Genomic DNA, 55,407 nt, shown 5'->3' with positions numbered 1-55,407 from the left:
TGGTCCAGCATGTCGGCCGGAGTCACGTTGTTCCACGGCGGCAGCACGCCCCGCAGGTCGATCACGTTCTGCGTCCGGGCCGCCGGCAGGTAGCCGGCCTTGGGGTTGCGGGCCTGCCAGTCCGCCCACAGCTTGTCGATGAAGGCGTGGTGCAGCCAGAACACCGGGTCGTTGGGCGAGGCCGCGGTGGCCATGTGCCCGCCCACCCACACGTGCACCCGGTTGTGCAGGTTGGTCCCGCGCCAGCCCTCCAGGTGGTTGCGGAACCCGCTCGACGAGCTGTTCCAGGGCGCCGTGTCGTACACCGGCATCGCCAGCACCGAGTCCACCTCGGCCCGCGTCGGCAGCTGCGGCACCCCCGACCCCAGGACGCGCCGCAGGTAGTCGCGGCGGTCCACGCCCACCGTCACGGGCCACCGCCCGCCCCCCGCGGCGAACGGGCCGTCCAGCACCTGGCCGTCCCGGCCCCGCCGGCTGCCGCCCATGAAGTCGGAGGCCCACAGCGGGGAGTTGGCCGCCCGGTCGACGGTCCAGTCCCAGTACGGCAGCGCCACGTTGCGGTCCACCCGCTGGAGCGAGGCCTCGAAGTCCAGCAGGAACCGCCGGTGCCAGGGCAGGAACGACGGCGTGCGGTGCCCGATCCGGGGCCCGAAGTCCGAGTCGCTCATCAGGTAGTAGTTGTGGGCGTTGACGTACCGGTCGTAGATGCCGGTCCGCTTCAGCTCCAGCACCGCGTTGACGAAGGCCCGCTTCTCGTCGGGAGTCAGCGCGGCCACGCTCTTGCGTACGGTCACAGCTGCGGAGCCTCCTTCGGGAGCGTGAACGGCGCGAGTTCGGCGCCCTGCAGGTCGCGGATGGCGGCGCGGGCGGCCGCGACCGGGTCCGGGAAGCTCTCGTAGTGGTTGACGACGGTGACCCAGCTGCCGTCCGCGTTGCCCATCAGGTGCAGCTCTTTGCCGTCGATCTTGATGTTGGGCACCGGCATCCCGTGGTGCCCCGCGGCTCCCAGCGTGATCTGGATGCGGCGCCCCTCGTACACCTCGTCGATGCCGCCGGTGGGTATGGACAGGGGCGCTCCGGAGGCACCGGGGCTCCCGGAGGCACCTGAGGCCCCGGCCGCCGGGGCCGGGGCCGACGAGGACGAGCAGGCGCTCAGCCCCAGGGCGATGGAAGCCCCGGTACCGATCCCCAGAGCCTGTCGGCGAGTGATCTTCTTCATGGCCTGAAGAAGTACCAGACGGCCGAAACCCGCTGATCGTTGCCCCCTGCATGAACATGCCACCAGCTCCGGCGGGCCCACGACCGCAGCCCGCGCCCGGGGCCAGTAGGACTGGCCCCGGGCGCGGGCTGCGGGAGGGTGCGCGGCGGTCGGATCACCGCGCGCGCTGCGCACGCACCGGGTCAGGAGCGCGGCTTGACCTTCACGATGGCCTCGATCTCGACCAGCTGCTCGGGGAACGCCAGGTCGGAGACACCGACGATGGTGTCGGTCGTGCGGTGGTTGCCCACGTACTCCTTGTGCAGCCGGGCGGCCGTGTCGAAGTTCTTGCGCAGGTCCTTGGTGTAGATCTTCATGCTGATGATCTGGCTGCGGGACACCTTGTAGTGCTTGAGGACCTTGTCCATGTTCTCGAACGACGTCTTGACCTGCTTCTCGAAGTCACCGACGCCCACCAGGTTCCCGGCCGCGTCGTGCGACAGCTGACCCGAGATGTAGATCTCGTCCCCGGCCTTGATGGCCTGCGAGTAGCCGTAGGTCTCTTCCCACGAGACCCCGAACCCGAAGTGCTCCCAGCCGCGGCGCGCCGTGTCCTGCGCACTCGCCTGCGGTCCCACGAAGGTGATCATCGCGGCCGCGGTCGCGGCCACCACGGTGGCGATGCCGAACTTGCGCCTTGACTTGGTCATTCCTGTCGTCCTTTCGTCCCCAGCGGAGCCTCGCGTCACGAAGCTCCCAGGAAGCGAAGGAGAACGCCTCGAACGGGACTGGAACGGTCGAACGCTCCGGCACCGGCCCGCTGGGCGATCCGGGCGTCCACCACGGCGCGTAACCCCGCCCGCGTCCCGCGACGGCAGTACGGTCCTCCCGCGGCTTCCGCCACCACCTCACCTCACCACGTCAGGGGATGCGCGTTGCGTCGACTCACCGTTGCCCTCACGCTGCTTGCCACCCTCGCCGCGGGCGCCCCCACCGGCGCGCAGGCCCTGTCCGCCGAGCGCGGCACGGCCGGGAGCGGCAGCCGCGGCACCAACGTCCTCGTCGTCGGCGTCGACAGCCGCGCCGGCCTCTCCGCCGCCGAGAAGAACCGCCTGCACGTCGGCGGCCAGGGCTGCAACTGCACCGACGTGATGATGCTCCTCCACCTCTCCGCGGACGGCCGCCGCGCGAGCGTCGTCTCCATCCCCCGCGACTCCTACGTCCAGTACCCGCTCCCCGGCCCGCCCCGCTTCGGGAAGATCAACGGGGCGTACGCGATCGGCGGCGGCCCCCTGACCGTCCGCACCGTCGAACAGGCCACCGGCCTCCACGTCGACCACTACCTGGAGACCGGGTTCACCGGCTTCGAGCAGACGATCGACAACCTCGGCGGCGCCACCGTCTGCACCGACGAACCCCTCCACGACGAGAACTCCGGCCTCGACATCACCGCCGGCGTCCACCACACCGACGGCAACCGGACCCTGCGCTACGTCCGCGCCCGGCACGTCGACATCCGCCCCGGCGACCTCGGCCGGGTCCGCCGCCAGCAGCGCACCGTCACCAACCTGCTGGCCCGCCTCACCGCCGAAGGAGCCCTCTCCGGCCCCGTCCGCACGGTCCGCACCGTCCGCACCCTCCTGAAGACCGTACGCACCGACGCCGCGACCGACCTGCCCGACCTCGTCCGCATCGGCTGGATCCTCGGCCGGCTCCGCGCCGACCGCACCGAGTTCGCCACCGTCCCCATCCGGCTCTTCGACCACCGCGTCCCCGGCGTCGGCTCCACCCTGGTCTGGCACGAGGCCCGCTCCGCCGCCCTCTGGGACGCCCTCGCCGACGACCGCCCCATCACCGGCGACCCCCGCATCCAGCCCGTCCCCGAAACCCCCGTCGACACCAACCCGGCCGCCATCGCCCTCCGCGTGGACGACCCCGCCGTCGCCGAGGCCCTCACCCGCGGCGGCTTCCGGGCCACCGCCGGGCCCGCCCCCGCCGTACGCCCCGCGGGCCCGCCCGTCATCACGTACGCCCCCGCCCTGAAAGCGGACGCGGCCACCCTCGCGGCGGCCCTCCCCGGCGCCCGCCTGAACCCGGTCCCCGGCCGCGGCCCCACCTTCGACGTCACCGTCGGCACCACCCCGGTCGAGGTCAAGACCGTGACCTGGGACCGCAACAAGGCCGACGGCGCCCCCGTCACCGCCGACACCCTCCGCTGCCCGGCCGGCTGACAGGACGCCGCACCGCCTCCCGGGCCGCGCCGGACGGACCCGGGAGGCAGTGGGGCGCCCCGTCGGCCGAGGCCCACTGGTCGGCACCCGTCCGGCGAAAGCCGCGCCCCGGTTCCGGACCCGGCCGCGGCCACCGGACGGGTTGCCGCCCGGGCCTCGGCCCACCGGAAATGCTCCGCCCCGCCCGACAACAAGTCAATCCTGGGGTTTCCTCACCAACACCCAAGCAATACCTTGGGTTTCATGACCTTGGACGACCTACGGGTGTTCGTGGCCGTGTGCCGGGCCGGAAGCCTCAGCGCGGTGGCCCGGGAACTGGGCCGCACCCAGTCGGCGGTGAGCCAGCACGTCAAACGCCTCGAACGCGAGACCGCGACCACCCTGCTGGAGCGCCGCCCCCGCGGAGTGGCCCCCACCGAAGCCGGCCGCATCCTCTACGAGGCCGCCGCCGACGGCATCACCGGCCTGGACCAGGCGCTGCGCCGCCTCGGCGACCTCGCGAACGGCGAGGGCGGCTCCGTACGCGTCGGCACCGGCGGGGTGACCGTCCGCCACTTCATGGCCGAGGCCATCGCCGACTTCCGCCGCCACCACCCCGGGACGAGCCTGGAGTTCCGCACCGAGACCTCCAGCCGCCGCTGCTTCGAGGCCCTCCTGGCCGGCACCCTGGACCTGGCCTGGATCACCATCGGCCCGCCCGTCCCCGGCATCGAGCAGCGGCCGGTGGCCGACCTGCCCTGGGTCCTCGCGGTCCGCGCCGACGACCCGCTCGCGTCCCGCCGGAGCATCGACACCGCCGACCTCACCGACATCCGCCTCGTCCGGCTGCCCCCGAACTCCATATCCGGCGCCCACCTCGACGCCGCCTTCACCGGACTCGGCGTCCGGGTCGGCTCCGACACCAGCGTGGCGGACTGGGACACCGCCCTCCTGCTCGCCGAACTCGGCCTGGGCCACACCGTCGTACCGGCCGTCCCGGGCCTGCACTCCGCCCCCGACGGCCCCCTGCGCCTGGTCCCCGTACCCGCCCTCCCGCCCCTCCCGGTCGGCTGGGCGGTCCGCCGCTGGGAGGCGCTCACCCCCCTGGCCCGCGCCTTCGCCGACTCCGTCGGCGAACGGACCGTCAGCCACACCCGCGGATCGAGCTCGTCGAGGTTCAGGGTGGCCGGCACGACCTGATCGCGCAGGGCCAGGACCGCGGCGAGGGCGCCCAGGGCGCCCGCCGCACCAAGAGGTGCCCCGCCATCGACTCGGTCGCGGTGACGGCCTCGGTCAGGTCGCCCCCCTTTGTTCGACCAGCACACCGTCGCCCCGGGCATCCGGTTCGGCGATGATCAGTACATTTGCCAATCTGCCAGGGAACTCACGAAGCATCAGGTGCCGCGATCGGCGGAGTCCACGACCCGGGTTTTGTTGATTTCCTACCAAAACCGGCAAGGTGAAAACCCCCTCCGGCCGGCGGTACGGAGGCGGGGTCACCGAGCGGCGGCAGCGCCGACCCCGTCCATCAGGACGCCGACGAGGTCACGGGTGTAGCCGTCGGCGGCCGCGTCCCGCCTCACCAGGATCCGCATCCACAGCGCGCCCGCCATGGCGTCCACCAACGGCGCCGGATCCGCGTCCGGCGGCAGCTCGCCCCGCGCCACCGCCCGCTCGAACACCGGCTGGTGGCGGCCGAACCGGTCGTCCAGGAAGGAGACCACGAGCTCCCGCATCGCCTCGTGGCGCACCGCCCCGACCAGCGCAGCCTCGACGATCGTCCGCCGGTGCTCGTCGTCCAGCAGCCGCCGCACCTCCTCGGCGAGCGCCGTGAGGTCGCCGCGCAGGCTGCCGGTGTCGGCCGGCTCGAACCGGAAGACCTGCGAGTGCAGCAGCGCGTCGCGCAGCAGCTCCGACTTGGACGGCCACCAGCGGTAGATCGTCGTCTTGTTGACCCCGGAACGCTGGGCCACCCCCTCGATGGTCAGGGAGTCGAAGCCCAGACCGCCCAGCATGTCGAGCGTGGCCGCGTAGATCTCGGCCTCCCGCCGCGGCCCGCCGCCGCCCTGCTTCCGCATCACCGCTGCTCCCTTCGGTACGAGTGGGACGCCACCCTAACGCAACACAACGTTGTGTTGCATTCCCCGACCCCCCATCCCTACCATGCAACGCACCGTTGCGTTGCACTCCAACCGCGACGCCACACCCGCCAGGGGGAAAACATGCCCACATCCCACCCACCGACCTCAGCCCCGACCCCGACCCCGACCCCGACCCCGGCTCCGGCCCCGCCTTCGGGACTCCGTCCCGCCCCGGGCCGTCCGGGCATCTGGACCGCCGGAGCGCCCGAGGGCGCTCCGCTGGTCCTCGTCCACGGGATCCGGCTCTCCGCCCGCATGTGGGACCCCCACGCCCACCGGCTGGCCCCCCGATTCCGGATCACCGCCCCCGACCTGCCGGGACACGGGACCCTGCGCGACCGCCCGTTCGGCCTGGAGGAGGCGGTCGAGCGGGTCGGCCTCGCCGTGGAGGAGGCCGCCCTCGCCACCGGCCGCCGCCCCCTCGTGGCCGGCACCTCCCTCGGCGGGTACGTCGCCCTCGCCTACGCCGCGGCGGCACACCCCGCCGCGGCCGCCGTCCTCGTCCAGGGGTCGACCGCCCGGCCCGACGGGCCCACCGGCCGGATCTACCGCGCGGCCGCCCGCGCCCTCGGGGCACTCGGCCCGGCCCGTGCCGCCCGCCTCGGCGACCGGGCACTCGGACACCGGCTCCCCGCCGAGAGCTACGAGGCCGTCACGTGCGGCGGACTCGCCATGCACGCCTTCGCCGAGGTCGTGGAAGACCTCGCCCGGCGTGACTTCCTCGACGTCGCGGGCCGCTGCCGACTGCCCGTCCTGTTCGTCAACGGCCTCGGCGACCCCCTCTTCCGGGCCCAGGAGAAGCAGTTCGTCGCAGCCGTCCGCGCCGGCGGCGGATCCGCCCGGCTGTTCCACGTCCATGGCCCGCACGACATGGCCATCAGCGACCCCGCCGCCTTCACCCGGCTCCTGGAGCGAGGCCACGGACTCCTCGCCGCCGCGCACCCCGCGGCCTTCGCCCCGGCCTGATCCGCGAGGCGCCCCCTACGACGCCCCCGGAACCCCGTAGACGCCGGCCCGCCCCGCTGCCGCGGCCCCGGCGGCGGCCCGGCGGGGGAGGGCCGGGTCCGGGGCCGCCCGCAGGAGCAGCAGCTCGTGGTACAGCGGCGCGGTCGCCGCGACCAGCAGCGCGCGGGCGTCGGCCGGCCCCGGCAGCTCGCCCCGCCCGGCGGCACGGTCGACGACCACCGCGCAGCGCGCGTACCGGTCCTCCCAGAAGCGCGCCAGGGCCCCGGCCGCCTCGGCGGACCGGAAGCCCGCGGCGATCAGCGCCGTGGTCAGGCTGGGCCCGCCGCCCGCCAGGGCCTCGTAGACCTCCTCGTTGAGCGCGGTGAGGTCGCCCTCCAGCGACCCGGTGTCGGGCGGGCTCCACGTGTCGTCGGCCGCCGCGTCGAGTACGTCGGCCAGCAGGCCCCCGACGTCGCGCCAGCGCCGGTACACGGTGGTGCGGTGCACGCCGGCCCGCTCGGCGACCGTGTCGACGGTCAGCCCGTCGTACCCGCCCGCCATCAGCAACTCGCCCACCGCCGCCAGCACCTGGGCCCGGACCCGGGCGCTCCGCCCGCCCGTCCGACGCCGCGGCATGGCCGAATCCGCATGACGCCCATGGCCGGAACCTTCGCTTGCGTGCTCATCGCCATCCATGGAACGATCTTAAAGCAACATCAGTCGCAATAGGACACAAGGGAGCCCCCAATGATCCTCACCCGCCACCACGCCGCCCCGACCACCCCCTCCCACCCCCCGGAGCCGCTCCATGACCGCACAGCTCACCGCGACTGACCTCACCAAGTCCTACGCCGGCCGCACCGTCCTCGACTCCGTCGACTGCTCCGTCACCGACGGAACCCGCCTCGGCATCGTCGGCGAGAACGGATCCGGCAAGTCGACCCTCCTCCGCCTGCTCGCCGGAGCCGAACGCCCCGACAGCGGCACCGTCACCGTCCGCGCCGACGGCGGCACCGGCTACCTCGCCCAGGAAGAGCACCTCCCCGCACACCTCACCGTCCAGCAGGTCATCGACCGCTCCCTCGCCGAACTCCACGCCATCGAGGACCGCATGCGCCGCCTGGAGGCCCGCATGGCCGACGGCGACACCACGGACGAGACCCTCACCGCCTACGCCGGCCTCCTCACCGCCTTCGAACTGCGCGGCGGCTACGACGCCGACGCCCGCACCGAACGCGCCCTGCACGGCCTCGGACTCCTCGGACTGCCCCGCGCCCGCACCGTCGGCGACCTCTCCGGCGGAGAACAGGTCCGCCTGCACCTCGCCGCGCTCCTGGCCTCCGACCCCGAGGTCCTCCTCCTCGACGAACCCACGAACCACCTCGACCACACGGCCCTCACCTGGCTGGAGGACCACCTCCGCGCCCGCCGCGGCATCACCGTCGCCGTCTCCCACGACCGGCAGTTCCTCGAACGCGTCACCACCGCCCTCCTGGAAGTCGACGGCGACCTCCACCGCACCGTCCGCTACGGCAACGGCTACGCCGGCTACCTCGCCGGCCGCGCCGCCGAACGGCAGCGCCGCACCCAGGCCCACACCGCCTGGCGCGAGGAGACGGACCGGCTGCGGGAGTCAGCCGCCGTCACCGCCCGCAAGGTCGCCCCCGGCCGGGCCATGAAGGACGGCAACAAGATGGCCTACGACCGCGCCGCGGGCCGCGTCCAGCAGTCCCTCGCGAGCAGGGTCCGCAACGCCGAGGAACGCCTCACCCGCCTCCTGGCCCGCCCGGTCCCCGCACCGGCCGACCCGCTCCGCTTCACCGCCGTCCCCCGCACCGCGGGCACCACCACCCCCGACGGCCCCGCCCTCACCGCGCGGGGCGTCTGCCTGACGAACCGCCTGGCACCGGTGGACCTCACCCTCCCGCCCGGCGGCCGCCTCCTGGTCACCGGCCCCAACGGCGCCGGCAAGAGCACCCTCCTCGGCGTCCTCGCCGGCACCGTCACCCCCGACCGGGGCCACGTCGTCCGCCGCGCCCGCACCGGACTGCTGACCCAGCACACCGACCCCGGACCGGCCCACCGCCCGCTCCTCGCCGCCTTCGCCGAAGGCCGCCCCGGCACGCCCGAGGAACACACCGGACAGCTCCTGTCCCTCGGCCTGTTCGCCCCCGGACAGCTCACCACCCCCGTCGGCGGCCTCTCCGCCGGCCAGCGCCGCCGGCTCGCACTGGCCCGCCTGGTCACCGAACCGGCCGACGTCCTGCTCCTGGACGAGCCCACCAACCACCTCTCGCCCGCCCTGGCCGAGGAACTCGGCGAGGCCCTCGCCTCCTTCCCGGGCGCCGTGGTCGTCGTCAGCCACGACCGCCGCCTGTGCGCCCGCTGGCAGGGCGACCACCTCCCCCTCCGCGCAGCCACCCCGGCCGCGGCCTGACCCTGACCGCCTCACCCACCCCCCTCGAAAGGCCCGCCTTGCCCCGGACGCACCCGCCCCGCCTGATCCACACGTACGCCCTGCCCACCCCGGACGCCGGCCCCTACGCCCTCACCACCGGCCCCGACGGAGCCGTCTGGTGCACCCTGGTCCACGCCGGCCGCATCGCCCGCCTCACCCCCGACGGCCGGATCGACGAGTTCCCCCTGGACACCCCCGACTGCGGCCCCACCCTCATCACCACCGGCCCCGACGGCGCCCTCTGGTTCACCCGCAACCGCGACCACCGCATCGGCCGCATCACCCCCGACGGCGAAGCCCGCTCCCACCCCGTCCCCGGCTCCGGCCCGGGCCCGTACGGCATCACCGCCGGCCCGGACGGCGCCGTCTGGTTCACCACCCTGCACACCGCGACCGTCACCCGCCTCACCCCGGCCGGCGAACTCACCCAACACGCCCTCCCCGAGGGCTCCTTCCCGTCCTTCGCCACCACCGCCGCCGCCGACGGAGCCCTCTGGTGCACCCTCAACCAGGGCAACGCCCTCGCCCGGATCACCGTCACCGGCGACACCACCCTCCACCCGCTGCCCACCCCCGGCGCCGCCCCCGTCGGCCTCGCCGCGGCCCCCGACGGCACCCTCTGGTTCGCCGAGATCGGCACCGGCCGCATCGGCCGCCTCACCCCGGCCGGCGAACTCACCGAACACCCCCTGCCCGACCCCCGGTGCCGCCCGCACGCCGTGGCGGTCGCCCCCGACGGCTCCTGCTGGTACACGGCCTGGGCCACGGGCCGCATCGGCCGCGTCACCCCGGCCGGCACCGTCACGGAGCACCCCCTCCCCAACCCCGCCTGCGAACCCCACGGCCTCGCCTTCGCCCCCGACGGCACCCTCTACGTCGCCCAGGAGAGCGGCGAAGTCACCCGCTGGAACATCACCTGACGGCCCGGGCCAGCAGATGGCCTTCGAGGAAACCCCGCTCGGAAACCGGCCCGTGGACCAGCCGGGCCGAAACCTCCAGCCCGGCCCCGGCCAGCACCTCGACGAACCGCTCCACCGGCCAGCTGAAGGCGGGAGCCACCTTGTGGTCGTACGGGACCGGCTCCGCCGCCCCCTCGGGCACACAGAACGAAACCAGCAGCGAACCCCCCGGCGCCAGCACCCGCACCTGCTCGGCGAGCAGCCCGGGCAGCTCCCCGGGCGGGGTGTGGATCATCGAGTAGTGGGCCAGCACCCCGCCGAGCACCCCGTCGTCCACCGGCAGGGCCTCCATCCGCCCCTCGACGAACCGCAGCCCCGGATGCGCCCGCCGGGCGTGCTCCACCATCCCCGGCGACAGATCGACCCCGAAGGCGTCCAGCCCCAACTCGCCCAGCAGCGCCGTCAGATGCCCGGGCCCACACCCGACATCGGCCACCCGCAGGTTCCCCGCCTCCCGCACCAGCCCGGCGAAGACCCCCACCATGGCCCGCGCGAACGGCCGCGTCTCCAGCCGATCGGCGAACATCGAGGCGTACAGCTCGACGACCCCGTCGTAACCCGCCCTGGCCACATCCCGATACCCGTGCACCACCGCAACCTACAGCGTCCCACCAGGCCACGAGGGAGAGGTGGTTCGGGTTCCACAGGGATCCACGCAGGTTCGAATCCTGCCCCCTCCGCCAGAAAACCGGTGGGGCGATCCCTGCCGATCTGCCAAGATCACCGAATGGGTGCACTGGACGCAGCAGCCGCCAGGGTCGCCGCCGGGGCCACCGTGACGTTCCGGCCCAGCGGCTCCTCCATGGTCCCGCTCATACGCAGCCGGCAGCAGGTCGTCGTCGCCCCGGTCGACCCGTCGAAGCTGGAGGTCGGGGACATCGTCCTCGCCCGCGTCGCCGGGACGGTCCACCTGCACCTGGTGTCCTCCGTGGACGCGGCCGGGAAGCGGGTCCAGATCAGCAACAACCGCGGCCGCGTCAACGGCTGGACCAGCCACGCCCGCGTCTACGGCATCTGCCTGGCAGTCGACGGCGTCCCCCGCGGAGCAGCCGCGGAAAAAACCCTCACACCCGCCACCCGCCCCCACCCCGGACGTGCCGCGCCGCCCCTGCGGATGAGACTGTGCGCGATAACCCTCGACTGCCCCGATCCGCAGGCCCTGGCCGCGTTCTACCAGCAGGCGACCGGCCTCGACCCCCACCCCGCGTCCGACGCCGACTTCGCCGGCCTCAGCGGCGAGCACGGACTCTTCCTCGGCTTCCAGCGGGTCGACGACTACCGGGCACCCGACTGGCCCGGCCAGACCGTCCCCCAGCAGTCCCATCTCGACTTCGCGGTCGACGACCTGGACGCGGCCGAGACCCGCCTCCTCGCACTGGGCGCGACCAAGCCCGGCCACCAGCCGGACCACAACAGATGGAGGGTCCTCACCGACCCGGCCGGCCACCCCTTCTGCCTGGTCAGAGGCTGACACCCGGGCCACCGCCACGAGCCGCCCAGGACCGGTCAGGAATCGAGAAGCCCCTGCCGCCACCCACCTCCTAACGTAATGGTCATGACGAACACCGCTCCCACCACCGCCCCCACCGCCCTCGCCTCCGTCACCCTCGAAGTGGCCGACACCGAGGCCGCCCGCCGCTTCTACACCGCCTTCGGCGTGGACGCGTACGTCACCCTGCGGGCGACCGACACCCCCACCACCGGCTTCCGCGGCTTCACCCTCGGCATCACGGTCTCCGGCCCCGCCACCGTCGACGGTTTCTTCGCCGCGGCGGTCGACGCCGGCGCCACGGTCCTCAAGCCCACCGCCAAGTCGCTGTGGGGCTACAGCGGAGTGGTCCAGGCCCCGGACGGCACGATCTGGAAGATCGCGACCGGAGCGAAGAAGGACACCGGCCCCGACACCCGCCGGATCGACGAGATCGTCCTGCTGCTCGGCGTCGAGGCCGTGAAGGCCACCCGGGAGTTCTACGTCGAGCGCGGCCTGACCGTCGCCAAGAGCTTCGGCGGCAAGTACACCGAGTTCGCCCCCGGCACCGCCGGCCCCGTCAAGCTGGCCCTGTACAAGCGCCGCGCCCTGGCCAAGGACCTCGGCGTCCCCGTCGACGGCACGGGCTCACACCGCGTCGTCCTCGGCACCACCACCGCGGCCTTCACCGACCCGGACGGCTTCACCTGGGAAGCGGCCTGAAACCCGCCCCGAACACCCGCCAACACACCACCAACACTCCACTCCACCCCACCCCAGAAGAACAGGAACAACAAACCATGAAGGCACACGTCAGCTCGATCCTCCTCGGCGTCCGCGACATGGACCGGGCCAAGCGCTTCTACACCGAGGGCCTCGGCTGGAAGGTCCAGAACGACTTCGGCATCTCGGTGTTCTTCGAATCCGACGGCGCCTCGCCCGTCGGCTTCTACAGCCGCGAAGGCCTGGCCGGCCAGGTGGGCACGGACCAGGAGGGCAGCGGCTTCAGCGGCCTGGTCCTGACCTACGTCGTCCGCAGCGAGACCCGGGTCGACGAGATCATGGCGGAGGCGGCGAAGGCCGGCGCCAAGGTCCTCAAGCCCGCTGGCGCCCTCCCGTGGGGCGGCTACGGCGGCACCTTCGCCGACCCCGAGGGCTACATCTGGAGCCTCGGCTACAGCGCCCAGGGAACCGACCAGCCCTACGCGGAATGACGGAACGCCAGAGCAGACCGGAGAGAACGATGAAGTTCCGCACCCACGTCGAGCCCCCCGAGCCCATGCGGGGTCTGGAAGTCCCGTCCGAGGTGGTGGCCGCGCTCGGCGGGGGCGCGCGGCCACCGGTGACGATCACGCTGGGCGGCCACTCCTGGAAGAGCCGGATCGCCCTCCTGCGCGGCCGCCACCTGCTCGGCCTCAGCAACGCCAACCGCCAGGCCGCCGGCGTCGCCGTAGGCGACGAGGTCGAGGTCGAGCTGGAACTCGACACCGAGCCGCGCGTCGTCGTCGAGCCGCCGGACTTCGCCCAGGCCCTGGACGCGGACCCGGCCGCCCGCGCCGCCTACGACGCCCTGGCCCACAGCCGCAAGCGCGAGCACGTACGCGCCATCGAGAGCGCGAAGAAGCCCGAGACGCGCCGCCACCGCATCGAGAAGGCCCTCACCACCCTGCGGGGCTGACAAGCGTCCCCGCCAGGCGCCGTCCGTACCGGCCGTGCACCCGCCACGCGACTGATCGGGTGTCAGTGCCCGCGCCTAGGGTGCCGGGCATGGTCACGTACACCGTCGAAGAGTCCTGGGACCGCATCGAGAGCTGGCTCGCGCGGCACGCTCCCGTCACCCACGGGCTGCTGCGACCGCCGGCCGTCCCGGCGGACATCGCGGCGGCCGAACTCCGGCTGGGGGTGGCCTTCCCGCCGGACCTGAGGGAGTCGCTGCTGCGGCACGACGGCGTGGAGCTCTCGGACGGAACGCTCCGGCTCGACTACTACGGACCACCGTCCGGAGTCGCCGAGATCGTCGGGAGCACCGAGTTCCTGCGCGAGGTCGGGGAGGACGTCGCCGAGGAGGAGGCCGAGCTGGACGAGGAGGAGCGCGACGAGTACGCGTACTGGCCGCACGAACGGCTGCTCGTCACTCTGGGCATCGGCTGGCAGTCCTCCGACGGACTCTTCCTGGTCACCCGCTCCGGCCCGCACCACGGGAGGGCCGGCCGGTACTTCGACGAGATGGGCTCGGCCTTCACGCGCTGGCGGGGACTGCGGCACGTCCTCTCCGACTTCGCCACGGCTCTGGAGAACGGCCTGCCCTTCGACGGGCGAACACCCCTGGCCCACGAGGGCCGGCTGATCTGGGACGGCGGCGGGACGATCCTCGCCGACCCGACCTCCGCCCTGGACCTCGCCGCCGGGGAGCCCGAGCCGCAGGTCCCACCCGCGGCCGAGCCGGCCCCGCCCGTCCCGCAGCCCGACGGGGCATACGCCGTCATCACCTTCGGCAGCGGCGGATTCTTCGGACCCGAAGCCGCACCGCCCGTGCAGCCGGACGTCGTGTTCGTGGCGGGCATCGCCCCCGGGGAGCTGCTGGACCGGCTGGGCTCCGTGCCCGCGACCGCCGGGTCGCGCAGCCGGGAACAGGCGAGGCTGTCCGCCGACGCGCCCTGGGCCGGGCACCGCCCGATGGTCCGGGTCGGGTCCTGCGGCGACGGCGATGGGTGGTCGTACGCCACGCAGGAGGGCGGCGACGCCCAGTTCGGCCGTCCCGAGGTGCTGGGACGGCTCTCCCGCGGAACCCGGGTGGTGGCGCTGGCCAAGCAGGGGCCCGAGGTACGCGTGACCGTCGTCGAGGACGGCACCGGCCGGCCGGAGGCAGGCCACCGAGTCGAATCGCCGCGCGAGGACTACGTGACCGGACCCGACGGGCAGCAGTGGCAGCGGATCGGCGTCGACGCCTGGCCCGGCTCGACGGCCGCCTACGCGCGGCTGCTGGCAGGCCTGGAGGCGGAGCACGGCATCAGCTGGGACCCGGCGGACGACGCGACGGCGCCCCTGGCCGGCGCACTGCTGCTGCCGGTCCTCGAAGAGGTGCCGCAGGCCCGGCACCCGGTCACCGTCGTACGCGACTTCGACCTCGGAGCCCTCGTGGAGCGGACCCCGCCGGAGCGGTTGCGCTCCGCGGTGGCGGCGCAGCTCGCCCGGCTGGCGTCGGAGACCGGGATCGACGGCTACCCGGAGATCGCCCGGGCACTGGAGCAGGCAGGCCGGGGCGAGCCGGTGGACCTGACGGCCGACGGGGCTCTCGACCTGCGGATGCGGACCATCCGGGCGGAGACCCGGGCCGCCCGCGGAATGCTCGACGCGGCCCGCCACCAGCCGGATCCGGCGCCCGTCACCGAGGCCGACGTCGCGGCGTGGCACGGCCGGGACGCGGCGGCCGGGGCCCTGCGACGGCTCCTGGTGCTGCCCCTGCCGGCGGCGGCGGAGACGGTCCTGAGCCTGCGCATGTCCCTGCACTGGCGCGACGAGCTGGCGGCGGACCTGGCCGGCCAGGGGGTGTCGGAACGAGATCGCAGCCCGGAACGCGGCACATTGGCCTAGACCTATTGTGCGGCCTGGTCCGTGACGGTACGTTCATGCTCGGCTGCGCAGCCTGCACGTACCGCACCACATCGCATCGTCAGGCACTCTGCCGGGCATCCCCGGCATTTTCAGGAGGACATGCCATGTACCGCCGCACAGCAGCCGCCCTCGCCACCGCCGCCACCGCCGGAGCCCTCGCGCTCGGCGTCGCGGGCACCGCCGAAGCCGTCCCCGGCACGGGCTTCTACGCCCGCAGCAACCACGCCTCGTACACCGAATGCGTGGCCGCCGGCCGGGCCGGCTACAACATCTGGGGCCCCGTCTTCTTCTGCGAGCCCTTCAGCACCGCCCGCCCGGACATCATCACCCTCTGGGTCCGCTGACCCACCCGGCCGCCCCGGGCCGACACGGGGCCGGCCGTACGGCAGTGGGCCGGCCGTTCTCGACCTGCTGTCCGGGCTCCGCGACAACCATCCGGTGCTTGGACTGCCGCCCGGAGCGACGGCGTTCTGGCAGGTGGTCCTGGACAGCCCGGCCCTGCTCGCCCGCGAGCGCTAGATCGGCGAACGCGCCGAGGCCGCCTTGGCGGCCGCCCTCACCGCGCATCCGCCGCACACCGCGGACGCCTCCGCTTACCCCGCTCCCCCACCGCCCGCGCCGGCGCGGCCCGGTCAGGGGTGAAACCCACCGCCAACCCCTCAGTGATGATCTGCGTGGACCCGCCCCGCTACGGGTTCTCAGGTCTCCCCAGCTGGTTAAGGATCAAGGATCGGCGAAAACGAGGATGCCCTGCGTAATCGAGAGGCGATGTCGGCGACGGATGGGGGACACTTCGCCTGGTGATCGTGATGCAGCCCGTCCTGGAGATGAACACCCCCGATGGCTTCGACCTCTGGCCTGTCGCCGAGGCGGAACGGTTCGGTTTCCTGCCGCTCAGCGGCGAACTGTCACCCACCGAGATCGGGACGGCGCTCATGCGCATCGCCGCCTGCAATGACGTGGACCCCGCAGACGATGGCGACCTCCCGCCTCGGCCGGCCGAGCCTCTCAGCGGCTTCCTTCACGGGCTGCTGAACCTCGACAACCTTTACGCGGCGGGCGGCCTGCACGTCACGGACATCTCTACGGGCATCACCTTCTCGCCCGGCTGCTGCGACGGACTGGAAGACTGGCGCGACTGGTACCAGGTCCTCGACGGCAGCGGCATCATCGGGTACGGCCACGATCCGCAGCCGTCGCTGGCCGAGTGTCTCGGGGATACGATCCGCCTCACCGTCGACACTGCCCGGGACGACAGCCCAGCCATCGAGCTGCCGGTCACCGAGCTCCGGCATCTACTCGCTGGCGCCGAGCGGAACCTGACCGAGTTTCTCGCGGCGGCAACGGACTGGATTACCGAGCACCTGCCCGACCACTCCGTTCCTCTGACCGCTGCCCTTGCCCGCGTTCTCGCTCTTCCCGCGCCGGGCGTATCGCCTGCCTTGCTCGGTGCGGAACGGGCGTGACTACCGGCCTGTGCAAGGCCTGGACATTCGACGGACCAGAATGATCCACGAGTTCCTGAATTCAGGAATGAATGTACTCTCATGGTGTGCTGACTGTTGCCTCTGACATCGAGGTGCTGGCCCGGTTCGGCCGCGCGCTCGCCGACCCGATCCGCTGCCGCATCCTGCTCGCCCTGCGTGACGCCCCCGCCTACCCGGCCGACCTCGCCGACGCCCTAGGTGTCTCGCGCACTCGGCTGTCGAACCACCTCGCGTGCCTGCGCGACTGCGGGCTGGTCACCGCCGTCCCCGACGGCCGCCGCACCCGCTACGAGCTCGCCGACGAACGCCTCGGCCACGCGCTGGACGACCTGCGCACCGCCGTGGTCGCGGTCGAGACCGACCGCACGTGCCCGGACGCCGACGAGAAGGGCTGCTGCTGACCATGGCCGCCGAGATGCCGATGTCCCTCGGGCCTTCCCCGGCCCGCCGTGATGCGCTCACCCGCCGGATACGCCTGCTCGTCGCGGCCACGATCACCTACAACGTCATCGAGGCGATCGCCGCCATCACCGCAGGCACGCTGGCCTCCTCCACCGCCCTGATCGGCTTCGGTCTCGACTCGGTCATCGAGGTCTCCTCCGCCGCCGCGGTCGCCTGGCAGTTCTCCGCATCCGACCACGCCGTCCGCGAAGCGCGCGAGCAGCGCACCCTGCGGATCATCGCGTTCTCCTTCTTCGCCCTGGCCGCCTACGTCACCGTCGACGCCGTCCGCGCACTGACCGGCACCGGTGAGGCCGAAGGCTCCGTCCCCGGCATCGCGCTGGCCGCGCTGTCGCTGGCGGTCATGCCGTTCCTGTCCGCCGCCCAGCGCAAGGCCGGCCGCGAACTCGGCTCCGCCTCCGCAGTCGCGGACTCCAAACAGACCCTGCTCTGCACGTACCTGTCCGCCGTGCTGCTGGTGGGCCTGATCCTCAACGCCACCCTCGGCTGGTCCTGGGCCGACCCCATCGCCGCTCTCGTCATCGCCGCCATCGCCATCAGGGAAGGCCGCGACGCCTGGCAGGGCAAGGGCTGCTGCGCGCCTTCCGCCGCCGCTGCGGTTCCCTCCGTCGGGGCCAAGGCAGACGCCTGCGACAACTGCCCGCCCGGATGCGACTGCTGTAACCAGAGCACCCGCGGACACTGAGAGGGCCCTGGTTGGTACCGGGGCCCTCTCAGCGTTCAAGACCGAGCGGAGGGAGGCCCCGGGCGCCTGCCGTTCTCGTGAACATCGACCCCGGCCGAATCGGGCCGCCTCCCGTGATGCTGAACAAGTGCTGTTGGAAGTCGGGTTCTGGCTCGCTTTCCGTGAAGCGCGCACCCTGCGTGATCTCCGCTGGGAGAACCGTGGACCGAAGATGGGCAGCCTCACGTGCAGACGATGGGGCAGCCCCGTCGGATCGAGTGCTGGGCAGCGCGCAGGAACAGTGCGACGTAGAAGGCTGTGTCCAGGTCATTGGTCCACCCTCCTGTTCGAGTAGTGGCCAGTTCCTTTGCTTGGTTCCCGAACCACATGCTCAGGTCGAGGTTGTCGCATGTCGCCGGGGTTTCGGGTGGCAGATTGACGGCTGCCGCGAGTTTCTCGGCGAGCGGTAGCACCTGAGGCGCGCCGGCCACCATGGACTCGTGGTCGGCGGACTCGATGGGCAGCCAGATCTCCTCATCGAGGGAGAAGGGCACCAGAACGGTCCAGCCGCAGAGGATCTCCGATTCCTCTCGTGACAGGTGCGTCTGGCACAAGGTGAGGAACCCGGTCATGGAGGGGGTCAGCTTCTCCTCGAAGGCTTGCCCTGAGCCAGGTGCGAAGTCCGTCTCTGGGGGGACGTCCTCGTAGGGCGGCAGGCCCCGCCGCCTGAGTTCAGCATCGAGGTCCGAAGCAACTTCGCCCCATCCGTCTTCCTCGTCACCGAACCATTCCTCCGCGCCGACGCTCACCAGATAGACACCCATGTCGGGAAGCTATCGCGCGCATCTGACATCGATCAGTGAGCCAACAGGACTCGCTTGCGGAGCAGTGCGAAGCCGGTCCGACCGAACATCTGGCGCTTGAACATCTTGATCCGGTTGACGTGTCCCTCCACTGAGGATCCATCGCGTCACCACGCGGGGTGCCGGCGGTTGCGCGATGACCGGCCGCGACGAGGTGCGCTTCTCTCGCAGGGGCCTTCCCCTCGCGATTGGGGACCAGCACGCGAAGGCACTGGCGGTGGCGAGCGACAGCCCGCCCCGGAGCCTGATCGGAGCACCAGCAGTCACTCAGCGTGCGCGCTTCACGGAAAGAGAGCCAGAACCCAATCTCGTGAACAGAGCCAGGGGGGTGGCCGGTTGGTGCGGGAGGGTGTGGCTGTGGTGCGGTTCAGGTGTTCCGGTGGATTTCTTAGGGCGCGTCTTCGCCCAGCGCGAGTTCTGTGCCGCGGTCGAAGTGCACCAGGTACGGGAACGGGGTGATGTACTGCCGGACCGCTACCACGGTCCCTTCCGCCCCGGCCGGGACGTGGTACGGGCGCAGGCCGTCCTGTCCTTCCTCCTCCCGTGGTCGACGGCCGGCCGGACGGGCCGGGGGCTGCGCCGGTTCACCGGACTGCGCGTCCGCGCAGCCCTCGCGGGGCGGGCGGCCCGTACGGGCCCGCGCGGTCTAACCGTCCTTCGCCAGCACCGGGCAGCCGGGAACCGTCGTCACCGTCCAGCGGCCTGCCGCCCCCGGACGGCGAAGGTGGCGTTGACCAGCTTCACCAGCGCGGCGCGCATGTTGGTCTGGTTGACGAACAGGTGCCGTACCCGGCGGAGTGCCGCCTCGGACTCGCCGTGCTTGCCGGTCACCGCGACGCGCTTGATGCCCATGTTGGTGCCCAGGCCGAACAGCACCAGCAGTAGCCGGCGGCGCAGCACGTCCTTGGACAGGTTCTCGCGTGTGGCGACCGAGGTGAACTCGGCGTACTTCAAGCTGTCCAGCGGGTCGGTGGTGCCCCAGCGCCGTTCGATCTCCGCCTTGATCGCCACCAGGGACTCCGGCTCGTCCTGCTTGCCCCGCGGGGACACGCGAATCCACGGCTCGCCGTGCTTCTTCATGATCGCCACCCCGCCCGTGTTGCACTCGGCCAGGGCACGGTCGAAGCGGTCCAGCGACGCCCGCAGCCTGCTCTGGAGCACGGTGATGAACTCACCGGCGTCCTGCGGCTGGCCCAGGGCGGCGTAGTACACGTCGCGGTTCTCCTCGAAGACGGCTATGGGGTGGCGTGCAGATTCGCTTCGCGGTCCGAGGTCCGAACCGGCCCCTGCCCGCCGACGTGCTGTGGGACGGGCCCCGGGAACTACAGGTCGTGCACTGCGGCTCGGGCGGTAGAAACGAAGGCCAGCACGGACTGCCAAAAGGGGTCGTAGCACTGGTCGAAGGTCGCGAGGGCGCCCGCGTCGCCCGCGATCGACGCTGTGAGCGCCTGATACGGCGGCCTGGTGGAGAGCCGGAGGCTCTCCGCAGCCTCGGCGACGTCGTCGGGGCCCTCCAGGCTGATGATCCAGATGAAGTGGCGGAGTTTGCTGTACTCCTCTCTAAGGCTGACCTGGACTTCCTTGAGCGCGGGCACCTGCTCGGTACGCGTGCCGCCCGAGGCGAAGATGTCGGAGACCTTCCAGTACAGCTCGGCCATCTTGTGCGCCTGCTCGATGAGATTCACGTAAGCGGACCGTCGCGCTTGGCTCACTCGGACAGTGCGCTGGGTCCGATCGACCGCTTCGGCCTGGATTTGCGCGGCACGGGCGGTTCCCCGGCTGGTGACCCAACTGGCAAGTACGGCCGTACCGGCGGTCAAAGACGAGATCCAGAGGGCAGAGTCGGCCATGACGCAGAGTTTGCCCAGGCCCAGGCACCCATGGCCATCACGTCACCCGGGAACCGACTCCGGCCGTCCTGGTTTCGGTCATGCCGCATCGCAGCCATGCAGCATCGCCCCCATATCGGACGGATCCACTTCAGCAGGAGGCCAGAACCTTGCCGGGCCCTGCACACGGCTCCGGACGCCAGTGTTCGAACAGCTCCATAACCCCACGCACCTGGACAGCCGGCCTCCACCCAGCCTGGCTGAATCGGGCTTGTTCACGGAGCTGGTGCACGACGACGGCGTGCCCGGCACGCTGCTGGAGGTCGACCGTCTCACCGAGTCCGTCCACTACCTGGTGTTCAAGCTGCACCCTTTCATCGTCGCCCGCTCCAAGCAGACCAACTCCGGCAGCCCGGTCCTCACCTTCACCGGCGCCCTGGGCGCCCCTGATGCTGGCAGCCGCTCGACTCCATGGACTGGGACGCGATTCAGTTCCGCGAGCAGCAGGGACGTGCCTAACGTGCCTTCACGGCCACCAAGTCCATCAGGGCAGGTCAACGGCCTTGGTAGCCGCCGAACACTGGATAACTTGCGCCGCGGGGGAGGGGCGGTGTCCCGTGGTCGACGGTCGGCCGTCTGGGCGTGGGCGGTCCCGGCTGGGGTGCGGGTAGCCCGTGGATATGGCGTGCCCGGGCCAGGAACGGGACCGCCTACGCGACGCCATGCGCCACCAGCTGGGACAACAACTCGATTCGCTCACCACCCCCGACCTGGCCAACCGCGTCGACGAACTCACCCACCACATCCACCAGCTCGCCGACCAGCTCCAGCAGGCCACCGACGGAGCACGTTGGTTTCGGCGTGATGCTTGCGCGGCTGCTGGACCGCAGAAAGCTCACTGTGCAGGAGCTGGCCGGCCGGGCCGGGTTGACCAACGTCGAGGAGGTACGGGCAGTGCTCGCGGGGGAGACCCCAGGCGAGGGACTGCTCCGGTGCTTTGCGACTGCGCTTGGTTTCCATGCCGTCGATCTGTTCATCCTCGCGGGACTGGAGGTCCCGGACGACATGGCGCCGCTGGACACCGCGGCCTCGCGGTGGGTGCCGTACGTCGTGATGGATGCGGTGCACCTTCCAGCGGCGGGCCGACGTGAACTCCTGAAGCTGATCCGTGGACTGCCGCAGGAGGAGCGGTATTCCCGATTCGTCCCGAAGCGACTCGCACCGCTCGCCGGCGGTCCGGGCAGTTGGGCCATCCGTATGCTCCAGTACCGGAATCTGGACTGGATGGGCATGGTGGCTTCGTCGATGTGAAGCAGGAACGGTTGATGCCGGGTTCGGGCAACAGATGCTGATCAATCGGGTCGAGAATGTTGGTGAGTTCCGAGAATGCATGGCTGGTGTGTCGGGGCATGGAGGGGCTGTTGAGTGGGACGGATATCGTCTTGGCATGACACAAGAGTTCGATATTGCTGCCTCCCTCGTTGAGGGCGTTGGGGGACGCAGTGGCGCATGGACCTTCGTCCGGGGCTTCGCTGCGCATTGGGCCAGCCCACTGGAGAGCGCTGACGGGTGGACAGAGGTCGATCTGACCGCGGCCGAGGAGAGGCTCGGGGTTCGGCTGCCGACCGCGTTGCGCGAGGCGTATCTGCTGTTTGGGCGCCGCCGGGATCTGACCAGCAACCACGACGTGCTGCTCGGCCCGACGGAGCTCTACGTGGATGACGCCAAGGTGGCCCTGGTCTTCCGGCATGAGAATCAGGGCGCTGTCTCCTGGGGCATCCTCCTGGACAGCCTGCAGGATGACGACCCTGCAGTGTTCTTCCGGACGAACATGGCTGATGGGAGCGCCGAGCGATGGGAGGGCTGGATGGAGAGCCTTTCCCTGTCCTTCGTTGAGATCGTTCTCTCCGAATCCCTGCAGGCTGATGGAGATCTCTGCGACTTCCTTGACGCGGATGACCACGACGTCGAGTCGCTGGAGGAGAGCTTCGTCCGGCTGCCGTTCCCGGTGTATCCCATCGGCGAGGAGGAACACGGGAGCCGGTGGTTCCTGGGCCAGGACGCCCTGCTGCGTGCCGACGCTGGCGCAGTCATTTTTGCCCGCGGTCGGACAACAGAAGGCCTCAAGCGCGTTCGGGATCTGATTCCTGGAGACTGGCTCAACGACTATCGCTGACCATGTTCAAGTACTCCTATCTCGGCCAAGGTGCCGAGGTTGGAGTCAGCCCAGGGGCTGCTGCGTGGCCCGGGCGCGGGTGGTGGCGAGGCGGTAGGAGTCGGTGCCGGTTTCGATGATGTTGCCGCCGAAGGTGAGGCGGTCGACGATGGCCGCGCAGAGGCGGGGGTCGGTGAACGTCTTCGTCCAGCCGGAGAAGGACTCGTTCGAGGCGATCGCCACACTGTTCTTTTCCTCCCGCTCGGTCAAAACCTGGAAGAGGAGTTCGGCGCCGCGGCGGTCCAGTTCCATGTAGCCGAGCTCGTCGATGCAAAGGAGATCGACGCGGCCGTAGCGGGCGATGGTCTTGGTCAGCTGCTTCTCGTCGGCAGCTTCGACGAGCTCGTTGACCAGCTTCGTCGCCAGGACGTACTTGACTCGGTAGCCGGCCATCGCGGCCTCGGTGCCGAGCGCGATCAGCAGGTGGGACTTGCCGGTGCCGGAATCTCCGATCAGGCAGAGGGGCATGCCCTTCTTGATCCATTCGCATTTGGCGAGAAGGAGTTCGGAGAGGAAGCCGAGGTAGGACATCTGCTCGCGTTCGGCCTTCTCGGCGAGCTCGGGGAACTGGGACCGGATCGTGGGCAGCCGCAGCATCCTGCATGCCTGGTCGACGGCGGTGGTGGCGGCCTGCTTGGTGAGTCCTCGCTGGCGGGGAAGGGACACGCCGTTCTCCTCAAGGGGTGGGGCGGTCAGGTCGGCGGAGCCGCAGGAGCTGGTCGTAGTGCGCGACGGAAGGCAGCGGGCGCTTGTCGGGCGGTAGACGGGCCCGAACAGCAGCAGGCAGCGGAGCAATACCGGCCTGGCTGCAAGAGACGGCCAGTTGCGGAGGCTCCTCCGGCTCGGCGTCAGCTGCCTTGCGGGCCTCCAGGGCGACGGCGTCCGCGGTCAACGCGCCAGATTTCAGGGCCGCGGCAAGGCCGGTGATCAGGTGTTCGTGGGGCAGGTGGCGGCTGAGGAGGAGGACTTCGGTCAGGGCCCGGGTGCCCTCGCGTTCGCCGTGGGCCTTCACCGCGGCCTGCCACCAGGCATCGTGGATGGGGGTGAAGCGGCCGGCGGCGCGGGCCTGGTCGAGGGCGGTGGCGCCGGGCAGGGCACCCGGTTTGCGGATCAGGGCCTCCAGGTAGTGGTCGAGCTCGAGTCGGGTAGCGCCACGAGCGATGAGCCGTTCGCGCCGGGCGACTTCCTCGCGGCCGTCGTAGACCACCAGCTCGGAGGCGTGCAGCATGACGCGGACGGTTCGGCCGATCAGGCGGACCGGCACCGAGTAGCGGTTCATCCGGACACAGATCTGGCTGTAGCGATCGACCCTCGGGGTGGAGAGCCGGCCCGTCTCGAACGGCTCCTCCGGCAGGGGCACCAGCAGTGGCTGCTCGGCCATGAAGTACTTGCCGATGGTGCGGGGACGGGCGCGGATGCGGCGGGCGTCGTCCTCCTGGTCCCACCGATCGATCATCGCGTTGAGCTCGGCGAGCGTGTCGACTTCGGGGACGGGGACCAAGTGGTTTCGGCGGAACCAGCCGATCTGGCCCTCGACTCCGCCCTTCTCGTGGGCGCCGCGGATGCCTGGCTGGCAGTAAAAGGCCTCCAGGCCCATAGTGCCCAGCACCTGGGCGACGGCGGCTCTAAGGTTGTCGTAACGGACCTTCCCGGTCGGCACCCCACCCAGCACGTTGAGAGCGTGGACGTGGCCCTCGCAGAATGCCTCCTGCCCCGCCGAGGCGAAGATCCGGTGGACGGCCTTGCCCGAGTACGACAACCGGAACGCGAACAAGTAGCAGGTCACCAGCTCGCCGGCCAGCTTCACCGTCACGTCACCGAAGTCGACTTCGGCCTCGGCACCGGGCTTGTGGGTCTGCGGGACGAACGCGTCCACGACCCCCTTCCCGGCCCCCAGCCGGATCTCCTCCCGGCGGGCGGCGACGTAGCCGCGGACCATCTGGTACGAGATGTCGATGGCCTGATGTTCGTCCAGCAACCGGTCGTAGATCCGCTTGACGGTGTGCCGCTGCTTCCTCGGTGCGGTCAGATCCGCGGTGAGGATGGCGTCAATCACTGGCTTGTAGACGTCCAGCCGCGTCTCACGCGGCACCATCGTCTTCCTCGGTTCTGGCAACGCCGAGATCAGAGCCCTCTGTACGGTCTCGTAGCCGACGCCGTACTTCCGCATGAGCGCCCGCAGCGACATGTCAGCCTTGGCATCACGGCGGATGGCCGCGTACAGATCGATCTTGGACTTCGGCAGCACTCAGGCCCCCTCGTCGTGCACAGCACGACCATGGTCCCGAAGCAAGCACCGAGGTGTTCTCGAAACTCGACGACATCACTCTCCCGTGGAACGCAGCGTTCCCGCCGCCGAGCAACAGACGTTCCTGGAACTCGTCTACAAAGCCAGGCATGGCGAAGACGCTGGCGGTGGTGACGCCCACGTACCTGTCGGCGGCCACTTACGGTGTGATCGGCGCTGGTCGCAAGGAACTGACGCCCCGCTTGGTGACGGACTTCGCCGCTCTACTGGGGATCGATGCCTACGAACTGGCCGCACTGACGGGCATTGTTCTGAGCGAGGTGCCACGTCTTCCCAGCTCGGAGGTAGTGGACGCTGCGGCGCTGCTGTGGGAGGTGCGCCGACTGTCTGCCACCCAGGCACGACACATCTCCGATGTTGGCGCGCACCATGCCATCTTTTCCTGTCTAAAGCCGGACACTATTTTGAATCACTGCTTTGTGGGCTGGTTCTTTCGAAGGGGCGGGGTATGGGCTACGGAGCCGAGCAGCGGGAGATCGAGCAGGCGCTGCGCCAGAAGGCCATCGGAGGGGCATCCACGCTGGAGATGCTCACCTGGCTGAGAGGCGACCTGGAGACCCGCATCAGCGATCCGGTCGACCGTGACGGCGCGATCTCCTTCTGCATGATCGCGACGTTCACGACGGTCTTCGACCTCGGCCTCACTCCCGGACGGTTCATCGCCTCCTGGGACCGGTTCGGAGGCCACCGGGACGACGAGGAACTGGTGCGGAGGCTGGGCCCGCTGATCCTGGCACCGGACGTGGAACCCCAACCCTGCGAATGCGACGCCAACTGCGGCGGGTACTGGGTCCGAGGGCAAGCTCGCCCAACATGCCACAAGGCTTTGACCCCGCGAAACGGGGTCATTTTGAGAGCACGCGGTGGGGCGGGCCGGATTCGAACCGGCGTCATCCCCCTTGCAGGGGGGAGCGTCAACCTCTGCACCTGCCCCCACCGAGGCTTGTACAGCCTATGCCAGCCCTGAAGCGGCTTTTGAGTGGTGACGGGGCCGGTGCTGGCAAGCGTCTGCATGGCCCTTTACACCGGTCGCCGGTTGGGCGACGGGCCGTGTTGCTGACCGACTGTTATCTGTGGCCTGGACGGCGACCATGGGTGTGGGACTGGCCTGTTCCGCTGTTGGTCGGGCGTGCTTGCTGGTCTTTCGGCTTGGAGGGGAGGGCAGGGTATCGGTCTGGTACCCGTTTGGATGGTTTCCGTCGTATCGCGCAGTGGCAGGATCCGGCTGGTTCCTACCTGGACGATGAAAGGGCGTAGGCATGCCGAATGGCACGGTGAATGGCACGGTGACGATGTTCAATGATGCGAAGGGGTGGGGGACGATCAAGTCCGATGATGGTGAGGAGGTCCCTGTCCATCACACCGAGATCATCGCCGAGGGCTTTCGGACGTTGGCGGTGAACGCGAGGGTGGTCTTCGGTATCAAGGACGGCCCCAATGGGCGCCAAGCCGAGAAAGTCATGGTGGTGGGCTGACCCCCGCACCCAGCCGCTTCCCCTGTTGCCGGCCGGTCCGCGGAGCGGGTACCTGAGCGCTGCGCGCTCAGGAGAGCCCCGCCTCGCTGCGCTCGGCGGGGCTCGGCTTCGCCGAGCCAGGGCCGGCCCTTCGGGCCGGTGTCCTGCGCTTCGCTTCGGACGGGTTCGGGGCCTCGCTTCGCTCGCTCCCGAACGGCCCGCTGCGCGGGCCTAGGTGACCCCGTTTCACGGGGTCTGGGCCTTCGGCCTGTTGGGGTGTCCGCTTCGCTCCCACCCCGTCCTTCCGGCTCCGCCTCCAGGACAGGCCCGCTTACGCGGGCCCGGCCGGCAGCAGAGGGCGCGGCTCAGATCACTCGGACCTGCTGGGCTTGGGGGCCGTTCTGGCCTTGGCCGATCTCGAACTCGACCCGCTGGCCCTCGTCGAGGGCCTTGTAGCCGGTGCCCTGGATCTCCGAGTGGTGCACGAAGACGTCCGGACCGCCCTCGTCCTGCTCGATGAACCCGAATCCCTTGTCCGTGTTGAACCACTTCACGCTGCCCCGCGCCATCGCCTCATGTCCTTCACGCTCGTGTCCGCGGCCCGATTCGCCACGGTACGAGCCGATCCTGACGTGCTAGCCCCATCGCAGAAAACCCTACGGGGAGATATTGACTCGACTGGGTGAACTGGTCCCTACGGGTCCCCAGGGCGGTACAGTCATCAGTGTGCATCAGACTGGGATGCAGTGTGTAGTATCCCGAGGATCTGGCCACTCCCGCCCGGCGGTCTTTTTCAACCGGAGTGACGAATGCAGCAGACCGATGGAATCACGCTCCGGCCTCATCAGGAAGAGGCCGTCGAAGCCATCGTGCGCGGGCTCGATATCCCGCCGGGAAAGCGTATCCCGAAGAACGGACTGCGGGCCACGGTGGTGGCGGCGTGCGGAACCGGGAAGACGTTCATCGCCGCCGCGGCCGCCCTCCGCCTGGCGCGGGGCGGGCGGGTGCTGGTCCTGCTGCCGACCCTGGACCTGCTCACCCAGACCGCCCGAGAGTGGCGCACCGCCGGCCACAGCGGGCCCGCGGTCGCAGTCTGCTCACTCCAAGACAACGTCCAGCTCTACGAGCTGGAGGTGCGCGCGACGACGTCGGCGCCGCAGCTCGCCCTGTGGCACGGGCGCGGGCCGATCACCGTCTACGCCACGTACGCCTCACTGCCCGTCATCGCCGAGGCCCACCACGGGGAGTACGGGCTGCCCATGGAGGCCTTCGACCTGGTCGTCGTCGACGAGGCGCACCGCACCTCGGGGTCGGCAGGGAAGGCCTGGGCGGACATCCACCGCCAGGACCTCATCCCCGCCCACCGCCGGCTCTACATGACCGCCACCCCGAGGATCTGGGCGGAGCGGCCGCGGACGGCGGCCGAGAAGCGGGCGGCCGCGGCAGCACACCGGCGCCAGGAAAAGACTCGGCGGCGAGAGGCGGAGGCCAAGGGGAAGCCGTATGTGCCGCGCCACGAGGCTTTGCCGGCGGAGCTGGCGTGTTCGATGGACGACCCGAGCGTGTTCGGGCCCGTCGTCTACGAGCTGCCACTGGCCGACGCCATCGCGCGCGGGCTGCTGGCCCGCTATCAGGTAGTTGTGGCTGAACTGGTGGACCCTGTCGTGACCCCCGACCGGCTCTACGGCACGGAGCGGTTGGACGAGGAGCTGCGGGGCGAGCGGCTGGCGGCCGTGCAGACCGTCCTGCTGGAGACCATGGCGGCCCATGACCTGAAGACGACGATCACCTTCCACCACCGCACCATCGAGGCCCAGGCCTTCGCCGAAGGCCTGCCCCGGGTCGCAGCCCGGCTGCACGCCGTCGACCCGGGCCGGCATCCGGCGAAGGTGTGGACGGGGTGGCTGCGCGGCCAGCACGACGCCGAGCACCGCGCCAACGTCCTCACCGACTTCGGCCGCCGGGCCGGCCGCGCTGTCCTCGCCAACTGCCGGGTTCTGGGCGAAGGCGTCGACATCCGAAGCGTGGACTCGGTAGCCCTGATCGACCCCAAGGGGTCCGCCGTCGACATCGTCCAGGCCATCGGCCGCGCCCTCCGGCAGAAGCCGGGGGAAGGGAAAATGGCCACCCTGATCGTGCCGGTTTTCCTGGATGAAGATGAGGACCCGGAGGACATTCTTTCCTCGAAGTCGTATGGCCCTTTGATTCGGGTATTGCAGGGGCTTCGGGCGCACGATGAACGCGCCGTGGAAATGCTCGCAATTCCCCAGGAAGCGCAGAAGCGCATCGTAGCGCCGTCGCGGCTGATCGGCGAGGCACCCGACGAGGGTGACGAAGAGGCCCGGCTGCTGCTGCGGTTCGCCGCCCCACGGGACCCCGCGCTGATCGCCAAGTGGATCAGCTACCAGGTCCTCGACACCGAACGCCAGGACTGGCGCCGCGGCATCGAGGCCGCGTTCCGGTACCGGGAACGGGAGCAGCATCTGGAGGTGCCCTACGACCACACCGAGGGTGCGCACCCGCTGGGGCGGTGGCTGTCCGACCAGCGCAGGGTGTTCCGGGCCGGGCAGATGACGGGCGAGCGGGCCGCCGAGCTGGAGGAGCTGGGGATCGTGTGGGACACCGCCGATGCCGGCTTCGCGGAGAACCTCGCGGCCGCGCGGGCGCACTTCGCCGAGCACGGGACGCTGGCCGCACCGCGGCACGCTACCGCGCTGGACAAGCCGGTCGGGCAGTGGCTGACCAACGTCCGCCGGCCCGGCGGACTCGGCAAGGACCCCGACCGGGCCGCACGGCGGGCCGCCGCCCTCGCCGCCATCGACGAGGACTGGAACCCCGGCGCGCTCGGGTGGACGGTCGACTGGCAACGCCAGTACGCGGGCCTGCGCGCCCTCCTGGCGAGCGGTGCACGCCTTACCGCCGTGGTGCCGGGGGTGACGTGGCACGGCGAAGACATCGGCCGCTGGACAGCCACACAACGCCGCGACTTCCGCCAGCTCAACGAGGAGCAGCAGCGCCGCCTGGCCGAGCTCGGGGTGAAGCCCGCGCGGGCTGTGCGGGCCCGTACGGCGGCCGCGGAGCCAGGCACGGCCACCACGTCCGGACGGGCCGCGGAAGCCTTCCACAAGGGCGTACAAGCCCTCACCCAGTACATCGAACGGGAAGGCCGGCTCCCCGGCCGCTCCGTTGTCCAGCAGACCGAGGACGGCGAGCACCGCACTGGCGTATGGCTCGCGAACCAGCGCCAGCGCCGCGACCGACTCGACCCCGCGCAACTCGAAGCCCTCGCCGACCTCGGCGTCCAGTGGGCCGGCTCGTGAGCTCCCGCCCCGCCCCAGCCGCAAATCTGCACCGAGGTGTCCAGCAAAATCGTCATGACCTGTCACCACTGAATACGCGGCAACCTGTCACCACCCCAACCATCACGAGCCAGTCACCAGTACAAACAACGTACGGCGCTCAGTGACAACACCCCGCTCCCCCAGTGACAACAAACCGCAGATTCGCAGACGGATCGGACGTCCCAGAGTCACGCCGGATGTCGTCCTGGCGGACAAGGCCTACTCGTCCCGGGCGATCCGCCGCCACCTTCGGCGGCGCGGAATCCGGGCCGTCATTCCACAGCCCGCGGACCAGGCCGCCAACCGCAAACGCCTCGGCCGGTTCGGCGGCCGCCCGCCGGCCTTCGACCGCGAGGCCTACAAGCAGCGGAACACCGTCGAAGGCTGCATCAACAAGTTCAAGCAGTGGCGCGGCCTGGCCACTCGCTACGACAAGACCGCCACCATCTACCTCGCCGGACTCCACCTCGCCGCCATCTTCATCTGGTCAGCAAGGTGATCCGAGTTTGCGGCCTACCCGTTCCGCCAGTTGACGAAGGACACCTCGTCCTGGAGGACGATGCTGATCTTCCCCTCTCGAAACACCGCGTCACTCAGAAGCCGATGGAGGAAGGCCGCCATCCCCAGAGGGACCAACCGCATAGCGTCGTTGCCCCTTGAGAAGATCAGGACCGGCCATCGATCCGGGTCGTCGTCCGCTGTCACCCAGGAGTAGATGTCCGCGCCCGAGGGCACGCCCCACGCCACGATGGACTCGGGGTCCACGTCAAAGTCGGTCTCGTCCTGCAGGCCCGGGTCAGCCTGGTAAGGCCACCCCTCGACATGCGGTGCCGGCAGCAGAATGCTGATCGTCTCGCTGATGTCCCCCGCCCCGTACACCTCCATGAAGCGGACGTAGTCCGAAGGGAACCGGGTCCCCCAGACTGCCTCGACGTCACCCCAGTCGACGTGTTCGTCGACCCCGTCAGTCACCGGCATGAGCTCGGCAAGTGCCTCCACCGCGTCCGTCCCGCGCATGTTCCACCCTTCATCCGGCCGCCCATACAGCGCAGGGCGTCTTCTGCGAGGGGCAATCTACGAGGACCGGCTCTACAGCGAGCTCCTGGGGCGCCATCCTGAGCCCTGCCAGATCCGAAGGAAACGGCCTAGGGGCGCTTCCACTTCATGTTCGCGCCGGTGCCGCACTGCCAGAGGCCGACCACGGAACCGTTCGCGGTCGCCTGGCTGAAGACGTTCACGCACTGGTCGGGCTTGAGGGCGCTCTTGAGGGTGGTTCCGTCGTAGGTCCACTTCTGCTCGGCACGGCCGTCGCAGGGCAGGGTCTTGAGCCGGGAGCTCTGGGGGGCGCCGGGCTCGGCGGTCAGGCACTTGTCCGTTCCCGCGCGCAGTTCCTTGGCGGGGTTGAGGTCCCACTGCTGGGCGGCTCCGCCCCAGCAGTCCCAGACCGCGACGTCGCTGCCGCCGTTGGCGTCGAGGCAGCGTCCGGACTGCTCTCCCTTGAGGGTGCTGGACGCCCAGCGCTCGCCGCCGCCGGACCAGCGGCCGACGAGGCTGCCGTTGCCCTCCAGGGTGGCGTAGGAGCCCGGGCCGCCAGCGAACGCGGTCCACAGGGCGGTGCCGTCGCTCTTGGCCAGGACCAGTGAGCCGTCCGCCTTCATGTGCAGCTGCGCCCCCTTGTTCCAGGTGGTCCTGCCCCAGACTTCACGACTGGTGGTGTTCTCGCGGATGCTGATGTTGCCCTCGATGTCCAGGAGCATGACCTGTCGGCCGTTGGTCAGCCAGGCACCCGGGGTCAGTTTGGTGTTCGAGGCCAGCTTCTCGCCGCGGGGATAGGTGTCGGAGTGCCACAGGTGGCCGCCGATTCCGAGCCCGCCGTCCTTGGCGTAGACGACGAGGTTGGCGTCCGCCTGGAGTTCCAGGCGCGCGCCGTCCTTGCCGTAGGTTCCCGAGGACCACAGGGCTCCGCCGGGGTCGTTGCCGGCGGTGCCCTTCTTGTAGATGACGAGGTTGCCGTCCGTCTGCATCCTGGCGAACGCACCCGCGTTGCCGTGGGTGCCGCTCGCCCACAGGGCGGCGCCCTTGCCCTCACCGCCGGTGCGGTGGTACAGAACCAGGTTGCCGTCCGCCTGCATGACCAGCTTGGCGTTCTCAGAGACGAAGGTCTCGCCGGACGGGATGGTCTGACCGCTCGGGACCACGACGGGGCGCGCCCGGGTGGAGGAGACCCAGGCGGCCAGGCCGTCCGAGCGAGCCGCGATCGCCCCGGTGCGCGTCTCCGTCGAGCCCAGGCAGCCGCCCTGCCAGGATCTTACGGCGACGCCGACGACCTCTCCGCCGGAGTTGTGGAGGGGGCCTCCGGTGTCACCCTTGCAGATCGCCCTTTCCTCGGTACCGGTGATCGTGAGGGTGGTGGGCGTGGACGCGTCGAGGGAGAACGCGCCGGCGTGGACGGTGTCCGTGACCCAGTCGGTCTTGGTGCGTCCGAAGCCGGCCGCCGTCAGGGTGCTCGAGGCGGTGGGCGGGGAAGCGGCCAGCGGAGCGGGGCTGATGTGGGTGACCGGGGTGTGCAGACGGACCAGGGCCAGGTCGCGGTCCGGGCGGGGGACGACCTCGACGACCTTCGTCGACGTACCGTCGCCGAAGGTGGCGGTGGTGGGCAGAGCGGGTGCTCCGGCCGGGACGGTGCCGCCGGGCGTGTTGGCGAAGCAGCTGGTCGCGGTCAGGACCCAGCGGGGGTCGACCAGGGTGCCGCTGCAGGCCCTGCTGTCGTCCTCGGTGCCCAGGTCGAGTTTGACGGTGTGACGGTACGCGCCGGAGTCGGCCGGGGGGCCGTTCACGGCGAGGGCCGGCGTGAGGGGGAGCAGGCCAGCCGAGAGGGCCGCGGTCGCGGCCAGGAGTCCGCCGACGCGGACGGCACGAGTTCGGGTTTCGGGCATCTTCTTCTTTCGGGAAGGTCGTCGTACCGGTTCGCCGAAGGCCCCATGTCCCAGGTGCGGTCGCGGACCGGTGGTTCGGTGCGGTTCCGCCGGTGGTGCGTGGCGGAGAGCGCTCGCGGGGCGCTGGCCCTCGGGATCGCTCAGCTGGACGTCCGGATCTCCATGAGCATGAAGCTGCGGCCCTGTTCGTCGGCGCTCTCGCCGACCGGGGTCCAGGTGTTCCGCTCGGCCTCGTAGGTCGTCTCCTCCGTGCCGGCCCGCATGTCGAGCTGGGTGGTGAAGTCGTGGCCCTTGACCGCGTAGACGGCGGGGATCTCCAGTGCCAGGTAGCCCCTGTCGCCCGTCACCCGGAAGCAGATCCGCTCGTTCTTGCGACCCCAGACTTCGAGGAGGTCGGATGCCGCGGAGCAGTCGGCCAAGAGGATGCGGCCGTTCCCTCTCTTGAGAGTGATCTTCTGTTCCGTGAGGATCCTGTCCGCGTTCGGGTAGGCGAAGTCCTCGATGGCGTAGCCGGGACCTTCGTCGGCCACCGTCTGCAGGCCGGCGGCTTGTCCCGCCGCGTCGGTGGCCCCGCCGAGGAGCGGCCATGCAAGTGCCGCCGAGGCCAGGGCCGCAGTCAGCGCGCGCAGCAATGTCTTACGTGCCTTCATCACTGTCCTTCGTAGTCGCCCGGTGGACGCCGAGCGCATGTCAATGCGGAAGTGGAGAGGGACCGGAAAATCGGTCGAGATGCGGTTCGTTCGATGAAGTCGAATTGACGCAAGAAAAAGCCCACGGAAGATCGGGGCCGGTTTCGCGCCCGAATGTGTTCCGCGACTTGATGGGTGTACGGCAAGGGATGGCGGCGTGTTGATGATCCCTGCGGCCCATGTATAAGAGCATTGATCTCGGCGTTCGTCCAGTCGCAAGAACATCCCAAAACGGGTCACACGGGCCGGACGCTGCGTGGCATGCGTCACATCAGCTGGGGTGTGGGGGCCGGACATCCGGCCATGCAACGAATTCCAGCTACTGGAATGTCTTATTCCCGGTGTTGGCGGGTCCGGGAGCGTGTTGTGTAATAGCCCGACCTCCCACGGACAGCCGGTGCGTTTTCTCCTCCACCCTTCCGTGGGCATCTCGCATCTTCACTGCCGCCCGAATTCATCGCCGCACACGGCTCGGGCGTGCCCCCATTACTCGCCCAGGGCCATGGCGCCGTCCGCGCGCGCCGTGTCCCGGGCACCCATCCATCTCGCAGAGGATCGTCTTGGACACCAATGAGTGGAGCAGGCGACGCGTGCTCAGCGCCATCGCCGCCACCGCGGCCGTCGCCGCCGCGTCGAGCCTGGTACTGAACCCCACGGCCGGCTGGGCTGCCGCACCGCCTCCCGAGGGGGACGACGGCGACCCCTTCCGCCTGCCCGAGACCCAGCGCGCCAAGGTGGTCGAGGCGTACCTGTCCGGCGGCCCCGCCGTCAGGGCCGCCGCGGCGGTCGCCCTGACCGGTTCGAACGCCGACGTCGAGCAGTTCCTCGGGGGCGTACTCGCTCGGGAGCGCGCGGAGGACAACAGAGTCGCGGTTCTCACCACGATGGCGGGCGGCGGCCAAGGCACCCGGCGTGAGGCCGGCGCCGCCCTGGACGCCGGCGACGACGCCATCGCCGCCTTCCTGGCCGACGGGTTCAGGCCCGCCCTGCAGGAGGACCTGCGCGTCGCCACCGCCACCTTGATGGCCGTCGGCGGCAAGGGGGTCAACGAGGCGGGCGGCACGGCTCTGGACGCGGGCACGCAGGACGCGCTGGAGCACTTCCTGCGCACAGCGCAGTACGCCGCCCGCCAGGACGACATGCGGGTGGAGACGGCCCGGCTCATGGTCAAGGCCGGCCCGGAGGTCAAGAAGTACGCGGATCGCGCCATGTCGGGGACGGCCGAGGACGTGGAGTGGTTCCTGGAGACCGGACAGCACATCGCGCGGGCCCGGGACCAGGAACGGGGCAGGATCGAGGAGCTCGTCGCCGTCGTCGAGCGCGAGGGCAAACGGGCCGAAGCGCAGACCAAGCACGCCGAGGAATCCGCCGCGCGCGCCGTGGCGGCGGCGGCCAAGGCGAAGCAGGCGGCGGAGAAGGCCGCCTCCGAGGCCCAGGCCGCCCAGCAGGACGTCGCCAAGGCGGGACGAGCGGCTCGGGCGGCCGGCGAGGCCGCCAGGGGAGCCGCCGATTCGGCCCGTGTGGCGGTCAACGCCTCGCACGCCGCCGTTCAGGCCTCACGGCGCGCCGCCTACGCCGCTGCAGCCGCCGGGCAGGCGGCCGCCGTCGCAGGCTCCGCAGCGGCCAGGGCCTACGGCGCGGCGATCGCGGCCTCCAAGGACGCCGCGCAGTCCGGCATCGCCAAGGACGCCGCCGTCGCCGCCCGCAACGCGGCCGCCCGCGCGCGAATCGCGGGCGAGGCCGCCGGCCGCGCCGCTGACGCCGCTGCCGCGTCGGCGAGCGCGGGTGTCGCCGCCGCGTCCGCGGCCCGCAACGCCTCCGCCGCCGCCCAGGCCTCCGCCGCCGCCTCCTCGGCGGCGAACGCGGCCACGGGGCAGGCCGCCGCCGCCCGCCGCGAGGCCCGGATCGCCTCCGCCAACGCGCAGATCGCCATCGACGCCGCCGGAGCGGCGCAGGCCCTGGCCAACAAGTCGGCGGCCGCCGCCAGAGCGGCGCGGGACGCGGCCCACAAGGCGGCCGGTCACGCGGACAAGGCCGCGGAGGCCGCCGAGTGGTCCGTCAAGTACGCCGGTCAGGCGGTCGACCATGCCAACAAGGCGACCCAGTTCGCCAACGAGGCCACCGCGGCCGCCGACACGGCCCACCAGGCCGTCACCGAAGCGATCTCCGTGGAGAAGAGCGCACGGGAGGCGGAATGGCAACGCCTGGACTCCGACACCCGGTTGGGCGTCGAGGAAGCCCGGCTGCTCGCGGAGATCGACGTGGCGGACCGCGCCCAGTACGCCGAGCGGCAGACCCAGGCACTGCAGACCGAACAGGCCACCAAGGACCTGATCGCCCAGGCCGAAGCGGCGCTCGCCGCCGGTGATCTTCCCCTGGCCGCGCAGCTCGGCCGGCGGACCGCTCACGCCCTGCTGACCGCCACCGGCACCTGGACCCGGAGTGCCGCACGGTTCGCACTGGCCGGCGCGGACGAGGACGTGCACGCCTGGCTCGACGCCGACCGCGCGCTGGCGCAGCGGCTGGACGACCGCGAGACCGTCCTCTACATCGCCCAGACCACCTCGCCCGACGTCGCCGAGGCTGCCCGACTCGCCCTGGAGAGCACGGACGACAGCGCTCCGGCCGCCTTCCTGACCACCGGAGCCGCCCGGGCCGCGCTCGACGACCAGCGCGTCGCGATCGCCGCCATCCTGCAGCACGCTCCCGGTCGCGCCGTCACGGAAGCGGCCAACAAGGCCTTGGACGCCGGCACGCTCGAAGCCGTCCAGACCTTCCTCACCAAGGAGTACGAGCCCGCGCTGCGCGACGACGACGCGGTGGCCACCGCGGCCCTGCTCGCGGGCAGCGGTCCGTACACCAAGGCCGCCGCGCAGGTGGCCATGGAGGGGCCCACGTGGATGCGCCGCAGGTTCCTCGCGTCCGTGCGGTACAAGACCGCGCGCCTCGACCACGACTCCGCCACCCACAGCGCCGCCATGCAGGGGGCCATCGCCGCGGCCGCGAAGACCGCGCACAAGGCGCGGGAGGACGCCGCCCGGGCCCAGGAGGCGGCGGCCAAGGCCCGTTCTGCCGCAGCCGAGGCCACGGTGTGGGCCGGCAAGGCGGTGGAGTCCGCGAAGCAGGCGGCCGCCTCCGCGCAGCAGGCCGACGCCTACGCCGACAGCGCCGAGAAGTCCGCCCGTGACGCCCAGGCCGCGGCCTCCAGGGCACATGAAGCCGCCGCCACCGCGCGCACGGCGGCCCGTGAGGCGAACTACTCCGCCAACCGCGCGGTCGACGCCGCCCGCAACGCGGTCGCCTCCGCCAACAGCGCGCAGTCCTCGGCCGCCTCGGCGCGGGCTTCCGCGTTGCAGGCCCAGCAGAACCAGCACACCGCGGCAGTCGCGGCGACCTCGGCCCGCGCGATCGCGTACGACAAGCGGCGGGCCGAGATCGCGGCCAAGGCGAAGGTCGCCGCTGAGCACGCGCAGCTGGCCAAGGCCGCCGGCACGCTCCCCTCGGACACGCCCGAGAACGACACGGTCAAGAAAGACCTGTCCTGGTGGAAGGCGGGTGCGCAGTGGGCGGCCAACGCCACGGACACCCTCGGGACCGGGGCGGGCATGCTCTCGGTCGGCTCCGGGACCGCAGCTCTGGTGGTGGTGCGTTTCAGCCCCCCTGCGGGTGCGGCTCTCGCTGGCTTTTCCGTGTCGATGAGCCGGGTCTCGTTCGGCCTATCCGGTCTCAACATGGCGTTCAACGCTGCTGGTTATGGCTTCTCCAGCAGTCAGTTCAAGGAGTCCGCAGGGAAGTTCGGGCTGGGCGTCGTCACCGGCGGCCTCTCCCACGCCATCGGCCGGGCCGGTGGCAGCTATGTGACCAGCAAGATCAGCCAGCTCGGTACCGAGGCGACCTCCGTCCTCGTCGATCTCTTCGGCTGATCGGGGATCGGGGAGGAAGGAAGGATGACCGGCTTCATGGCGAGGGTCATGAGTAGAAGTACTTCAGGAGCAAGGCGACACCACGGGGTCTCCCGGTGGACGGCCGTGGCCTCGGCACTCGCGGTGCTGTGCGCGGCGTTCTCGGTCCTGGCCCTGCCCGCGAGCACCGCGGGCGCCACTTCGATCACCGGCGGGCACGCTCAGGTGTTCAACGGGAAGGACAACGACGAGTACGCCTGTTTCCGCAGCCCGGCGGTGGTGAAGGCCAAGGACGGCGCGCTGCTGGCGTTCGCGGAGGGGCGCATCGGAGACTGCGGTGACAGCCGCCCGACGGACATCGTGCTGAAGCGCCAGGAGCCCGGCAGCAGCGTATGGGGGCCGCTGAAGGTCGTGGCCAGGCACGCGCCCGGGAGCGGCCGCCCCCACAACCCGGTGCCAATCGCCGACACCACGAACGGCAACCCGGACCGGGTCGTCCTGCTGTACTCGTGGAATTTCGACGGCGTCTTCCGCACCGTCAGTGACGACGGCGGGAAAACGTGGGGTGAGGCACGGGACATCAGCGCCTCGGTGTGGCCGGCGGACGCCGCGAAGTGGGGCGCGTACCCCGGCGGCCAGATGAGTGTCGGTCCGGCGCACGGGATCCAGCTCGCCCAGGGCGCGCGTGCCGGCCGCATGATGGCCGGCATCTGGCTCCGCAAGGCCCCCGGCACCCCGCGACAGTCGGACATGACCGTCGGCCTCGTCTACAGCGACGACAACGGCATGACCTGGCAGCTCGGGGCGCATTCCCTCGACGCCGAGCCCGCGATCGGCGCCCAGGAGGCGAGTCTTCTCGAACGCGGTGACGGAAGCGTCCTCGTCGTGGCACGCAACGAGGAGGGCGATCCGGCCACCAGGAACCGGGCGGTCTACGCGACCTCCGCGGACGGGGGTGTGAGTTTCGAGAACGGTCTGCAGCTGCTCCCGGACCTCGGCCTGCCCAGCGGCGGCGTCCAGGCGTCCGTTCTCGCCGTGCCCTTGGAGGGGCGCGAGGGCATCACCCGTACCCTGCTGGCCGCGCCCGCACCTGGAGCAGGAAGCCCGGCCGCACGCAAGAACCTGACTATCCGCTCCTCCTTCGACGGAGGGCGTACCTGGCAGGGCCCCGACCGGGGAGCGGTGGTCCGGGAGGGCTTCTCCGCCTACTCCGACATGGTGGCCCTGGGCGAGGGCAGGTACGGCATCCTGTACGAGGGCGGGGAGGCGGGCCCGTACGAGTTCATCCGCTTCGCGACCTTCACCGAGGCCGACCTGGACGGCGACCTGCCGACGGATGCCGGCAGCCTGAACGTCAACCAGCACGGTGGGGCCCTGGCCACGAGCAACCCCAGTCAGCTGCACTTCTTCTCGCCCACGACGGACGGCACGCTCGGCAACTGGTTCCGCAACGCTGACGGATCGCTCACCGAGGGCGCCTGGGGCAACGGCAGCGAAGGCGCGGCCGTGTCCTTCGCCTCCGGCACCGAGCAGCACGTGCTGGTGCGCGGCGGCGGCGGAAGTCTGCTCCACCGCTTCTGGGCCCCGGGAGGGAGCGTCACGCAGGAGACCTGGACCGACGCGGGCACGGCCGTGGCCGGAACGCCGGCGGCGATCGTCATACCGGGCCAGCAGCACGCCTTCGCCCGGTCCACGAAGGGTGAGCTGCTGCACATCTGGAAGGACGCCGGCACCGCGTCGCTGCAGCGGGCGAACTGGGCCCCGGCAGGCACCCTGGCCGGGGACCCCGTAGCCCTTGTCTACGGCGAGCAGCAGCACGTCTGGGCCGCCGGAAGCGACGGCAGGCTCCACCACTGGTGGTGGACCAGGAACCACGGAGTTCGCCACGAGGTCTGGAGCGGATCCGTCAAGGGCGCGCCGACTGCCTTCGTGTTCCAGGGCCAGCAGCACGTGTACGCCAGTGACAAGGACGGCCGGCTGGCGCACTGGTGGTGGGACTACCGCACCCAGGCGGTCAAGCGGCAGGTGATGGACGCGCAGCGCCTGGTGACCGGGCGGCCTTCCGCCTTCGTCCACGGCGACCAGCAGCACGTCTTCGCCCGGACCAAGGACAACAAGCTCGCCCAGTGGTGGTGGGACCAGAGCACCCGCACCGCCGACTCCAGGGTGTGGGAAGGAGCGCTGCACAGCGACCCGGTCGCGTACACCGCGGGCGGCGCCCAGCACGTCTTCGGGGCGGACCCCGACGGCAGGCTCACCCACTGGTCGTGGAGCAGCACCACCGGCCTCCAGAAGGAATTCTGGGACAGCCGGCGGATCCCCACCACACCGAACTGATCACCCGCGGGGCAAGGCCCACACCCGGGCCCTTGCCCCGCGGCAACCCCGGCCGGTACCTGACCCACCATCCGTGAACAGCTGAGGCCGGAGCCGGGTCGACGCGGCTCGCCGGTGTAGCTGTACCCGGCGAAGAGGCAGCCGCGCGGGTGCGGCCGGTGGCGACGGCAGGAATGGGCGGGCCCGCGCGCGGGGCGCATCATCCTCCACCCGATCAAGGAGCTCCTCATGTCACCATCGCGGACGAGCCGTCGCACCCTGCTGACCGGCCTGCTGGCCGCCGCCGCGGGCGGCCCGCTGGCGGGCGCCCTCACGGCCGCTCCCGCGTACGCGGCCGACACCTACCCGACGAACACCATGCTCTACGCCGATCCGGCCAACGTGGAAGGCGTCGACTTCGCCCGGCGGTTCAAGCGCCACGAGATGCTCGACACCCAGCGGGCCACCACCCCCGGTCCCCGGCTGAGCACCATCCTGGCACTCCACGGCGGGGGCATCGAACCGGGCACCTCCGAGCTGTGCCTCGGCGTCGCCGGCTACCTGCCCGCTTCCGTCGAGCCCCGCACGGCCGGTGCCCCTCTCCACGACTACTGGATGTTCGAGGGACTGCGGCCCGCCGGCGCCCAGCCGGGCAACGGCGACCTCCACGTCACGTCCACCCACAACGACGACCCGGTGGCCCGCTCCCTGGCCGCCGGCAGCGCCAACGTCCTCAGCATCCACGGCTGCACCGCCGCGCAGGCCGGTCTCACGGCCGGCGCCAAGGGTGCGGTGGTCGGGGGCCGCAACAGCCGTCTGCGCGTGCTCCTGACCGACGAGCTGCGCCGGGCCGGATTCCTCATCGCCCCCGGAGGCCCCGAACATCTCAACGGCGACCTGCCCGAGAACATCTGCAACCGCACCCTGACCGGCGAGGGCGGCGCCCAGCTGGAGCTGACGTACGACCTGCGCAAGAGCCTGTTCGACGACTTCGGCGGCGCCCCCAACGCCACCAGCCCCACCAAGCGGGCCCAGACCGCCAACGCGGAGTTCTGGAGGCTGGCAGACGCCTGCCGGGCCGCGCTCGCGCAGATGGAATCCGAGCAGCTCGCCCGCGGCAGCATCTTCGATTACCTCATCGCGGGTTGACCAACAGCGGTGGGCCCCCGCCTGAAGGCGGGGGCCCACCGTGTCGTTTCTTCTGTGCCCAGGCCAGTCGGCCCCTGACCCGCATGCGTGCCGGCGCTCGTCCGCTCCGAGCTCGCCCGGGGAGACTGCCTGCATGGCTGCCCCGGGGGAGCGTCCCCCGGACATGCCCCGGGGGGCGAACCAAGCGCGTGAACAACCGGGCGCGGCAAGGAAGCAGCGGACCGCCCGCTGGACGTTCGATCGTGAGGTCTCCATCGTCAAGGCGTCGTGGAACGATGTCAGCCGTGCAGGCCGATGCTTCATGACATCCGATGGTGGACGCATGTCCGTCGCTGAATGGCGCCCAGGCGGCAGCAGGTCACGCTGCGGGGACCGCCAGAACGGGGCTCCGTCCGCGGGCTGCCTGCCGGTCATGCCCTGAACCGGTCCCGTGGGCCGACACGCCATGAAATCGGCTTCCCTGCAGGGCTGCTGCCGTTGGCCGCGTCGTCATCATGTGTCGGCGTACTCGCGAGTGTGCGCGCCTGTGTACGGACGGCCGTGCTCGGTGTCAGGTGGTTCAGCGGAAGGCGTGGGCGTTCTCCTCGGCCCACTGCCGGAACGGGCGGGCGGGCGTTCCGGTGATCCGTGCGATCGTGTCGCGTACCGTCAGCAGCTCGTCGTTCACGTCGCCGCCGATGACGTCGAGCACCGCGTCCGCGGCCTCGGCTCCGAAGACGGCTGCCATGTGCACCTGGGCCTCCCGGCGGCTGATCTCGGTGAAGGGAATCTGCCAGCCCAGTGCTGCAGCGATGACCTCGACCTGTTGCCGGGCGGTCACCGGCTCTGGACCGGTCAGGGCATAGGTCTGCCCGTGGTGTCCGGGCTCGGTCAGTGCCACCCGTGCCACGGCCGCGATGTCCGCGGGGTGGATGGTCGGCAGCGCGGTCTCGGCGTACGGCGCGCGGACGGTCTCGCGGCCGCGGATGGAGGCCGCCCACATCAGAGCGTTGGAGGCGAACTGCGTCGGCCACAGGATCGTCCAGGCCATGCCGCTCGCCTTGAGCAGGCGCTCCACCGCCAGGTTCGCGCGGGCGGGGCCGAGGTGCGGGTGGGTCTGGACGGTGATGGACGACACCAGCACCACATGGTCAACCCCTGCCTGCCGGGCGGCTTCGAGTATGCCGGCGTCCGGTCCCAGATTTGGCAGGAGGAACAGCGAGCGCACCCCTTGGATCGCGGATATGATCGATGCCGACTTGGCGAGGTCGCCCTCCACGGCCTCGACCCCGTCGGGGAAGAAGGCCGTTGCAGCATCACGGGTCAGCCCCCGCAGTGGCCGTACTCCGCACGCCTGCAGCTCCTTCAGCAGGGCGCTGCCTATATTTCCGGTGGCTCCGGTCACAAGGGTCATGGGCGTGTCTTCCTGTCGTCAGATGATCAAGAGAGCGACACGCTAGAACCACGACCACGCTTCAGGGCAAGGAGTGCCCGGCCACTTCCAACTCCGTAGAGTCGGCACCCGACGGGCGCTCGCGTGTACGCCGAGTCCGCCGTTGGTCGGCAGACCGAGGGTCGGCCGCCTCTGGTGGTGGCTGGACCTTGGGGCCACATGGAGGCGTCATCCGCAGTGAGGGCCGGCCTTCCCCGCCGTGTCGCCTTCACGCATAGGCAAGCGTCGAAATTGGACTTCATCACCCCTTACGGAGACCGGTGTGGACCTCGGGTCGTGCAGGTCAGGGGGTTTTCAGTACCAGTGCATGCCGCTCTGCCCGGCCTTGCGCCAGAGCTGGGCGTTGGCGCCGTTGGCGGTCGAGGAGTTCTCGATCTCCAGGTATTTGTCGCTGTGGACGTTGCGGATGACGTGGTCGCGGCCGCTGGTGTTGATCACCTGCCAGCGCTGGCCGCCGACGTTGGCGCAGGACCACTGCTGCACGCGCGCGCCGTCAGCGGTCGAGGAGTTCGAGACGTCCAGGCACTTGCCGCTGCGGTTGTTGACGATGCGCACCTCCCAGTTATTGCCGAACGCGTACTCGAGGCGCCAGTACGAGCCGGACTGGCCGGCGCACTCCCACTGCTGGGCCTGGGCTCCGTCAGCGGTCGAGGAGTTCTCGATCTCCAGGCATTTGCCGCTGCGGCCGTTGCGGATCTGGATGACGCCCGAGCCCGGCGAGATCGACAGGGCGGCCGCTGGATCAGGCATCGGGGCCGTCACCTGCGCAGCGGCCGAGGGCGCCGCGACAGGCTCGGCGGCGGCGACAGGGGCAGTGGTGGCGACGAGCGCGACGGCGGTCAGCGGGCCGGCGACCAGAGAGGAGAGGTTCACAGCGGGATGTCCCTTCAAGACGTGGCAGAGCAATGGATGAAATGCGCGCGGGAGGCGCGGGGAACCTGACCCGATCGATGGGGCCAGACGCGGCCTGTCGGCGCAGCGAAGCGGAACGCGTTCTCACCACGTGGCGGAGCGCGAGATGTTGCGCTTGCTCAGCCGGTGTGCGTTCCCAGGAACTTCGCCGGAGCCAGATTGAGGAAGGCGCTCACCGAGGGGGCCAGCCGGGCCGCCTCGGGGCTGTCGGAATCGCCCGCCAGGCTGCGGAAGGTCAGTTCCAGGGCCCGGTCGCCGTGGCGCACCAGCAGGGTGGTGATCCGGGCCTGCTGCCCGGGCGAACCGGCCAGCATCGTGCGCATCAGGGCCTCGTCGCCGAACCGCTGCTCCACCTTGAGCGGCTCGCCCGGGCCATCGGCCGGGTCCACCACCTGGACGGTGATCTCGTCGTCGCCGATGCTCATCGTCCACGAGGCGCACTCGGTGTACACGCGCCGCATGTCGGCCATCCAGGCGGCGGCCGCGCCCGGCACCCGCTCCGAGACGCCCTCGTCGACGACGATCGAGGAGTCGGCGTTCATGAACGAGGTCCTGACCTCCCTCGCGGCCTTGTCGCCGAACGCCCGGTTCAGCACGGCCGTGAGTTCCGGGGTCTGCGCGGTCATCGGCGGCGGGTCCTCGTCGGACGAGGGCGACGCCAGCTCGGTGAAGTCGTCGAGGCCCGCGCCGGCCAGGTCGTCTGTGGAGGCCAGCAGCCGCTCAAGTTCCGCAGGCGCGGGGTCGAATGGGTCTGAAACCATCCCGATTGAGCGCCCAGGCCTGCTGCCGCCGGCGTCGCTGGAACTACCTCTTGCCTGCACTGCTCCCCCGTGGGTTCCGAGATCTCATATGGCGTCACGACGGTCTTCTGCCTCAGCCACAAAGGTGCTGAGACAACTCCTGATCAAGCCCGTTGGTGCCCTACCGCCGTCGGACAGAACCCTGCCGTGACCGTCCTGTGTCGGCTATCCGCTTTCGATGGGCCCCGGGGCGCGTTTTCGGATAGCGCGAGCGCGACGACGTCGGCTTAGCTGGAGATGTGAGCGTTTCGCAGTGTCTGCGCGGGAGTCTCACCGTAGGCTTCCCGGTAATAGCCGGTGAACCTGCCCAGATGGGTGAACCCCCATCGCAATGCCACATCGGTGACGTTGCCCTGTGCCTGGCCTTCGGCTACGGCGACAAGGTCGCGACGTACGCGGGTCAGCCGGACGCTGCGCAGGTAGGCCAGTGGTGTGGTGCTCAGGTGCCGGCGGAAGCCCTCTCTCAGGCTTTGGACGCTGATACCGGCCGCCCGGGCCATGTCGGCCGGCGATATCGGCTCGTGAGCGTGGTCGGCACAGAAGTCCCTGGCACGGCTTACGGCGCGGGGTATGACGATGGCTCCGCGGCCGCCCGCGGCGTCGCTGAGCCCGTGGGGCTGCACGTCGAGCAGGCCGTCCACCAGCAGTTTCTCGAAGTGCCCCAGGGCCAGGGGCGAACGGGCGGCCATCCCTGAGTCGACGAACTCGGCGAACTGTCCCGCCAGCCCCAGCCACACCCGTACCTCGTCCGCCCTCTCGTCCAGGACGGGATCGAACGCCAGCGGGCTGTCCGGCGGCTCGCCGAGCCTGACGGCGACGGCCTGTTCGGCTACCTCCCTCTGGATGATCAGGATGCGGTTGAGGGTTTGCTGGCTCCAGCGCATCGACACCTCCTGGCCCGGTCCCGCGATGCTGAGGGTGGAGGAAAGCCTCTTTCCGTCCAGGGTGACGACACCGTGACCGGCAAGCGGGATGTTGACCGTGTAGAAATCGAGGGACTCGGCGGGCGTGACGCCGATCTCCGCGCCGTACCCCAGCTCGTACAGCGCCACCGACCCCTCATACGCGCACTCGAAACGGCCGTCCAGTGCAGGGCCGCGAAGAACGTCCAGTCGGTGCGGCGCAAACCGCGTACTGACCAGCTCGTGCAGCTCATCGACATCGCTGCCCCGAAAGAGGACCTCCCTCTTCCCACACCCACCGGTCACCCTGTCCGCACCCTTGCTGATGTCGAACAACGCGCATCTCCCCACGTCAGCCCGCCTCTCCAACCTGATCCTGGCATGCACCTGACGGACAGGCGCAACTGGCACGGCACCCGGCGGGGGTGGCGAGCCGGGCCTGCCGCCCTTCGTCAATCCTGCTCCAGGCCTGCCGTCGGGGAAGGCGCCTGCCCCTTCCCCCAGTGCTTGCGCCACCACGTCCGTGCCCAGAGCCCCTGGATGGAGAGCAGCACCAGCAGCGTGGCAAGGCCGTCGGCCCGCTCAGCCGGCGTCCTTCCGCCCACCACCGCTTCCATCGACCGGCCCGCGAGCGGCAGGGTCACTTCGTGCAGCATGGCCAGGCCGAAGACGACGCACGCCGCAGACCCGATCGCCACGAGCAGGGCGTAGGCGTGCACCCCGAGGCGGGCGCCGGCATGGCGGCGCCCCGCCGGGGGGAAACGGCGCAGCAGCGCGGTGGCCTCGGCGTACAGGTTGTGGCTGCCCGAGAGGTCTTGAAGTACGTAGTAGAGGTCGGTGCGCATGAACACGAGGCACTGCACCGCCGACGAGTAGGTCAGGGTGAGCACGACCACCGAAAGGAGCGGATGGTCGGCCCCTGCCGCTCTCGCGATCAGGCACGCGCCGGCGATCGCGGCGTCGAGTACAAGGCCGGACAGGTAGACGGTGAGGCGTTCGCGGCGTCCCTTGAGCCAGATACCCGAGACCTCCGTCTGGGCCACGAGGAACTGCAGCCGGGTGCCCAGGCCGAGCCGGCCCCGTACCCCGACGGCCCGTGCGGTGAACAGGTGGGCGAGTTCGTGCAGCAGGATCAACGTCCACGTCGTGACCGCCTGGACGGCCAGCGTGACGACGCCGTAGCGCGGTGCGAGCAAATCGCTCCATGGCGGCCGTGCGTCCGGCTCTGCCAGCGCCACCACCGGGCCGCAGAGGGCCAGGAGCAACAGAACTCCGTGCAGCGCGGGGTGCAGGGTCCAACGCAGGTGCCGGCGTCGGACCGCCGGCAGGCTCTCCCGTACAGGCCGGTGCTCGTACCGGTGGTCACCGACGGCGTCGGCGAGGCCTGCCGCGCCCAGGCCCTCGGCGAACGCCCGTACGTCCAGGTCGCGGCCGGTGGCGTGGCGCAGCGCGGCGCGGGCCTCGTCCGGTGGGCACCCGGCGTCGAGGAGGAGCAAGGCATCGAGCCCTTCCGGGGGGAGGGCGATGGCCGTGCCCGTGTCCTGGCGGCCGACGAGCCATTCGCGGCCGTGCGGGCGCATCTCCAGCTCGGGGAGGACGGTGCTGCCCGGGGTCATCGGGCGCACACGGCGCAGTCGGGCCGTGCGGGGTGGCGGACGTGGACGAGTTGGTCCGGGGCTATCAGGTTCATGCCGCGCACGTAGCCGAGCGGTTCACGGCCGATGCCGGTGAGGAGCGCGATGACCTCGTACGCAATCAGCTGCCCGGAAATGCCTGCGACGGGGGCGAGAACGCCCTTTCCTCCCATGCGCGGATGGGCGCCGGGCTTGAGCCGGGCCTCCTCCCCGGCGGCCACGCACAGGTAGCACGGGCCGTCCGGTCCGTACGTGCCCACAGCCACGAGCGGGCCGTTGTATCCGGCGGACACCCATGGCACGCGCAGGCGGGAGCAGACCTCGTTGGCCCAGTGGGCCAGCACGTCCACGCGGGGCTCGTCGGCGCAGAGGGCGAGGGCGTCGCACCCCCGCAGCAGTGTTTCGAGCTCCTCGGGGGAGTCCACGTGACACTTGAGCGCGGTGTAGGTTCCCGCCGAGTTGACGGCCGCCAGCCGGCCGACGGCGGCTTCGGCCTTGGGGCGGCCGATGTCCGACTCGGTGTACAGCACTTGCCGCGTCAGGTTGGATTCCTCGACCACGTCCGCGTCGACGCACGTCAGCAAGCCCACGCCAGCCGCGGCGAGCGCCCATGCGGCGTGAGAGCCGGTACCTCCCAGGCCGATGACGAGTACCCGGGCCCGCCCCAGCGCGAGCTGGGCCTCCCACGGGTCGTTTCGCGGTCTGAGGTCGACGCGCCTGAAGTAGGCGTGGTTGCGGCTGTAGCGTGCTGCCGCCGCCGGCGGCGGGGTGTGGGGGCCAGCGGAGGCGTCCTCCACGTAGCCAGAGTCAATGAGGGCGTTCACCAGGCGTCGCGCCCCGGCTGCTCCCAGGCCGGGGTGGAGGGCGCCGACCTGGGCCTCGATCTCTTCGGGCGAGTGCTCGCCGTCCATCAGCTGGAGGGCGCTCCACGCCCATCCGTTCGGATCCGCGATCTCCGCGGAGATCCCGTACAGCTCGCCGCCGATGCGGACGGATCCGTTGTCGAGCCGGTGGGCCAGGTGCTCGGGCTTCACCCTGGGCCGTTTCATCGGTGCCTCACCCTTCGAGCGGGACGGGGCGGAACGGGCCACGACCCGTTCCGCCACGGTGGACTGTCCGGTCTTCCTGCCGCTGTCAGGTCTCGTTGGCCTTGTTCTGAATGGTCTCGATCTTGTCAAGGAGCCGTATCTCGATGGTTGCGGGCTCCGGGTGCTCGGCGGGTGCCACCTGGCCGGCGGACTCGTCGCGGGGCGTCTCGTTCATGAGGTCTCCTTTGGTCGTACGCCCTCGGCAGGGCGTGACTCCATGCTTGCGAGGAGGCCTGTCCCGGGTCTTTCACGAGCCTGTCGGAAGGCCCGGGCGGCGGCGCGGGTACGCCGCCGCCCGTCCGGGCTCTCGTTCGCCGGTCAGTCCGTCGTGCGTGGCAGTCGAGCCGCGAGCCCGTCGATGAGGGAGTGGAGGCCGAAGCCGAACGCGCCTTCCGGCGCCTCGGCGTAGTCGGTGGCGGCCGCGGCGGAGATTCGGGACCGCAGACGGGGGAATCCGGCGGCTACCTCAGCGGCCTCCTTCATCACGACGCCGAAGGCATGCTCCGCGTCGCCGCCGTCCCGCTCGATACGCCGGGTCAGGGCCGCGGTCGCGGCGGCACCGGAGGCATTGCCGAGCACGTACGTGAAAACAGCGGCGGCGGCCCGGTCCGCTTCGGGCCCGCTGAACCCTGCGGCCTCGTAGACGGCCAGGGTGTGGTCGTCGTGGCGGGCCTTGGCCTCGCCGTGGAAGAGGTGGCTCGCGAAGGCCTGCACCAGCCATGGGTGGCGGGTGAACATCGCGTACAGGTCGTCGGCCATGGCCGTGGCGGCGGTACGCCAGTCGACAGCACCGAGGTCGGGTAGACGGATCTCGTCCCAGACGCGGTCGCCGGCGAGGGTGACGAGATCCTCCTTGCTCTTCACGTGCCAGTAGACGGCCGTGGCTGCGGAGCCCAAGCGCTGACCGAGGGCGCGCATGTTGAGCCCCTCGAGGCCCTCCTCGTCGAGGAGGGCGACGGCGGTGGTGACGATCTGGTCGCGGGTCAGAGTGGAGCGGGGCATGGGCTCACGATAGAGCCCCGAAGCCGGACTGCACAAAGTTCAAGAGCGGAGTTGCACTTAGTTCGAGAGTGCTCCTACAGTTCTCGGCAACACAAATTGAACTATGTGCAAGTCCAAGTTCCAGGGGACGCACCTCCGCCTGACCAGCCGTCGGGCCTCCTCGAAGAGTTCCACGCCCTCCGGCTTCCTGCCGGATTCCGCCCACTCGCCACGGGGGACACCGTGCACATTCAACTCCTCGGCCCGGTAAGGGTCTCCGCACTTCGGTCGGGAACGCCCCACCTGCTGCCCTCCGCCAAGATGCGCCACCTGCTGGCCCTTCTGGCGTGGAAGCCCAACTCCTTCGTCTCAGACGACGAGGCCGTCGCGCACATCTGGGGTGAGGAGCACCCCAAGGACCCCCGGGCGACGCTCTACACCTGGGCCAGCAGGCTGCGCCGCCATATCGGAACAGTCACCTCCGGACGGCCAGGGCCGGACGGCCCGCTCGTGCGCCGAGACGGCGGCTACATGCTCCTCACCGATCCCTCCGACGTGGACGTGCACGAGCTCCGGCGGCTCGTCCGGGCCAGCCGGGCAGCGCGGCACGCCGGCCGGGTGGAGGAGGCGTACGAGCTGCTCGACGATGCGCTCGGCCGGGCCTGCGGCGTGCCGCTGGCCGACCTGAGCTCGCCCTGGGCCGACCGGGCCCGCTGGTCGATGGAACTGGAGCTGCTGACGGCGCGCCTCCAGCATGCCCAGCTGGCACTGGCGTCGGGCCGGTGCCAGGAGGTCCTCGCCGTGCTGGTGGAGCTCGCGGACCGGCACCCACTGGACGAGGCGGTCGCCGAGATCCTGATCCGCGCGCTGTACCTGGCGGGCAGGCAGGCGGACGCCCTCGGCCGCTACCGGTTGACCCGCACCGTCCTCGTCGACCAGCTCGGCCAGGAACCTGGGCCGGCGCTGCGCGACCTGCACGACATGGTGCTGCGCCGTGATCCCGTCCTGAGCCAGGCGGCGGCAGATCCCGGTTGCTGACGCCAGGTCATCGAGTCACAGCTTCCGCAGGACGCTGCCGAGCACCCGCTCGCAGGGGAAGAACCCGAACTGGCGGGAGTCAAAGCTGACCCGGGCGTGGTCGCCAAGCAGATAGAGCGCGTCGGCAGGTACCGCTTGGGGTGGGTGAAGTCCGTGAGGTGCCGGGGTGGGATCCCCCGGCACCGCGGCCACCCGCTTGATCAGCCATGCCCGGGCGTCGACACCGACCGCCGGGCCGCCGAGGCCCGGCGCAGGTTCCGTCCAGTGCGGTGCGTCGGCATTCGGACGTTCGACGACGACGATGCCGCCGCGCCGGGGGACACGTCCGCGTCTGACCAGGACCCGGTCACCGGGCTGGTAGGTGGGCTGCATGCTCAGCCCGTGGACGGTGACGACGACGAGCCGCCGGCGCAGGCGGGCCAGGACCACCGCGACCGTCGTGGCGCACACGAGTACGACGGCAAGACCGGTCATACGACCGGCTCCTCGGCTCGGTAGCCGGAGGCCTGGAGGGCGAACAGGCGGGCGTAGGCTCCGCCGCCGGCCATCAGATCGGCGTGGGTCCCTTCCTCCGCGACATGGCCGCCGGCCAGCACCACGATGTGGTCGGCCTCGCGTACGGCTCCCAGGCGGTGCGATATCAACACGCTGGTCCGGCCGGTGCGCAGCCGGCTCAGAGCGGTGTGGATCTCGTACTCGGCTTCGGCGTCGAGTCCGGACGACGGCTCGTCCAGGATCAGCAGATCACGATCTGCGCGCAGGAAGGCACGGGCGAGGGCAAGGCGCTGGCTCTGACCGCCGGAGAGCATCACCCCGGTCCGCGCCACGGCCTCGTCCCCGTCCTCCGAGGCCGCTTCGAGGTCCTGGCCGGCGAAGAACGTGCGGGTCAGCAAGGTGTCATAGCCCTGGGGCAGGGAGCTGAGCGTTGCGTGGACGCCGGACCTGCGGGCCGCTTCCTCCACGCGCGGGCGCTCCTCCATGGCCGTCAGGTCTCCCAGCGCGATGGATTCATGGGCCGTCAGGTCGTAGTGCATGAAGTCCTGGAAGACCGCTCCGAGCCGCTCGCGCAAGGCGCCGGGATCGACGTCACGAAGGTCCACTCCGTCCCACAGGATCCGCCCCTCGGTGGGGTCGTAGAACCGGCAGAGCAGCTTGACCAGTGTGGACTTCCCCGCGCCGTTCAGGCCGACGAGGGCTACCGCACGCGCGAAGGGGATGGTGAAGCTGACGTCGCGCAGCACCCAGGGGTGATCCGGCGAGTAGCGGAAGGACACGCGACGGAACTCGATGCCGCGCGACAGACGGGGCAGCGGCCGGGGCACCGAGGGAACGGGAAGGTCTGGTCCGGCCCGGGTCACGGTCCGGTAGTGGTCGAGGAGTTCCAACGCCTGGTGCGTCCTGCCGATTTCGCCGGCCAGACGGGCTGACGAGCTCTGCACGCCGGCGACGGCCGCCATGAACATGGTCACGTCGCCCAGGGACAGCGTCCCGGCGGCGGCGGCGCGCACCGCCCACAGCATCCCGGCAGCGGACACGGACGCGGCGAGGACCGCCAGTGCCGACTGCGTGCACACCTCGCGCCGGTCCTCGCGCCGGATGCCGGCGTCGGCGCCGCGGCGCTCGGCGCGCATCCGCCGAAGGAAGAAGTCTCCGATGCCGAGCAGCCGGATCTCCTTCGCGGCCGCCTCGCTGGTCAGCAGCTGGTCGTAGAACAGCTCCCGGCGCTCGGCCGGGCCGATCGCCCACATGGCGGCCGCCCGGCGCCGTGCAAGGAGCACCTCGGCGACCAGTACCGGGACGCTGAAGGCGAGGACGAACACGGACATCACCGGGGCGATTACGGCGAGCGACGCCACGAATCCGAGGAGGGTGAGCACCGCGCCGGCGGCGCCGAGCAGACCATCGGTGGCCGCGCCCGGCGAGTGGCGGCCCGCCTGCTTCGCCAGCCTGAGGCGGTCGAGGAACACGGGGTCCTCGAAGGGCCCGAGTCCCATGATCCCGCCCACGGCGGTGAAGAGCCGGTGCTGCGCGAGCAGGCCGATGGTCCGGTTGAGCTCGGCGCGCAGGAAGGCGTGGAGGTGTGGGGCGGCGGACTGCACGACGCCCGCGGCCGCCAGGCACAGGACGGGTACGGCTGCGGCGGCCAGGCCCTCGCCCTCCGCCAGGGCGTCCAGAGCGATTTTGGTCGCCCAGCCGGTGACTACCGGAAAGGCGCCCGCGAGGAGCACGAGGGCGGCGTGTATGAGGAGGAGTGCGGGCGCGGCCGCGAAGGCCAGGCCGAACGCCGTGCCAAGGGAACGGACCCGGCGCCGGCCGGGGAATGTACGCAGCACTTGGGGCTCACAGGCCAGCGGTGGCGGTGGCGGTGGGCAGCGCAGCGGCCGCCGGCAGGCCGGGCGCCTGCCGCAGCCGGGCGGAACTCACCTCGGAGCGCAGCACGGTCCCGTCGGCTGAGACGACCAGGTAGGTGGGGAAGATACCTACCCCCAGATCCGCGATGAGGTCGGCCGCCGGCCCGCTGTCACCGGCGCTCACCAGGGTGGCGAGGTCACCCAGCTGCTCCCGGTACAGCGCGGCGTCCGCGGCGTCCCCATGGATCACCGACACCACGCGCTGCCGCGGCAGCGCCGTGCTCTGCAGGTAGCGGCGGTATTCGGGCAGCTGCTCCTTGCAGCCGGCACAGCCCACGGCCTGGAAGGCGAGGATCCAGGGCCCGCCGTCACCGCCGTTCGGCAGCTCGAAGCGATCACCGTCGAGATCGTTGAGGGGCGGTTGCACCGGTACCACGGTGCCGACCGGAACGATGTCCGGGCGCCGCCGCCCCAGCAGGCCTTCCTGGACCATCGGGTCCAGGAGCTTCTTCACTCGCAGGGCGACGGCCAGGGCGAGGGCGCAGCTCGCGGCGGCGAGGAGCAACGCAAGGAAGGTCAAAGGGGTCAGCACGGCATGAACCTTTCAGGAACCCGGGCCCAGGGAGGTCCGGAAGAAGTTCAGAACGTCGGGCATGTGGAACAGCAGCGCCCCGAGGGCTGCGGCCGGTGCGGCGGACGCCGCGTACGCGAGGACGCCGTGTTCGGCGTGGGCTGTGGTGATCGAGGCGGTGAACACACCGGCGGCCAGCGCCAGCAGGAGGCCGTTGCGTAGGAGGTGGACCCCGGAGGCGGCCTGTTCGTCGCTGCTGCCCCCGCAGCCGCAGGGCGCTCCCTCACCCTGGCCGATCAGCCGGGCGAGGTACGCGGTGAAACCGATCAGCAGGATGAGACCCAGCGCGGATCCCGCCCGGGCCGTGCCGGGGTGCAAGAGGGCGGTAGCAGTGAGGACTTCGGCTGCCAACGCGAGGCCGGCCACAAGCCGCGCGACCCCGTGGGGCAGTGGCACGGTCGCCTCCACGTGGGCCTGGAAGGCGGCGAAGCCTCGGGCCTTGGGCACAGCCGAAACAGCGAACACGGAAGAGAGGACGAGCTGGCCGAAGAGGAGAGCAGTGGTCATGGTTCCGCCTGTGGGCCGGTCCGGCCGCCGCGCCGGAGGGGGATCGGCGGCCGGACACACGGGGGACGGTCGTGGGCCTGCGGCCCTGCGGAGGTCCTAGTTGCAGTTCATGCGGCAGTCTTCCCAGATGCAGCACCACTGGCCGGCCGTCTGGTTACGGGTCGTCACCATCACCTTCCAGCACTCCCGGGCGCAGCCGGCCGAGGCGCTGGTCTCCGGCAGCAGGGCCTCGGCGATCCTGCCGGCAAGGTGGCGGACGGTCCTGGTCATGGCGTTCTCCTTCGAATTCCGGTTCGGGGCTCCTATCGCCCCGGCCCCTGAAGGTTGTCAACCGGCGGTGTCGCATGTCTGTCGTCGGGCTGTCCCCGGGGCCGGGGGAGCCGTAGGCGCGGACTTGCCTCCAAGTAGGTTCCCTCTCTGCCACGTTCGGCCCTTCCGGGCCGCTGGCGAGGACGCGTACGCAGCCAGGTGCTACTTCCACTGCGTGGACGGCGGTGTTCAGCCGTACGTCCAGGGCGCCACCCGGACAGCCCTTACACCTTCAGCACGGCGGCGCCGAGCCGGCCCCGCCGGCGGCAGAGCAGGGCGCCCGGCCGGCCGCGGCGGCGCGCCGGGCGGATCCGGTACTGCGTCCGCATCCTCGCGGCCGGTGTCACCGTTGAGGCCCAGGTGACGAAACATCCCATGAGCAGCGCGTCCGACCTGTCCGAAGCCTCCGTAGCGTGCTGCGCGACGTACGCGGTGTACGGGAGACCAACACCGTCGTCCTCGAATACGCCGGCGACTCCGCCGCCGTGAGGGTGGCGCTGGAGGCCAACCTGACGCACGACGAGCTGCGCTCGCCGCCCTGCCCGCCGACGAACCTCGGCTGGTCTGCACGAGCTGGCGTACGTCGCACCGGGCGGCGCCCGCCGCCACCAACACCTCCTCATCCTCTGGCTACCGCCCACCAGCAGCAACGAGGCCCCGGAGACCTACACCGCCGGCTACGAGGCCCTCAGGGACTACCTCGCCTGCTGACCCGCAGGCAAGGACCCGCCCGCCATGCGCCGTCCCCGCACGGGCCGGTCGACGACCCGGCGTCGAGAGGCCCCCTGGAGCGCCCCGCGCGCGGCCACGGCCGCCGCAGTCAGCCCTGGCCCACCAGGCTGTGGGGGCACCTCCAGGACGTGACCGTCGGCTACGGCTTCAAGCCCGCCCGCGCGAGGTCAGGAGGCGGTGCGCCGCCAGGGCTCTTGGGCGTCCCGCTGGACCAGGTACACGTCCGGCCACTGCCGGCGGCTGTCCTCCCAGACGGCCTTGGCACGGCGCGGGGAGATCCGCCCCAACGGCTCGATGTCGTCCAGGGAGTCGGAAGCGAGCCCGTACTCGGGCGCGGTGCTATCGCTCATCATGTCCTCCTCGGGAACTGCGGCAGGTCGGGCTCGGGGCGCTGCTGAAGTTGCTCCTTGACGTGGTGGGCGTAGCGTTCGTGGGCGGACTGGCGGGAGCAGCCGAGGGCTGCTCCGATCGCTTCCCAGGTGACGAGGGAGCCGCGGGCTGCGTGGACGGTGTCGAGCGCGAGGCCGGGAAGGGTGTTCTGGAGGCGGGCGACGGCATGCAGGGCGGTGACCGGCCGGGTGCCGGAGAGTTCCGCGATGCGGTCGTGCAGGGCGGTCAGCAGCTGCTCGACGTCGCGTGGGAGGAGGCCTTCGACGGTGGTGACGTGGTACTCCCAGTCCGCGAACGGGCCAGTACGGGCGTGCTCGCCCTCGGTCGCCTCGACGTCACCCCACACCACCGGGTGGGTGCCGGTCGCCCGCCAGCCGCATCCGCAGGCGGCTTTCACCGCGACCGCGCGCTCGGACACCGTGCCCTCACTGTCCCACCACGCCGTACTCCCATCCAGAGCCGCGATGGGCGCGGCCTCCTGGCCGTCGGCCAGGACGGCGGCCACCCAGCCCTCGTGCCGGCCGCTCTCATCCACCCACCCCATCCTCGACACCCTTCCCCAGCACAAGGCTGTCAGGGTTTCCTGACACCAGACAGGCTGTCAGGAAAACTGAGAGACGTGAGGGATTCCGGGCTCTCTCCCCCCCCGGCGCCAAACGGACCCGGCGCCGCCCACCGGCACGGTGCGCTGCACCGGCCGCTCCGCGACGGGGGCCCGGCGGCCACGGCACCGCGGCGCAGGCGGCGCGGAATCCTGTCGCAATGCCCGCGTCCGGTCTCCACAGTCGCGGCATGGCCCGCGAGGAAGAGAACTCAACGCAGCCCGACATCACCGCGATGCTCAACGGCCAGACCAGTGCCTGCACGGCAGCACGCGAAGCCGTCGCCGCCGGCGGCGAGGTAAGGATGCGAGAGCCCTTGCCAGGTGGCGTGCCGCGGCGTTCAGGCCGGGGAGAGGCCATGGCGGTGTGGAGGAGCGGCTCAGCGGTGGTTCTGAGAGGTCGTTTTCGTCCGATGTTTCATCCCGGAATCGGGTGTTCTGCGGTTTTCTTCGGGTCGCGCCAGGAGATGGGGTTCTCGCCGGTGAGGCG

General features: G+C 71.0%; 54 protein-coding genes, 1 tRNA gene and 1 pseudogene (1 of these 56 only partly in view). 25 read left to right on the top strand and 31 right to left on the bottom strand.

Features of this window, described 5'->3' with window-relative positions; translation table 11 throughout:
* From melC2 to ACQKM2_RS22370, 3 genes are all read right to left on the bottom strand, one after another.
* On the bottom strand, window positions 1-794 hold the 5' portion of the coding sequence (gene melC2 / locus ACQKM2_RS22380) for a tyrosinase MelC2 (protein WP_427712215.1). 31 nt of this gene lie to the left of the window's left edge; only the first 794 of its 825 coding nucleotides appear in the window; it begins with the start codon at window positions 792-794; its stop codon lies beyond the left edge, outside the window.
* A complete protein-coding gene (gene melC1 / locus ACQKM2_RS22375; protein ID WP_427712212.1) occupies window positions 791-1,219 on the bottom strand; it encodes an apotyrosinase chaperone MelC1 in 429 nt (142 codons plus the stop codon). Before melC1 ends, melC2 begins: the two co-directional genes overlap by 4 nt.
* 182 nt (window positions 1,220-1,401) lie before the next feature.
* Window positions 1,402-1,908 carry a RidA family protein gene (locus tag ACQKM2_RS22370; RefSeq protein WP_427712209.1) on the bottom strand — a complete coding sequence of 169 codons (507 nt, stop codon included), beginning with the start codon at window positions 1,906-1,908 and terminating at the stop codon, window positions 1,402-1,404.
* A 225-nt stretch (window positions 1,909-2,133) separates the two neighbouring features.
* Between ACQKM2_RS22370 and ACQKM2_RS22365 the strand changes: the two genes are divergently transcribed.
* Together ACQKM2_RS22365 and ACQKM2_RS22360 are read left to right on the top strand one after the other, a co-directional pair.
* Window positions 2,134-3,429: an LCP family protein gene (locus tag ACQKM2_RS22365; protein ID WP_427712206.1), complete on the top strand. Its 1,296-nt coding sequence runs from the start codon at window positions 2,134-2,136 to the stop codon at window positions 3,427-3,429.
* Between the two features lie 243 nt (window positions 3,430-3,672).
* A complete protein-coding gene (locus tag ACQKM2_RS22360) occupies window positions 3,673-4,608 on the top strand; it encodes a LysR family transcriptional regulator (RefSeq protein ID WP_427712203.1) in 936 nt (311 codons plus the stop codon).
* A 296-nt stretch (window positions 4,609-4,904) separates the two neighbouring features.
* Here the strand turns inward: ACQKM2_RS22360 and ACQKM2_RS22355 are convergent, their stop codons facing one another.
* Window positions 4,905-5,486, bottom strand: coding sequence for a TetR/AcrR family transcriptional regulator (locus ACQKM2_RS22355; protein ID WP_427712201.1), 582 nt, complete (start codon window positions 5,484-5,486; stop codon window positions 4,905-4,907).
* 144 nt (window positions 5,487-5,630) lie between these two features.
* Here ACQKM2_RS22355 and ACQKM2_RS22350 point away from each other — a divergent pair, with 144 nt between their 5' ends.
* Window positions 5,631-6,515, top strand: a complete 885-nt coding sequence (locus ACQKM2_RS22350) for an alpha/beta fold hydrolase (protein ID WP_427712198.1) — start codon at window positions 5,631-5,633, stop codon at window positions 6,513-6,515.
* A gap of 15 nt (window positions 6,516-6,530) precedes the next feature.
* Here the strand turns inward: ACQKM2_RS22350 and ACQKM2_RS22345 are convergent, their stop codons facing one another.
* Window positions 6,531-7,130 (bottom strand): TetR/AcrR family transcriptional regulator C-terminal ligand-binding domain-containing protein, encoded by a 600-nt coding sequence (locus ACQKM2_RS22345; protein WP_427712195.1) that lies wholly within the window; start codon window positions 7,128-7,130, stop codon window positions 6,531-6,533.
* A 172-nt stretch (window positions 7,131-7,302) separates the two neighbouring features.
* Here ACQKM2_RS22345 and abc-f point away from each other — a divergent pair, with 172 nt between their 5' ends.
* Together abc-f and ACQKM2_RS22335 are read left to right on the top strand one after the other, a co-directional pair.
* Window positions 7,303-8,931 (top strand): ribosomal protection-like ABC-F family protein, encoded by a 1,629-nt coding sequence (abc-f, locus tag ACQKM2_RS22340; protein WP_427712193.1) that lies wholly within the window; start codon window positions 7,303-7,305, stop codon window positions 8,929-8,931.
* A gap of 38 nt (window positions 8,932-8,969) precedes the next feature.
* Complete coding sequence (locus tag ACQKM2_RS22335) at window positions 8,970-9,872, top strand: virginiamycin B lyase family protein (RefSeq protein ID WP_427712191.1); 903 nt, start codon at window positions 8,970-8,972, stop codon at window positions 9,870-9,872.
* Here ACQKM2_RS22335 and ACQKM2_RS22330 read toward each other — a convergent pair.
* Window positions 9,865-10,500 (bottom strand): class I SAM-dependent methyltransferase, encoded by a 636-nt coding sequence (locus ACQKM2_RS22330; RefSeq protein ID WP_427712188.1) that lies wholly within the window; start codon window positions 10,498-10,500, stop codon window positions 9,865-9,867. The two genes, ACQKM2_RS22335 and ACQKM2_RS22330, sit on opposite strands and share 8 nt — an antisense overlap.
* Window positions 10,501-11,025: 525 nt before the next feature.
* Between ACQKM2_RS22330 and ACQKM2_RS22325 the strand changes: the two genes are divergently transcribed.
* From ACQKM2_RS22325 to ACQKM2_RS22285, 9 genes are all read left to right on the top strand, one after another.
* Window positions 11,026-11,382, top strand: coding sequence for a VOC family protein (locus ACQKM2_RS22325; protein ID WP_427712284.1), 357 nt, complete (start codon window positions 11,026-11,028; stop codon window positions 11,380-11,382).
* A 78-nt stretch (window positions 11,383-11,460) separates the two neighbouring features.
* Complete coding sequence (locus ACQKM2_RS22320) at window positions 11,461-12,102, top strand: glyoxalase (RefSeq protein ID WP_427712187.1); 642 nt, start codon at window positions 11,461-11,463, stop codon at window positions 12,100-12,102.
* A gap of 77 nt (window positions 12,103-12,179) precedes the next feature.
* Complete coding sequence (locus ACQKM2_RS22315) at window positions 12,180-12,593, top strand: VOC family protein (protein WP_007269182.1); 414 nt, start codon at window positions 12,180-12,182, stop codon at window positions 12,591-12,593.
* 29 nt (window positions 12,594-12,622) lie between these two features.
* Window positions 12,623-13,057 carry a YdeI/OmpD-associated family protein gene (locus ACQKM2_RS22310; RefSeq protein WP_427712184.1) on the top strand — a complete coding sequence of 145 codons (435 nt, stop codon included), beginning with the start codon at window positions 12,623-12,625 and terminating at the stop codon, window positions 13,055-13,057.
* Between the two features lie 89 nt (window positions 13,058-13,146).
* Window positions 13,147-14,973, top strand: a complete 1,827-nt coding sequence (locus ACQKM2_RS22305) for an SMI1/KNR4 family protein (RefSeq protein WP_427712181.1) — start codon at window positions 13,147-13,149, stop codon at window positions 14,971-14,973.
* A 125-nt stretch (window positions 14,974-15,098) separates the two neighbouring features.
* The gene (locus tag ACQKM2_RS22300) at window positions 15,099-15,338 is read left to right on the top strand and encodes a hypothetical protein (RefSeq protein ID WP_427712179.1); all 240 of its coding nucleotides are present in this window, start codon (window positions 15,099-15,101) and stop codon (window positions 15,336-15,338) included.
* A 465-nt stretch (window positions 15,339-15,803) separates the two neighbouring features.
* Window positions 15,804-16,460: a hypothetical protein gene (locus tag ACQKM2_RS22295; RefSeq protein WP_427712281.1), complete on the top strand. Its 657-nt coding sequence runs from the start codon at window positions 15,804-15,806 to the stop codon at window positions 16,458-16,460.
* Between the two features lie 86 nt (window positions 16,461-16,546).
* Entirely contained in the window at window positions 16,547-16,882 is a 336-nt protein-coding gene (locus ACQKM2_RS22290; protein WP_427712176.1) for an ArsR/SmtB family transcription factor, read from the top strand.
* A gap of 2 nt (window positions 16,883-16,884) precedes the next feature.
* Complete coding sequence (locus ACQKM2_RS22285) at window positions 16,885-17,628, top strand: cation transporter (protein ID WP_427712278.1); 744 nt, start codon at window positions 16,885-16,887, stop codon at window positions 17,626-17,628.
* A 221-nt stretch (window positions 17,629-17,849) separates the two neighbouring features.
* Here the strand turns inward: ACQKM2_RS22285 and ACQKM2_RS22280 are convergent, their stop codons facing one another.
* The 3 genes from ACQKM2_RS22280 to ACQKM2_RS22270 all read right to left on the bottom strand — a co-directional run bounded on the left by ACQKM2_RS22280 (window position 17,850) and on the right by ACQKM2_RS22270 (window position 20,320).
* Window positions 17,850-18,431 carry a hypothetical protein gene (locus tag ACQKM2_RS22280; RefSeq protein WP_427712174.1) on the bottom strand — a complete coding sequence of 194 codons (582 nt, stop codon included), beginning with the start codon at window positions 18,429-18,431 and terminating at the stop codon, window positions 17,850-17,852.
* Between the two features lie 726 nt (window positions 18,432-19,157).
* Window positions 19,158-19,682, bottom strand: a complete 525-nt coding sequence (locus tag ACQKM2_RS22275) for a Tn3 family transposase (protein ID WP_427712171.1) — start codon at window positions 19,680-19,682, stop codon at window positions 19,158-19,160.
* A 110-nt stretch (window positions 19,683-19,792) separates the two neighbouring features.
* Entirely contained in the window at window positions 19,793-20,320 is a 528-nt protein-coding gene (locus tag ACQKM2_RS22270) for a hypothetical protein (protein ID WP_427712170.1), read from the bottom strand.
* Window positions 20,321-21,163: 843 nt separating this feature from the next.
* Between ACQKM2_RS22270 and ACQKM2_RS22265 the strand changes: the two genes are divergently transcribed.
* Together ACQKM2_RS22265 and ACQKM2_RS22260 are read left to right on the top strand one after the other, a co-directional pair.
* Window positions 21,164-21,610 (top strand): hypothetical protein, encoded by a 447-nt coding sequence (locus ACQKM2_RS22265; RefSeq protein ID WP_427712168.1) that lies wholly within the window; start codon window positions 21,164-21,166, stop codon window positions 21,608-21,610.
* Window positions 21,611-21,746: 136 nt separating this feature from the next.
* The gene (locus ACQKM2_RS22260) at window positions 21,747-22,475 is read left to right on the top strand and encodes an SMI1/KNR4 family protein (protein ID WP_427712166.1); all 729 of its coding nucleotides are present in this window, start codon (window positions 21,747-21,749) and stop codon (window positions 22,473-22,475) included.
* A gap of 45 nt (window positions 22,476-22,520) precedes the next feature.
* Here ACQKM2_RS22260 and ACQKM2_RS22255 read toward each other — a convergent pair whose 3' ends face one another.
* Window positions 22,521-23,180: an ATP-binding protein gene (locus ACQKM2_RS22255; protein ID WP_427712163.1), complete on the bottom strand. Its 660-nt coding sequence runs from the start codon at window positions 23,178-23,180 to the stop codon at window positions 22,521-22,523.
* A gap of 10 nt (window positions 23,181-23,190) precedes the next feature.
* Complete coding sequence (gene istA, locus ACQKM2_RS22250; RefSeq protein WP_427712276.1) at window positions 23,191-24,702, bottom strand: IS21 family transposase; 1,512 nt, start codon at window positions 24,700-24,702, stop codon at window positions 23,191-23,193.
* A gap of 209 nt (window positions 24,703-24,911) precedes the next feature.
* On the opposite strand from istA, the gene ACQKM2_RS22245 reads away from it, so the two are divergent.
* Entirely contained in the window at window positions 24,912-25,364 is a 453-nt protein-coding gene (locus tag ACQKM2_RS22245; RefSeq protein WP_427712161.1) for a hypothetical protein, read from the top strand.
* A gap of 322 nt (window positions 25,365-25,686) precedes the next feature.
* On the opposite strand, the gene ACQKM2_RS22240 is transcribed toward ACQKM2_RS22245, so the two are convergent.
* Window positions 25,687-25,756, bottom strand: a tRNA-Cys gene (locus tag ACQKM2_RS22240).
* A 325-nt stretch (window positions 25,757-26,081) separates the two neighbouring features.
* Between ACQKM2_RS22240 and ACQKM2_RS22235 the strand changes: the two genes are divergently transcribed.
* Window positions 26,082-26,297: a cold-shock protein gene (locus tag ACQKM2_RS22235; RefSeq protein WP_427712158.1), complete on the top strand. Its 216-nt coding sequence runs from the start codon at window positions 26,082-26,084 to the stop codon at window positions 26,295-26,297.
* Window positions 26,298-26,641: 344 nt separating this feature from the next.
* Here the strand turns inward: ACQKM2_RS22235 and ACQKM2_RS22230 are convergent, their stop codons facing one another.
* Window positions 26,642-26,845, bottom strand: coding sequence for a cold-shock protein (locus ACQKM2_RS22230; protein ID WP_427712155.1), 204 nt, complete (start codon window positions 26,843-26,845; stop codon window positions 26,642-26,644).
* A gap of 240 nt (window positions 26,846-27,085) precedes the next feature.
* On the opposite strand from ACQKM2_RS22230, the gene ACQKM2_RS22225 reads away from it, so the two are divergent.
* Together ACQKM2_RS22225 and ACQKM2_RS22220 are read left to right on the top strand one after the other, a co-directional pair.
* On the top strand, window positions 27,086-29,596 hold the full coding sequence (locus ACQKM2_RS22225) for a Helicase associated domain protein (protein ID WP_427712153.1): 2,511 nt from the start codon (window positions 27,086-27,088) through the stop codon (window positions 29,594-29,596).
* Window positions 29,597-29,738: 142 nt separating this feature from the next.
* Entirely contained in the window at window positions 29,739-30,116 is a 378-nt protein-coding gene (locus ACQKM2_RS22220) for a transposase (protein WP_427712152.1), read from the top strand.
* 14 nt (window positions 30,117-30,130) lie between these two features.
* On the opposite strand, the gene ACQKM2_RS22215 is transcribed toward ACQKM2_RS22220, so the two are convergent.
* The 3 genes from ACQKM2_RS22215 to ACQKM2_RS22205 form a co-directional block, all read right to left on the bottom strand.
* Window positions 30,131-30,634, bottom strand: a complete 504-nt coding sequence (locus ACQKM2_RS22215; RefSeq protein WP_427712149.1) for an SMI1/KNR4 family protein — start codon at window positions 30,632-30,634, stop codon at window positions 30,131-30,133.
* Window positions 30,635-30,762: 128 nt separating this feature from the next.
* Window positions 30,763-32,553 carry a trypsin-like serine protease gene (locus ACQKM2_RS22210; RefSeq protein ID WP_427712147.1) on the bottom strand — a complete coding sequence of 597 codons (1,791 nt, stop codon included), beginning with the start codon at window positions 32,551-32,553 and terminating at the stop codon, window positions 30,763-30,765.
* Window positions 32,554-32,693: 140 nt separating this feature from the next.
* Window positions 32,694-33,203, bottom strand: a complete 510-nt coding sequence (locus ACQKM2_RS22205; protein ID WP_427712144.1) for a hypothetical protein — start codon at window positions 33,201-33,203, stop codon at window positions 32,694-32,696.
* Window positions 33,204-33,802: 599 nt separating this feature from the next.
* On the opposite strand from ACQKM2_RS22205, the gene ACQKM2_RS22200 reads away from it, so the two are divergent.
* The 3 genes from ACQKM2_RS22200 (at window position 33,803) to ACQKM2_RS22190 (ending at window position 40,609) form a co-directional block, all read left to right on the top strand.
* Window positions 33,803-37,165 (top strand): hypothetical protein, encoded by a 3,363-nt coding sequence (locus tag ACQKM2_RS22200; protein WP_427712141.1) that lies wholly within the window; start codon window positions 33,803-33,805, stop codon window positions 37,163-37,165.
* 105 nt (window positions 37,166-37,270) lie between these two features.
* Window positions 37,271-39,481 carry an exo-alpha-sialidase gene (locus ACQKM2_RS22195; protein WP_427712139.1) on the top strand — a complete coding sequence of 737 codons (2,211 nt, stop codon included), beginning with the start codon at window positions 37,271-37,273 and terminating at the stop codon, window positions 39,479-39,481.
* A 228-nt stretch (window positions 39,482-39,709) separates the two neighbouring features.
* Complete coding sequence (locus tag ACQKM2_RS22190) at window positions 39,710-40,609, top strand: poly-gamma-glutamate hydrolase family protein (protein WP_427712137.1); 900 nt, start codon at window positions 39,710-39,712, stop codon at window positions 40,607-40,609.
* 559 nt (window positions 40,610-41,168) lie between these two features.
* On the opposite strand, the gene ACQKM2_RS22185 is transcribed toward ACQKM2_RS22190, so the two are convergent.
* The 8 genes from ACQKM2_RS22185 to ACQKM2_RS22150 form a co-directional block, all read right to left on the bottom strand.
* Window positions 41,169-42,002: an SDR family oxidoreductase gene (locus tag ACQKM2_RS22185; protein WP_427712135.1), complete on the bottom strand. Its 834-nt coding sequence runs from the start codon at window positions 42,000-42,002 to the stop codon at window positions 41,169-41,171.
* Between the two features lie 333 nt (window positions 42,003-42,335).
* Entirely contained in the window at window positions 42,336-42,914 is a 579-nt protein-coding gene (locus tag ACQKM2_RS22180; protein WP_427712133.1) for an RICIN domain-containing protein, read from the bottom strand.
* Window positions 42,915-43,072: 158 nt separating this feature from the next.
* The gene (locus ACQKM2_RS22175; RefSeq protein ID WP_427712131.1) at window positions 43,073-43,714 is read right to left on the bottom strand and encodes a hypothetical protein; all 642 of its coding nucleotides are present in this window, start codon (window positions 43,712-43,714) and stop codon (window positions 43,073-43,075) included.
* 266 nt (window positions 43,715-43,980) lie between these two features.
* Window positions 43,981-44,991: an AraC family transcriptional regulator gene (locus ACQKM2_RS22170; protein WP_427712129.1), complete on the bottom strand. Its 1,011-nt coding sequence runs from the start codon at window positions 44,989-44,991 to the stop codon at window positions 43,981-43,983.
* A 116-nt stretch (window positions 44,992-45,107) separates the two neighbouring features.
* Window positions 45,108-46,271 (bottom strand): hypothetical protein, encoded by a 1,164-nt coding sequence (locus ACQKM2_RS22165; protein WP_427712127.1) that lies wholly within the window; start codon window positions 46,269-46,271, stop codon window positions 45,108-45,110.
* Window positions 46,268-47,338, bottom strand: a complete 1,071-nt coding sequence (locus ACQKM2_RS22160; protein WP_427712125.1) for a HesA/MoeB/ThiF family protein — start codon at window positions 47,336-47,338, stop codon at window positions 46,268-46,270. The genes ACQKM2_RS22165 and ACQKM2_RS22160 overlap by 4 nt, the downstream gene beginning before the upstream one ends.
* 85 nt (window positions 47,339-47,423) lie before the next feature.
* Entirely contained in the window at window positions 47,424-47,552 is a 129-nt protein-coding gene (locus ACQKM2_RS22155; RefSeq protein WP_427712123.1) for a hypothetical protein, read from the bottom strand.
* A gap of 143 nt (window positions 47,553-47,695) precedes the next feature.
* On the bottom strand, window positions 47,696-48,379 hold the full coding sequence (locus tag ACQKM2_RS22150; RefSeq protein WP_427712121.1) for a TetR/AcrR family transcriptional regulator: 684 nt from the start codon (window positions 48,377-48,379) through the stop codon (window positions 47,696-47,698).
* A 222-nt stretch (window positions 48,380-48,601) separates the two neighbouring features.
* Here ACQKM2_RS22150 and ACQKM2_RS22145 point away from each other — a divergent pair, with 222 nt between their 5' ends.
* On the top strand, window positions 48,602-49,396 hold the full coding sequence (locus ACQKM2_RS22145) for an AfsR/SARP family transcriptional regulator (RefSeq protein ID WP_427712119.1): 795 nt from the start codon (window positions 48,602-48,604) through the stop codon (window positions 49,394-49,396).
* Between the two features lie 15 nt (window positions 49,397-49,411).
* Here ACQKM2_RS22145 and lepB read toward each other — a convergent pair whose 3' ends face one another.
* The 7 genes from lepB to ACQKM2_RS22110 form a co-directional block, all read right to left on the bottom strand.
* Window positions 49,412-49,870 (bottom strand): signal peptidase I, encoded by a 459-nt coding sequence (gene lepB / locus ACQKM2_RS22140; protein ID WP_427712117.1) that lies wholly within the window; start codon window positions 49,868-49,870, stop codon window positions 49,412-49,414.
* Window positions 49,867-51,729, bottom strand: a complete 1,863-nt coding sequence (locus ACQKM2_RS22135) for an ABC transporter ATP-binding protein (RefSeq protein ID WP_427712115.1) — start codon at window positions 51,727-51,729, stop codon at window positions 49,867-49,869. The genes lepB and ACQKM2_RS22135 overlap by 4 nt, the downstream gene beginning before the upstream one ends.
* Window positions 51,730-51,736: 7 nt before the next feature.
* Window positions 51,737-52,339: a TlpA family protein disulfide reductase gene (locus tag ACQKM2_RS22130; RefSeq protein WP_427712113.1), complete on the bottom strand. Its 603-nt coding sequence runs from the start codon at window positions 52,337-52,339 to the stop codon at window positions 51,737-51,739.
* Window positions 52,340-52,351: 12 nt separating this feature from the next.
* Window positions 52,352-52,885, bottom strand: coding sequence for a MauE/DoxX family redox-associated membrane protein (locus ACQKM2_RS22125; RefSeq protein WP_427712111.1), 534 nt, complete (start codon window positions 52,883-52,885; stop codon window positions 52,352-52,354).
* 96 nt (window positions 52,886-52,981) lie between these two features.
* Window positions 52,982-53,155, bottom strand: coding sequence for a hypothetical protein (locus ACQKM2_RS22120; RefSeq protein ID WP_427712109.1), 174 nt, complete (start codon window positions 53,153-53,155; stop codon window positions 52,982-52,984).
* Window positions 53,156-54,093: 938 nt separating this feature from the next.
* The gene (locus tag ACQKM2_RS22115) at window positions 54,094-54,276 is read right to left on the bottom strand and encodes a hypothetical protein (protein WP_427712107.1); all 183 of its coding nucleotides are present in this window, start codon (window positions 54,274-54,276) and stop codon (window positions 54,094-54,096) included.
* Complete coding sequence (locus ACQKM2_RS22110) at window positions 54,276-54,851, bottom strand: hypothetical protein (protein WP_427712105.1); 576 nt, start codon at window positions 54,849-54,851, stop codon at window positions 54,276-54,278. The genes ACQKM2_RS22115 and ACQKM2_RS22110 overlap by 1 nt, the downstream gene beginning before the upstream one ends.
* 257 nt (window positions 54,852-55,108) lie before the next feature.
* Here ACQKM2_RS22110 and ACQKM2_RS22105 point away from each other — a divergent pair.
* Window positions 55,109-55,407 (top strand): annotated as a pseudogene (locus ACQKM2_RS22105) (hypothetical protein); the annotation flags it as partial.

The organism is Streptomyces sp. NPDC004126 (assembly GCF_050275515.1).
Lineage (GTDB): Bacteria > Actinomycetota > Actinomycetes > Streptomycetales > Streptomycetaceae > Streptomyces.
Note: the sequence above shows the minus strand (reverse complement) of the source record. Positions and strands in the feature narration are given on the sequence as shown.

Excerpts from the sequence above, each read along its gene's own strand:
- melC1 (WP_427712212.1), bottom strand. The coding sequence starts at position 1,219 with ATGAAGAAGATCACTCGCCGACAGGCTCTGGGGATCGGTACCGGGGCT.
- ACQKM2_RS22370 (WP_427712209.1), bottom strand. The coding sequence starts at position 1,908 with ATGACCAAGTCAAGGCGCAAGTTCGGCATCGCCACCGTGGTGGCCGCG.
- ACQKM2_RS22360 (WP_427712203.1), top strand. The coding sequence starts at position 3,673 with ATGACCTTGGACGACCTACGGGTGTTCGTGGCCGTGTGCCGGGCCGGA.
- ACQKM2_RS22355 (WP_427712201.1), bottom strand. The coding sequence starts at position 5,486 with ATGCGGAAGCAGGGCGGCGGCGGGCCGCGGCGGGAGGCCGAGATCTAC.
- ACQKM2_RS22350 (WP_427712198.1), top strand. The coding sequence starts at position 5,631 with ATGCCCACATCCCACCCACCGACCTCAGCCCCGACCCCGACCCCGACC.
- ACQKM2_RS22345 (WP_427712195.1), bottom strand. The coding sequence starts at position 7,130 with ATGCCGCGGCGTCGGACGGGCGGGCGGAGCGCCCGGGTCCGGGCCCAG.
- abc-f (WP_427712193.1), top strand. The coding sequence starts at position 7,303 with ATGACCGCACAGCTCACCGCGACTGACCTCACCAAGTCCTACGCCGGC.
- ACQKM2_RS22325 (WP_427712284.1), top strand. The coding sequence starts at position 11,026 with ATGAGACTGTGCGCGATAACCCTCGACTGCCCCGATCCGCAGGCCCTG.
- ACQKM2_RS22320 (WP_427712187.1), top strand. The coding sequence starts at position 11,461 with ATGGTCATGACGAACACCGCTCCCACCACCGCCCCCACCGCCCTCGCC.
- ACQKM2_RS22315 (WP_007269182.1), top strand. The coding sequence starts at position 12,180 with ATGAAGGCACACGTCAGCTCGATCCTCCTCGGCGTCCGCGACATGGAC.
- ACQKM2_RS22310 (WP_427712184.1), top strand. The coding sequence starts at position 12,623 with ATGAAGTTCCGCACCCACGTCGAGCCCCCCGAGCCCATGCGGGGTCTG.
- ACQKM2_RS22305 (WP_427712181.1), top strand. The coding sequence starts at position 13,147 with ATGGTCACGTACACCGTCGAAGAGTCCTGGGACCGCATCGAGAGCTGG.
- ACQKM2_RS22300 (WP_427712179.1), top strand. The coding sequence starts at position 15,099 with ATGTACCGCCGCACAGCAGCCGCCCTCGCCACCGCCGCCACCGCCGGA.
- ACQKM2_RS22295 (WP_427712281.1), top strand. The coding sequence starts at position 15,804 with ATGCAGCCCGTCCTGGAGATGAACACCCCCGATGGCTTCGACCTCTGG.
- ACQKM2_RS22285 (WP_427712278.1), top strand. The coding sequence starts at position 16,885 with ATGGCCGCCGAGATGCCGATGTCCCTCGGGCCTTCCCCGGCCCGCCGT.
- ACQKM2_RS22280 (WP_427712174.1), bottom strand. The coding sequence starts at position 18,431 with ATGGGTGTCTATCTGGTGAGCGTCGGCGCGGAGGAATGGTTCGGTGAC.
- ACQKM2_RS22270 (WP_427712170.1), bottom strand. The coding sequence starts at position 20,320 with ATGGCCGACTCTGCCCTCTGGATCTCGTCTTTGACCGCCGGTACGGCC.
- ACQKM2_RS22265 (WP_427712168.1), top strand. The coding sequence starts at position 21,164 with ATGCTTGCGCGGCTGCTGGACCGCAGAAAGCTCACTGTGCAGGAGCTG.
- ACQKM2_RS22260 (WP_427712166.1), top strand. The coding sequence starts at position 21,747 with ATGACACAAGAGTTCGATATTGCTGCCTCCCTCGTTGAGGGCGTTGGG.
- istA (WP_427712276.1), bottom strand. The coding sequence starts at position 24,702 with ATGTCGCTGCGGGCGCTCATGCGGAAGTACGGCGTCGGCTACGAGACC.
- ACQKM2_RS22245 (WP_427712161.1), top strand. The coding sequence starts at position 24,912 with ATGGCGAAGACGCTGGCGGTGGTGACGCCCACGTACCTGTCGGCGGCC.
- ACQKM2_RS22235 (WP_427712158.1), top strand. The coding sequence starts at position 26,082 with ATGCCGAATGGCACGGTGAATGGCACGGTGACGATGTTCAATGATGCG.
- ACQKM2_RS22230 (WP_427712155.1), bottom strand. The coding sequence starts at position 26,845 with ATGGCGCGGGGCAGCGTGAAGTGGTTCAACACGGACAAGGGATTCGGG.
- ACQKM2_RS22225 (WP_427712153.1), top strand. The coding sequence starts at position 27,086 with ATGCAGCAGACCGATGGAATCACGCTCCGGCCTCATCAGGAAGAGGCC.
- ACQKM2_RS22215 (WP_427712149.1), bottom strand. The coding sequence starts at position 30,634 with ATGCGCGGGACGGACGCGGTGGAGGCACTTGCCGAGCTCATGCCGGTG.
- ACQKM2_RS22210 (WP_427712147.1), bottom strand. The coding sequence starts at position 32,553 with ATGCCCGAAACCCGAACTCGTGCCGTCCGCGTCGGCGGACTCCTGGCC.
- ACQKM2_RS22205 (WP_427712144.1), bottom strand. The coding sequence starts at position 33,203 with ATGAAGGCACGTAAGACATTGCTGCGCGCGCTGACTGCGGCCCTGGCC.
- ACQKM2_RS22190 (WP_427712137.1), top strand. The coding sequence starts at position 39,710 with ATGTCACCATCGCGGACGAGCCGTCGCACCCTGCTGACCGGCCTGCTG.
- ACQKM2_RS22185 (WP_427712135.1), bottom strand. The coding sequence starts at position 42,002 with ATGACCCTTGTGACCGGAGCCACCGGAAATATAGGCAGCGCCCTGCTG.
- ACQKM2_RS22175 (WP_427712131.1), bottom strand. The coding sequence starts at position 43,714 with ATGGTTTCAGACCCATTCGACCCCGCGCCTGCGGAACTTGAGCGGCTG.
- ACQKM2_RS22165 (WP_427712127.1), bottom strand. The coding sequence starts at position 46,271 with ATGACCCCGGGCAGCACCGTCCTCCCCGAGCTGGAGATGCGCCCGCAC.
- ACQKM2_RS22160 (WP_427712125.1), bottom strand. The coding sequence starts at position 47,338 with ATGAAACGGCCCAGGGTGAAGCCCGAGCACCTGGCCCACCGGCTCGAC.
- ACQKM2_RS22155 (WP_427712123.1), bottom strand. The coding sequence starts at position 47,552 with ATGAACGAGACGCCCCGCGACGAGTCCGCCGGCCAGGTGGCACCCGCC.
- ACQKM2_RS22150 (WP_427712121.1), bottom strand. The coding sequence starts at position 48,379 with ATGCCCCGCTCCACTCTGACCCGCGACCAGATCGTCACCACCGCCGTC.
- lepB (WP_427712117.1), bottom strand. The coding sequence starts at position 49,870 with ATGACCGGTCTTGCCGTCGTACTCGTGTGCGCCACGACGGTCGCGGTG.
- ACQKM2_RS22125 (WP_427712111.1), bottom strand. The coding sequence starts at position 52,885 with ATGACCACTGCTCTCCTCTTCGGCCAGCTCGTCCTCTCTTCCGTGTTC.
- ACQKM2_RS22120 (WP_427712109.1), bottom strand. The coding sequence starts at position 53,155 with ATGACCAGGACCGTCCGCCACCTTGCCGGCAGGATCGCCGAGGCCCTG.
- ACQKM2_RS22115 (WP_427712107.1), bottom strand. The coding sequence starts at position 54,276 with ATGAGCGATAGCACCGCGCCCGAGTACGGGCTCGCTTCCGACTCCCTG.